This is a genomic window from Enterococcus bulliens, assembly GCF_053761865.1.
The window spans coordinates 1-57,671 of sequence record NZ_JBSMXK010000014.1 but is presented as its reverse complement, the minus strand read 5'-3'; the positions used below and the strand labels follow the sequence as shown (position 1 = coordinate 57,671).

The 57,671-nt window shown below is 38.1% G+C and carries 56 protein-coding genes, 1 pseudogene and 1 other annotated feature (1 of these 58 running past the window's edge); of the genes and pseudogenes, 15 read left to right on the top strand and 42 right to left on the bottom strand.

Annotated features, from left to right (window positions below):
• From pnp to ACWOEC_RS08335, 3 genes are all read right to left on the bottom strand, one after another.
• Positions 1–1,090 carry the 5' portion of a polyribonucleotide nucleotidyltransferase gene (gene pnp, locus ACWOEC_RS08345; protein WP_455307343.1) on the bottom strand. The gene continues 1,061 nt to the left of window position 1, outside the view, so the window shows 1,090 of its 2,151 coding nt (coding positions 1–1,090); it begins with the start codon at positions 1,088–1,090; its stop codon lies beyond the left edge, outside the window.
• A gap of 168 nt (positions 1,091–1,258) precedes the next feature.
• Positions 1,259–1,528 carry a 30S ribosomal protein S15 gene (gene rpsO, locus ACWOEC_RS08340; protein WP_455307365.1) on the bottom strand — a complete coding sequence of 90 codons (270 nt, stop codon included), beginning with the start codon at positions 1,526–1,528 and terminating at the stop codon, positions 1,259–1,261.
• A 130-nt stretch (positions 1,529–1,658) separates the two neighbouring features.
• On the bottom strand, positions 1,659–2,834 hold the full coding sequence (locus ACWOEC_RS08335) for an AI-2E family transporter (RefSeq protein ID WP_455307342.1): 1,176 nt from the start codon (positions 2,832–2,834) through the stop codon (positions 1,659–1,661).
• A 124-nt stretch (positions 2,835–2,958) separates the two neighbouring features.
• On the opposite strand from ACWOEC_RS08335, the gene ACWOEC_RS08330 reads away from it, so the two are divergent.
• Genes ACWOEC_RS08330 through ACWOEC_RS08320 form a run of 3 tightly spaced genes read left to right on the top strand, consistent with a single transcriptional unit; the run spans position 2,959 to position 4,514 of the window.
• Positions 2,959–3,975 carry a lactonase family protein gene (locus ACWOEC_RS08330; RefSeq protein WP_455307340.1) on the top strand — a complete coding sequence of 339 codons (1,017 nt, stop codon included), beginning with the start codon at positions 2,959–2,961 and terminating at the stop codon, positions 3,973–3,975.
• Positions 3,976–3,988: 13 nt separating this feature from the next.
• Positions 3,989–4,339, top strand: a complete 351-nt coding sequence (locus ACWOEC_RS08325) for a hypothetical protein (RefSeq protein WP_297079781.1) — start codon at positions 3,989–3,991, stop codon at positions 4,337–4,339.
• Between the two features lie 13 nt (positions 4,340–4,352).
• A complete protein-coding gene (locus ACWOEC_RS08320) occupies positions 4,353–4,514 on the top strand; it encodes a hypothetical protein (RefSeq protein WP_297079780.1) in 162 nt (53 codons plus the stop codon).
• A 220-nt stretch (positions 4,515–4,734) separates the two neighbouring features.
• On the opposite strand, the gene ACWOEC_RS08315 is transcribed toward ACWOEC_RS08320, so the two are convergent.
• From ACWOEC_RS08315 to metG, 3 genes are all read right to left on the bottom strand, one after another.
• Complete coding sequence (locus tag ACWOEC_RS08315) at positions 4,735–5,163, bottom strand: hypothetical protein (RefSeq protein ID WP_455307338.1); 429 nt, start codon at positions 5,161–5,163, stop codon at positions 4,735–4,737.
• A gap of 142 nt (positions 5,164–5,305) precedes the next feature.
• Positions 5,306–7,954 (bottom strand): cation-translocating P-type ATPase, encoded by a 2,649-nt coding sequence (locus ACWOEC_RS08310; protein WP_455307336.1) that lies wholly within the window; start codon positions 7,952–7,954, stop codon positions 5,306–5,308.
• Positions 7,955–8,215: 261 nt separating this feature from the next.
• Complete coding sequence (gene metG, locus ACWOEC_RS08305; RefSeq protein ID WP_455307334.1) at positions 8,216–10,225, bottom strand: methionine--tRNA ligase; 2,010 nt, start codon at positions 10,223–10,225, stop codon at positions 8,216–8,218.
• Between the two features lie 164 nt (positions 10,226–10,389).
• On the opposite strand from metG, the gene ACWOEC_RS08300 reads away from it, so the two are divergent.
• The gene (locus ACWOEC_RS08300) at positions 10,390–10,659 is read left to right on the top strand and encodes a hypothetical protein (protein ID WP_297079772.1); all 270 of its coding nucleotides are present in this window, start codon (positions 10,390–10,392) and stop codon (positions 10,657–10,659) included.
• Between the two features lie 32 nt (positions 10,660–10,691).
• Positions 10,692–11,522 (top strand): NUDIX domain-containing protein, encoded by an 831-nt coding sequence (locus tag ACWOEC_RS08295; protein WP_297079770.1) that lies wholly within the window; start codon positions 10,692–10,694, stop codon positions 11,520–11,522.
• Positions 11,523–11,667: 145 nt separating this feature from the next.
• Here the strand turns inward: ACWOEC_RS08295 and ACWOEC_RS08290 are convergent, their stop codons facing one another.
• From ACWOEC_RS08290 to opp3b, 5 genes are read right to left on the bottom strand one after another with little or no spacing between them, the layout of a single operon-like run.
• Positions 11,668–12,663: an RNA-guided endonuclease TnpB family protein gene (locus ACWOEC_RS08290; RefSeq protein WP_455307331.1), complete on the bottom strand. Its 996-nt coding sequence runs from the start codon at positions 12,661–12,663 to the stop codon at positions 11,668–11,670.
• Positions 12,664–12,684: 21 nt separating this feature from the next.
• Positions 12,685–13,632 (bottom strand): ABC transporter ATP-binding protein, encoded by a 948-nt coding sequence (locus ACWOEC_RS08285; protein ID WP_297079766.1) that lies wholly within the window; start codon positions 13,630–13,632, stop codon positions 12,685–12,687.
• Between the two features lie 15 nt (positions 13,633–13,647).
• Complete coding sequence (locus ACWOEC_RS08280; RefSeq protein WP_297079764.1) at positions 13,648–14,688, bottom strand: ABC transporter ATP-binding protein; 1,041 nt, start codon at positions 14,686–14,688, stop codon at positions 13,648–13,650.
• Positions 14,689–14,692: 4 nt separating this feature from the next.
• Positions 14,693–15,739 carry an oligopeptide ABC transporter permease gene (opp3C, locus tag ACWOEC_RS08275; RefSeq protein ID WP_455307329.1) on the bottom strand — a complete coding sequence of 349 codons (1,047 nt, stop codon included), beginning with the start codon at positions 15,737–15,739 and terminating at the stop codon, positions 14,693–14,695.
• Complete coding sequence (opp3b, locus tag ACWOEC_RS08270) at positions 15,739–16,680, bottom strand: oligopeptide ABC transporter permease (protein ID WP_297079761.1); 942 nt, start codon at positions 16,678–16,680, stop codon at positions 15,739–15,741. Before opp3b ends, opp3C begins: the two co-directional genes overlap by 1 nt.
• Before the next feature lie 84 nt (positions 16,681–16,764).
• Here opp3b and ACWOEC_RS08265 point away from each other — a divergent pair, with 84 nt between their 5' ends.
• On the top strand, positions 16,765–17,100 hold the full coding sequence (locus tag ACWOEC_RS08265) for a DUF3899 domain-containing protein (protein WP_297079760.1): 336 nt from the start codon (positions 16,765–16,767) through the stop codon (positions 17,098–17,100).
• Positions 17,101–17,152: 52 nt separating this feature from the next.
• Here the strand turns inward: ACWOEC_RS08265 and ACWOEC_RS08260 are convergent, their stop codons facing one another.
• The 4 genes from ACWOEC_RS08260 to ACWOEC_RS08245 all read right to left on the bottom strand — a co-directional run bounded on the left by ACWOEC_RS08260 (position 17,153) and on the right by ACWOEC_RS08245 (position 24,415).
• Entirely contained in the window at positions 17,153–18,787 is a 1,635-nt protein-coding gene (locus tag ACWOEC_RS08260) for a peptide ABC transporter substrate-binding protein (RefSeq protein ID WP_455307326.1), read from the bottom strand.
• Positions 18,788–18,895: 108 nt separating this feature from the next.
• Positions 18,896–20,551, bottom strand: a complete 1,656-nt coding sequence (locus tag ACWOEC_RS08255) for a peptide ABC transporter substrate-binding protein (RefSeq protein ID WP_455307324.1) — start codon at positions 20,549–20,551, stop codon at positions 18,896–18,898.
• A 198-nt stretch (positions 20,552–20,749) separates the two neighbouring features.
• Complete coding sequence (gene rlmN, locus ACWOEC_RS08250; RefSeq protein ID WP_455307322.1) at positions 20,750–21,847, bottom strand: 23S rRNA (adenine(2503)-C(2))-methyltransferase RlmN; 1,098 nt, start codon at positions 21,845–21,847, stop codon at positions 20,750–20,752.
• A gap of 93 nt (positions 21,848–21,940) precedes the next feature.
• Entirely contained in the window at positions 21,941–24,415 is a 2,475-nt protein-coding gene (locus tag ACWOEC_RS08245; RefSeq protein ID WP_455307320.1) for a DNA translocase FtsK, read from the bottom strand.
• A 180-nt stretch (positions 24,416–24,595) separates the two neighbouring features.
• Between ACWOEC_RS08245 and ACWOEC_RS08240 the strand changes: the two genes are divergently transcribed.
• Positions 24,596–25,519: an L-lactate dehydrogenase gene (locus ACWOEC_RS08240; protein ID WP_455307318.1), complete on the top strand. Its 924-nt coding sequence runs from the start codon at positions 24,596–24,598 to the stop codon at positions 25,517–25,519.
• A gap of 166 nt (positions 25,520–25,685) precedes the next feature.
• On the opposite strand, the gene ACWOEC_RS08235 is transcribed toward ACWOEC_RS08240, so the two are convergent.
• The 6 genes from ACWOEC_RS08235 to ACWOEC_RS08210 all read right to left on the bottom strand — a co-directional run bounded on the left by ACWOEC_RS08235 (position 25,686) and on the right by ACWOEC_RS08210 (position 30,338).
• Positions 25,686–26,810 (bottom strand): ABC-2 transporter permease, encoded by a 1,125-nt coding sequence (locus ACWOEC_RS08235; RefSeq protein ID WP_455307316.1) that lies wholly within the window; start codon positions 26,808–26,810, stop codon positions 25,686–25,688.
• The gene (locus ACWOEC_RS08230) at positions 26,810–27,694 is read right to left on the bottom strand and encodes an ATP-binding cassette domain-containing protein (RefSeq protein WP_455307314.1); all 885 of its coding nucleotides are present in this window, start codon (positions 27,692–27,694) and stop codon (positions 26,810–26,812) included. The genes ACWOEC_RS08235 and ACWOEC_RS08230 overlap by 1 nt, the downstream gene beginning before the upstream one ends.
• Positions 27,684–28,076 (bottom strand): GntR family transcriptional regulator, encoded by a 393-nt coding sequence (locus ACWOEC_RS08225; RefSeq protein WP_455307312.1) that lies wholly within the window; start codon positions 28,074–28,076, stop codon positions 27,684–27,686. Before ACWOEC_RS08225 ends, ACWOEC_RS08230 begins: the two co-directional genes overlap by 11 nt.
• A gap of 164 nt (positions 28,077–28,240) precedes the next feature.
• Positions 28,241–29,038, bottom strand: a complete 798-nt coding sequence (locus ACWOEC_RS08220) for a transporter substrate-binding domain-containing protein (RefSeq protein ID WP_455307310.1) — start codon at positions 29,036–29,038, stop codon at positions 28,241–28,243.
• A 13-nt stretch (positions 29,039–29,051) separates the two neighbouring features.
• Positions 29,052–29,684 (bottom strand): amino acid ABC transporter ATP-binding protein, encoded by a 633-nt coding sequence (locus ACWOEC_RS08215; RefSeq protein WP_455307308.1) that lies wholly within the window; start codon positions 29,682–29,684, stop codon positions 29,052–29,054.
• A gap of 12 nt (positions 29,685–29,696) precedes the next feature.
• On the bottom strand, positions 29,697–30,338 hold the full coding sequence (locus ACWOEC_RS08210) for an amino acid ABC transporter permease (protein WP_455307306.1): 642 nt from the start codon (positions 30,336–30,338) through the stop codon (positions 29,697–29,699).
• A gap of 161 nt (positions 30,339–30,499) precedes the next feature.
• Positions 30,500–30,730 (bottom strand) — a binding site (T-box leader).
• Positions 30,731–30,857: 127 nt separating this feature from the next.
• Between ACWOEC_RS08210 and ACWOEC_RS08205 the strand changes: the two genes are divergently transcribed.
• The 3 genes from ACWOEC_RS08205 (at position 30,858) to ACWOEC_RS08195 (ending at position 33,470) form a co-directional block, all read left to right on the top strand.
• Positions 30,858–31,712 carry a helix-turn-helix domain-containing protein gene (locus ACWOEC_RS08205; RefSeq protein ID WP_455307304.1) on the top strand — a complete coding sequence of 285 codons (855 nt, stop codon included), beginning with the start codon at positions 30,858–30,860 and terminating at the stop codon, positions 31,710–31,712.
• Positions 31,713–31,829: 117 nt separating this feature from the next.
• The gene (locus ACWOEC_RS08200) at positions 31,830–32,936 is read left to right on the top strand and encodes an ABC transporter ATP-binding protein (RefSeq protein WP_455307302.1); all 1,107 of its coding nucleotides are present in this window, start codon (positions 31,830–31,832) and stop codon (positions 32,934–32,936) included.
• A gap of 186 nt (positions 32,937–33,122) precedes the next feature.
• Positions 33,123–33,470: a hypothetical protein gene (locus tag ACWOEC_RS08195; protein ID WP_455307300.1), complete on the top strand. Its 348-nt coding sequence runs from the start codon at positions 33,123–33,125 to the stop codon at positions 33,468–33,470.
• A gap of 17 nt (positions 33,471–33,487) precedes the next feature.
• On the opposite strand, the gene ACWOEC_RS08190 is transcribed toward ACWOEC_RS08195, so the two are convergent.
• Complete coding sequence (locus tag ACWOEC_RS08190) at positions 33,488–33,817, bottom strand: AzlD domain-containing protein (protein ID WP_455307298.1); 330 nt, start codon at positions 33,815–33,817, stop codon at positions 33,488–33,490.
• Positions 33,804–34,511, bottom strand: a complete 708-nt coding sequence (locus tag ACWOEC_RS08185) for an AzlC family ABC transporter permease (RefSeq protein ID WP_455307296.1) — start codon at positions 34,509–34,511, stop codon at positions 33,804–33,806. The genes ACWOEC_RS08190 and ACWOEC_RS08185 overlap by 14 nt, the downstream gene beginning before the upstream one ends.
• 99 nt (positions 34,512–34,610) lie before the next feature.
• Here ACWOEC_RS08185 and ACWOEC_RS08180 point away from each other — a divergent pair, with 99 nt between their 5' ends.
• A complete protein-coding gene (locus ACWOEC_RS08180; protein WP_455307294.1) occupies positions 34,611–35,168 on the top strand; it encodes a helix-turn-helix domain-containing protein in 558 nt (185 codons plus the stop codon).
• A gap of 40 nt (positions 35,169–35,208) precedes the next feature.
• On the opposite strand, the gene ACWOEC_RS08175 is transcribed toward ACWOEC_RS08180, so the two are convergent.
• The 7 genes from ACWOEC_RS08175 to ACWOEC_RS08145 form a co-directional block, all read right to left on the bottom strand.
• A complete protein-coding gene (locus tag ACWOEC_RS08175) occupies positions 35,209–37,278 on the bottom strand; it encodes a DNA topoisomerase 3 (protein ID WP_455307293.1) in 2,070 nt (689 codons plus the stop codon).
• Positions 37,226–37,588 carry a DUF1033 family protein gene (locus tag ACWOEC_RS08170; protein WP_297076469.1) on the bottom strand — a complete coding sequence of 121 codons (363 nt, stop codon included), beginning with the start codon at positions 37,586–37,588 and terminating at the stop codon, positions 37,226–37,228. Before ACWOEC_RS08170 ends, ACWOEC_RS08175 begins: the two co-directional genes overlap by 53 nt.
• Before the next feature lie 266 nt (positions 37,589–37,854).
• Positions 37,855–38,976: a tRNA 2-thiouridine(34) synthase MnmA gene (mnmA, locus tag ACWOEC_RS08165; protein ID WP_455307291.1), complete on the bottom strand. Its 1,122-nt coding sequence runs from the start codon at positions 38,974–38,976 to the stop codon at positions 37,855–37,857.
• A 170-nt stretch (positions 38,977–39,146) separates the two neighbouring features.
• Positions 39,147–39,494, bottom strand: a complete 348-nt coding sequence (locus ACWOEC_RS08160) for a DUF1831 domain-containing protein (RefSeq protein ID WP_455307289.1) — start codon at positions 39,492–39,494, stop codon at positions 39,147–39,149.
• Positions 39,495–39,569: 75 nt separating this feature from the next.
• Positions 39,570–40,700, bottom strand: coding sequence for a cysteine desulfurase family protein (locus ACWOEC_RS08155; RefSeq protein WP_455307287.1), 1,131 nt, complete (start codon positions 40,698–40,700; stop codon positions 39,570–39,572).
• Positions 40,701–40,803: 103 nt separating this feature from the next.
• Positions 40,804–41,763, bottom strand: a complete 960-nt coding sequence (locus tag ACWOEC_RS08150; protein ID WP_455307285.1) for a ribose-phosphate diphosphokinase — start codon at positions 41,761–41,763, stop codon at positions 40,804–40,806.
• Positions 41,764–41,844: 81 nt separating this feature from the next.
• Positions 41,845–42,375 (bottom strand): hypothetical protein, encoded by a 531-nt coding sequence (locus tag ACWOEC_RS08145; protein WP_455307283.1) that lies wholly within the window; start codon positions 42,373–42,375, stop codon positions 41,845–41,847.
• A gap of 112 nt (positions 42,376–42,487) precedes the next feature.
• On the opposite strand from ACWOEC_RS08145, the gene ACWOEC_RS08140 reads away from it, so the two are divergent.
• On the top strand, positions 42,488–44,392 hold the full coding sequence (locus tag ACWOEC_RS08140) for a M13 family metallopeptidase (protein WP_455307281.1): 1,905 nt from the start codon (positions 42,488–42,490) through the stop codon (positions 44,390–44,392).
• Between the two features lie 43 nt (positions 44,393–44,435).
• On the opposite strand, the gene ACWOEC_RS08135 is transcribed toward ACWOEC_RS08140, so the two are convergent.
• Genes ACWOEC_RS08135 through ACWOEC_RS08125 form a run of 3 tightly spaced genes read right to left on the bottom strand, consistent with a single transcriptional unit; the run spans position 44,436 to position 46,031 of the window.
• Complete coding sequence (locus ACWOEC_RS08135) at positions 44,436–45,125, bottom strand: 5'-methylthioadenosine/adenosylhomocysteine nucleosidase (protein WP_455307279.1); 690 nt, start codon at positions 45,123–45,125, stop codon at positions 44,436–44,438.
• 13 nt (positions 45,126–45,138) lie between these two features.
• The gene (macP, locus tag ACWOEC_RS08130) at positions 45,139–45,459 is read right to left on the bottom strand and encodes a cell wall synthase accessory phosphoprotein MacP (RefSeq protein WP_455307277.1); all 321 of its coding nucleotides are present in this window, start codon (positions 45,457–45,459) and stop codon (positions 45,139–45,141) included.
• Positions 45,456–46,031, bottom strand: coding sequence for an NUDIX hydrolase (locus ACWOEC_RS08125; protein WP_455307275.1), 576 nt, complete (start codon positions 46,029–46,031; stop codon positions 45,456–45,458). The genes macP and ACWOEC_RS08125 overlap by 4 nt, the downstream gene beginning before the upstream one ends.
• Before the next feature lie 168 nt (positions 46,032–46,199).
• Between ACWOEC_RS08125 and ACWOEC_RS08120 the strand changes: the two genes are divergently transcribed.
• Positions 46,200–46,841 (top strand): 5-bromo-4-chloroindolyl phosphate hydrolysis family protein, encoded by a 642-nt coding sequence (locus ACWOEC_RS08120; protein WP_455307273.1) that lies wholly within the window; start codon positions 46,200–46,202, stop codon positions 46,839–46,841.
• A 70-nt stretch (positions 46,842–46,911) separates the two neighbouring features.
• Complete coding sequence (locus ACWOEC_RS08115) at positions 46,912–48,093, top strand: toxic anion resistance protein (protein WP_455307271.1); 1,182 nt, start codon at positions 46,912–46,914, stop codon at positions 48,091–48,093.
• A gap of 151 nt (positions 48,094–48,244) precedes the next feature.
• Here the strand turns inward: ACWOEC_RS08115 and ACWOEC_RS08110 are convergent, their stop codons facing one another.
• From ACWOEC_RS08110 to ACWOEC_RS08070, 9 genes are all read right to left on the bottom strand, one after another.
• Positions 48,245–48,385 (bottom strand): hypothetical protein, encoded by a 141-nt coding sequence (locus ACWOEC_RS08110; RefSeq protein ID WP_455307270.1) that lies wholly within the window; start codon positions 48,383–48,385, stop codon positions 48,245–48,247.
• Between the two features lie 9 nt (positions 48,386–48,394).
• Positions 48,395–49,423: a two-component system sensor histidine kinase SapS gene (sapS, locus tag ACWOEC_RS08105; protein ID WP_455307268.1), complete on the bottom strand. Its 1,029-nt coding sequence runs from the start codon at positions 49,421–49,423 to the stop codon at positions 48,395–48,397.
• 9 nt (positions 49,424–49,432) lie between these two features.
• A complete protein-coding gene (gene sapR, locus ACWOEC_RS08100) occupies positions 49,433–50,107 on the bottom strand; it encodes a two-component system response regulator SapR (protein ID WP_455307266.1) in 675 nt (224 codons plus the stop codon).
• Between the two features lie 111 nt (positions 50,108–50,218).
• Complete coding sequence (nagB, locus tag ACWOEC_RS08095; RefSeq protein ID WP_455307264.1) at positions 50,219–50,926, bottom strand: glucosamine-6-phosphate deaminase; 708 nt, start codon at positions 50,924–50,926, stop codon at positions 50,219–50,221.
• A gap of 81 nt (positions 50,927–51,007) precedes the next feature.
• Entirely contained in the window at positions 51,008–52,507 is a 1,500-nt protein-coding gene (locus ACWOEC_RS08090; protein ID WP_455307262.1) for a phosphomannomutase/phosphoglucomutase, read from the bottom strand.
• Between the two features lie 132 nt (positions 52,508–52,639).
• Positions 52,640–54,073, bottom strand: a complete 1,434-nt coding sequence (locus ACWOEC_RS08085; RefSeq protein ID WP_455307260.1) for a 6-phospho-beta-glucosidase — start codon at positions 54,071–54,073, stop codon at positions 52,640–52,642.
• A gap of 331 nt (positions 54,074–54,404) precedes the next feature.
• Positions 54,405–55,172, bottom strand: coding sequence for a tyrosine-protein phosphatase (locus ACWOEC_RS08080; RefSeq protein ID WP_455307258.1), 768 nt, complete (start codon positions 55,170–55,172; stop codon positions 54,405–54,407).
• 105 nt (positions 55,173–55,277) lie between these two features.
• Positions 55,278–56,750: a helix-turn-helix domain-containing protein gene (locus ACWOEC_RS08075; protein WP_455307256.1), complete on the bottom strand. Its 1,473-nt coding sequence runs from the start codon at positions 56,748–56,750 to the stop codon at positions 55,278–55,280.
• A 111-nt stretch (positions 56,751–56,861) separates the two neighbouring features.
• The gene (locus ACWOEC_RS08070) at positions 56,862–57,413 is read right to left on the bottom strand and encodes a class A sortase (protein ID WP_455307254.1); all 552 of its coding nucleotides are present in this window, start codon (positions 57,411–57,413) and stop codon (positions 56,862–56,864) included.
• 80 nt (positions 57,414–57,493) lie between these two features.
• Here ACWOEC_RS08070 and ACWOEC_RS08065 point away from each other — a divergent pair.
• Positions 57,494–57,671, top strand: a pseudogene (locus tag ACWOEC_RS08065) (IS6 family transposase); the annotation flags it as partial.

Genomic DNA, 57,671 nt, shown 5'->3' with positions numbered 1-57,671 from the left:
AAGGTGCTAGTGTACAAGTAGATAATGCTTGTGTTTGTCCACGCGTGAATAGACCTGAACCATGAACACGTGGCAATAATTTAACTTCTGAAGCCAGTGAACGGATCTCATCTAATTTACGACCATCCGGACGGATTTTATCGATCGTAATCAATTCGCGTACCACATCTTTTTCAAGATCTTCTGCGATTTGTTTGATTTCTTTTGTCATACGTGCTGCTTCTTCAGCTTCTAATGCTTCTGCTTTTTCGGCATAGATTTCTTTAACGGTTTCTTTCACACGTTCGATTTCTTCTTCACGTGCTAATTTTTCTTCGGTCATAACGGCCGTTTTCATTGTTTCATAATACGCGTCATAAACTTCTTTAGAAAGATCGGCGTCCACTTGTAAAAGTGTGACATCCATTTTTTCTTTTCCAACAGCTACTACGACTTCTTCTTGGAATGCAACGATTTCTTTGATCGCTTCATGACCAAATAATAATGCATGTAACATATCTGTTTCTGATACTTCTTTAGCACCAGATTCTACCATGTTGATCGCTTTACTTGTTCCAGCAACGGTCAATTGGATATCTGATTGTTCGTTTTGTTCTACTGTTGGGTTTAATACGTATTCGCCATTTACACGACCTACGTCTACTCCAGCAATCGGTCCATCAAATGGGATATCTGAAATCGCCAACGCCAATGAAGAACCTAACATTGCTGCCATCGATGGAGAGCAATCTTGTTCCACACTCATCACGATATTGGTTACTTGGACTTCATTACGGAAACCTTCAGCAAACATCGGACGAATCGGACGGTCGATCAAACGCGCTGTTAGTGTTGCATCGGTACTTGGACGACCTTCACGTTTGATAAAACCTCCAGGGATTTTTCCTACTGCATACATTTTTTCTTCATAATTGATTGTTAATGGGAAGAAATCTGTATCTTTTGCTTGTTTTGAGGCTACAGCTGCACTTAACACGACTGTATCGCCATAGCGGACTAATACTGCTCCGTTGGCTTGTTTGGCTAGTTGATTGACTTCAACTGATAAAGGGCGACCGCCCCAAGTTGTACTAAATACTTGCTTTGTCATAACTTCTCCTTTTCTGCTATGCGTTGCGTCTGCTACTAAACAAATGAAAACACAAAATTTTTTTAAGCTTTCATTTGGTTAGTAGTGCGCGTTTCACACGATCATAGCGGGGGTTTTTATCAAAAAAAAGTGAGATTCGCTTGAACCTCACTTTTTTCATTCGCTTGATTAACGACGTAATCCTAAAGATTGGATCAATTCACGGTAGCGAGCTACGTCATTGTTACGTAGGTAAGCTAATAAGTTACGACGGTGACCAACTTTTTTCATTAGTCCACGTTGTGAATGGTGATCTTTTTTGTGTTCACGGATGTGTTCGTTTAAAGTGTTGATTTCTTCAGTCAATACAGCGATTTGTACTTCTGGAGAACCAGTATCTCCTTCGTGACGTGCATATTGAGCGATGATTTCGTTTTTGCGTTCTTTTGAAATTGCCATTTGTAATTCCACCTCTTCATAATATTTCCCAGCGACTGAGTAAAACGTTGGTGATTCGTCAAACCAAGACGTGGGTTGTGTTTTCACACATTACTACTTTACTTGATTCTACTAAAAAATGCAAGTTTGATTATTCGATTTTACGTGCTTCTATCTGCTCTTCTTCATATAGATTAGAAACCGTTTTGTACCACTCAAAAATATGTGTGATCACAACTTTAGCGGCTGCATAAACTGGAATTCCTAAAATCACACCGGCTAATCCGAATAATTTCCCAGATGTTAATAACACAAATAAAATCGTAACTGGATGGATCGATAGCTGACTCCCTAAAACCAATGGTGAGATCAAACGCCCTTCAATCGTTTGCTCGACTACAAATACGATTAAAACTTTCACAAGTAAGATCGGTCCTCCGACGATACCTAGAAAAACAGCGGGAACCATCGCCAAAAATGAACCTAAATAAGGAATCAAGTTTAACGCACCGGCTACGATACCTAATGTGATCGCATAATCTAACCCAATGATCGAAAATAAGATCATAAAGATCACGGCAACTAAAAAGGCGACAGTAAGTTGTCCTCTAATATAAGAAGAGACTTGATCATTCATTTCTTTTAACACGACTAAAGTCGGTTGACGAAACTTTGTAGGTAAAAATTTAACCAGATATCCAGGTAATTTTTTCCCATCTTTTAATAGATAAAATAAGATAAACGGCATCGTGATGATCGCAACAGTGATCGTAGCGACTGCGCCAAAGAAATTACCGATATTTTGAAACGTACTTTTAGAAACATTTTTTGCTACATCTGTGATCGAAGAAATCAATTTTTCACTAGACGAAGCGACTTGTTCTTGAAATTGTTTGAAGATCGGATCGGAAAAAACCTCATCGATCCCTTTTTCAGCTGCTGTCATATAAGATGGAAAATTATCGATAAAACTGACCGTCTGATCACGGATCTCTGGGATGATCACCACGACTCCCCATACGATCAATCCAATCACTACCACAAATAAGAACAGAATACTATACAGACGTTTGACACCCTTCTTTTCTAGAAAGTCTACAGCAGGATTCATCAAATAATACAAAATCCCAGACAATACGATCGGTAAGCCGACTACTGATAAAAATTGACCTACTGGTTCAAACAGATAGGCTACCTTTGTAAACGTAAAAATAATCAAGAGTAACAATAAAACAACTAATAGAGATGTCACAACCTGATTATTTAAAAACCACTTCCAAAACCAAGAAGTCGGTCGTTGTGTTGTCGATTTTGATTGCTTATCCAATCAAATTCCCCCTTTGCGACGATTTGTTTCATTATAGCATATTCTTTATTTGTGAACGCTTTTTTAGCGAGTCTGCACTTCATATGGTACAATAACGTTATCTTTGATTACAGGAGGCATACGAATGATTGAAAATTTTTTATTAGGTACGTATACAAAACGTGAAAGTGAAGGGATCTATGAGATCGCTTTAGATACTGACAAAAAGGAACTGACTGACTTGACTCTTTTAACAAAAGAAAGCGGTCCTACTTACTTAGCCAAAAGTGACGCTGGAAATCTTTATACGGTCACTTCAATCGATGGTAAAGGCGGTATCACAGCTTACGATGCTTCTTTCAATTCATTAAACTCAGTAACTGCTGAAGGAGCTTCACCTTGTTATGTCGCAGTCGACGAGCCTCGCCAACTTGTGTATGGGGCAAATTACCATAAAGGTGAGATCACCGTTTATCAAATCAATAAAGATGGTTCTTTGACTTTAACGGATTCTGTGATTCATACTGATGAAGTTGGTCCTCATGAAAATCAAGATCATGCACATGCTCATTATGCTGACTTGACACCTGATCAACGTTTAGTAGCATGTGATCTAGGAACAGATCGTGTGTATACTTATGATGTATCCAATGAAGGAAAATTGACGTTAGTCTCTACGTATAAAGCAGAACCAGGAACTGGTCCACGTCATATCACGTTCCATCCAACTAAACCTATTGCTTACTTATTTGGTGAATTGGATAGCACTGTAACGGTCTTAAGTTATGACGAAACGACTGGTGCCTTTGCACAACAACAAAAAATTTCGACGCTTCCAGAAGGTTACGATGCCTTTAACGGTGGCGCAGCGATCCGCGTGTCAAAAGATGGACGCTTTGTCTATGCATCAAATCGCGGGCATAACTCGATCGCTTTATTTAGCGTAAACGAGAATGGCCAATTGACGTTTGTCGAACGCGTTGCTAGTGAAGGAGATATTCCACGCGATTTCAACTTCAATCAAACCGAAGACTTTATTATCTGTGCACATCAAAACTCAGATAACTTGACGTTATTTGCTCGTGATGCAGATACTGGTAAATTGACCGTAGTTCAAAAAAATGTTTACGCACCAGAATGTGTCTGCGTAGCATTCGCCTAAAAGGAGACGACTTATGTTTGGTAAAACCCCTCAAGAATTGATCGTAAAAGATTTTTCAAATATCTATAATAAATGTCACGCAGTGAGCGAATTGGTTACGACCAGAAGATTCAATGAACAATTAGCGATCTTAACGACTGCAGAGATTTATGCGATCGCTGAAAAAGCTTATGTACGGTGTGATGTATTTCCTGAATTACAAACACAAGAAATCTCAGATTTTGTCAATGCGTTTGATACCTTCTATTTTGAACTAAAGCAAGTCTTATTCCACGACAACGATGATTTTGACTCTTTACGAAATCGTGTCCGTCAAATGAGAGAAGCATTTGAAATCGTCAATGATTCGTTCAACTTATTATAGGATGTGAGTAGTGATGACTAAAGAAGAAGTCTTGGCTCGTTTACAAAAAGAGCTAGAACTCCCACGATTGACCATCAAGCTCGATGAAAAAAGTTATACTGAAACAGACTATCAAGTACTCAAACAACAACTTTTGTCTTATTTCGAAGACTACGTTCGACAAGTTGAAAATTAAAAAAGGCTGTGACAGATTTCTGTCACAGCCTTTTTAGAATACAAAAAAAACCACTAGGTTGGTTAGGCCCAGCGGAAAAAAGGAGTATTTACTCATTGGGATGAGTAAATATAATAAAAAGGTTATTGTTGGTTATAGACTTATTATACGCAGAATTTACTGACTTACTTGAAAATAAGCTAATAGTTTCATTAAATTCTTCTCGTTTTTATTGCATGATTTAGCGCATCAACATTTGTGTCATTTTTTGGATGCTAACAGCAATTTCATCTGTCGCTTGATCTTGTTTGGCTTCTGCTGCATTAAAAGCCTCGATATCTACTTTTGGTTGTAGACTCAAAACCATCTCTTCACACCCTGCCACATAGGCCATATACGAGCGTTCGAATTTTTTATGGATCCCTAGGATACGTGCTGGCGGGCGTAACGTGCTGATTTGTTCTAGCATCAATTTGTATTTATCCGTCCCACCTTGAAATTCAGCTACGATCTCGGCTAAGCGTTCTTGCGATAATTCTGCTGTTTTATGATCATCGATCGCTGTACGGATCTCTTCAAAAGAAGGATTTAATGTAGTGCCGATCTTTTCTGTATCATTTACGATCGTGTTGACCATTGAAATATAATAACCTAAATCTGGTTTTTTCATGTTGTTCTTCCCTTCTATCTTGTTTCTAAAATTATTCTACCGTGTTTTATATCCACACGCAAACGAAAAAGGGAATGTGACAAAAGTCTATCACATCCCCTAAAAATTAAATCAACAGCGTTCCAGAAGTAGCACTTTTAAACTAGGCTGCTTTTTTACGCAATACTAGTTTAGCGATTTCCATTAAAACAATCGCTCCGATCGCTAAAGCAATCGATGCAAAGAATTCTGGTAACCCAAAGGTAGTTGGAATCGAGAAGATCCCGCGAACACCTGGTAATAAAGTAAAGGCATATAAAGCACCACAGAAGGTAATCGCATAAAGTACTGCTTTGTTACTAAAGAATCCTGCTCCGATAGCTGTTTGGATATTCGAACGAGCTGGTAAAATCTGTAATGTACGCGCCAAGATCAAAGTTGAAAATGACATGGCCACGCCTAATTCCATCGACTGTTGCATTCCGATAAACTGTGCGATGATTACAACTGCTCCAATCAAGATCCCACGATACGTTACAGAGATCAAAGTATCGCCAGCAAAGATCCCTTCTTTAGGATCACGAGGTTTGCGGTCCATGATATTTGGCTCGGCTTTTTCCATTCCTAAAGCGATTGCTGGTACAGAGTCATTTACTAAATTGATAAACAACAATTGTAACGCTGTAAATGGATTGTTCCAGTCCATGACTAAAGCAAAGATGATCGCAATGATTGCACCTAAGTTTCCAGCAAATAAATAGGCAACAGATTTTTTGATATTGTCAAAGACCTTACGACCAACTCCGATCGCACGTACGATCGACGCAAAGTTATCATCAGTCAAGACCATTGCTGCGGCATCTTTAGCCACTTCAGTTCCTGTTCCCATAGCAATTCCGATATCTGCTTGTTTCAATGCTGGGGCATCATTTACTCCATCACCAGTCATTGCGGAAATATTGCCTTTGTTTTGCCATGCCCGTACGATACGGATTTTATTTTCTGGTGAAACGCGAGCATACACTGAAACTTTTTCTAGTGTTGCATTTAATTCTTCTTCAGATAATGCATCAAGTTCTGCTCCCGTCAATGCTTGATCGCCTTCTTCATATAACCCGATCTCTTTTGCAATCGCACGAGCAGTTGTCTTATGGTCACCTGTGATCATGATTGGTTTGATACCTGCACTTTTTGCTTGTTTGATGGCATCAAATACCTCTTCACGTGGTGGATCGATCATCGCAAGTAATCCCAAGAACGTGAAATTATTTTCATCATCCAACGTTACCTCATTTGTTTCGATCGGTTTATAGGCAAATGCCAAAACACGTAGCGCTTTATTTGAAAATTCTTCATTTTTTGCTTGTAAAACTTGGCGTGCTTGATCGTCCATTTCTTTGACTTCTGCTTGTTCTAGATAATGTGTACTTAAAGAGAAGATGATATCCGGTGCCCCTTTAGTCAACAACACTTTTTTTCCATCGATCTCATGCACTGTCGACATCAATTTACGATCAGAATCAAAAGGTAATTCAGCCAATCTTGGATAGATTTGACGCATTTCATCAGAAGACTGCGAAAGTTCATTGGCAAAGTCGATCAGAGCGATCTCAGTTGGATCCCCAATTTTTTTGCCTTCTTCATTGACAGAAGCATCATTGGCTAAGACGGCTGCTTGTAACAAGCGTTCTTCGTCTTTTTCTAAAGTATCTTTTCCAAATGAAGCTTCTCGGCCTAATAAATAGGATTCGACAACAGTCATTTTATTTTGTGTCAATGTACCTGTTTTATCGGTACAAATAATACTTGTTGAACCTAATGTTTCAACGGCTGAGAGTTTGCGGATAATTGCATGTTCTTTAGCCATCTGTTTTGTTCCCATCGATAATACGATAGTCACGATCGACTGTAGCGCTTCGGGAATCGCGGCTACCGCTACCGCTACGGCAAACATGAAGGCATTGATTACGCTTGGCCAAACATCACTTGGACCTTCGATAAAGATCCGCGCCAATTGGATTCCAAAAATAATGACAGACAACGCCAAGATCGCAAGACCTAATTTTTGTGAGAATTTGTCAAGATTGCGTTGTAACGGTGTTGCTGAAGTCGTTGCATTATTTAATAAATCGGCGACTTTTCCGATTTCCGTCGTGTTACCCGTATCCGTAACTAAAAATTTACCGCGTCCATAAACGACTAATGTCCCACTAAAGACCATATTGACACGGTCACCGACTTGCGCTGTCTGATGAAGTGTCGTCACTTCTTTTTCAGCTGGAACGGATTCACCTGTCAACATCCCTTCATCGACTTTTAAGCTTCCTGCTTCTAACAATCGACCATCTGCGGGAACAAAATCCCCCGCATCGAGTAAAACGATATCCCCTACGGCAACTTCACGAGCCGGGATCGTTGTAGCTTCATTGTCACGTAACACTTTAGCTGACGGGGAAGACAACTTTTTTAAAGCATCGAGTGAGTTTTCCGCTTTTTTCGTTTGGATCACGCTCACAACAGAATTTAGCAATAGTACCGCAAAAATAACTAATGATTCGATCGTTGAACCCATAATCATCTGCACAATCGCTACGATCAGTAAGACGATGACCATTGCGTCTTTGAACGTTTCCAGAAACAATTTCCAGACCGGTGTTTGTTCCTTAGCTTTTAGCTCATTGTACCCATCTTTTTCTAACTTTTCTTTGGCTTGCTGGCTGCTTAAACCTGTCTCACTAGTTTGAAACTCTGTGAGTAAGCTGTCTACCTCTTGTTGGTAATACGGTTTGTTTTCCAATGTTGATCCCTCCATTTGTTTGACTGCTGACGAAAATAAGAAAAGACCTAAGATAATCACTCGATTCTTACAATCAAATAATTATCTTAGGTCTTACCGTTTAAAATAATACCAGAAAACCGATCACTCGGTTAACTTACTGTTGATATTATCGCGACTTTCGCCACCAGTTACTCCCCTAAGAGTATGAATATTCTGTAATAAGAATAACAAACTTCTAAATAAAATGCAATTGAAACGATCAAAAAAGCTGAGTCGAATGACTCAGCTTTTTATTTAGGCAATGATCGAACCGTTTGGCATGCCTTTTGGCGCTTCGACTACTTGTAATTTTCCATTTGGATCTTCGGCAGATAAAATCATTCCTTGACTGATCAAGCCACGGATTTTGCGCGGTTTCAAGTTCGCTACGATCACGACTTTTTTCCCGATCAATGTACTTGGCGACTCATAATACTCTGCAATTCCAGATAAAATCTGACGATCTTGAACATCGCCAGCAGCTAAACGAAATTGCAACAATTTATCCGCACCTTTGACTTTTTGGCAATCAATGACTTCAGCGACCTTTAATTCGACTTTATCAAAATCCTCGTAAGCGATTTGTTTATCTTTAACTGAAATAAATTCAGTTTCTGCTGGATCCCATTTGACTGAAGCATCCGCACTTTGAGTTCCTTCAGCCATTTTTTCTTTGATGTAAGCTACTTCTTCTTCAATATCTAGACGTGGGAAAATCGGTGTTCCTTTTTCTACCACTTTGATATCTTCTGGAAATTCGCCAAAATGTAGACTCGTTAGATCTCCAGTGATCTCTTTTAATCCTAATTGTTCAAAGATTCTTGCCGGAGTTTCCGTCATGATTGGCTGTAACACTAAGGCAACTAGACGCAGTGACTCTGCTAGATGGATCATAACGCTATCTAATTCAGCTTGTTTGTCTTCTTCTTTTGCTAAGACCCAAGGTTGTGTTTCGTCGATATATTTATTTGCACGAGAAACAAGCGTCCAGATCTCTGCTAAAGCTGTCGAGAACTCCATTTTATCCATTGCTTCACGGTAACGACCGATTACATTAGCAGCTGTCGTGGATAGTTCGCTATCAAAAGCAGTTACTTTTGATTTATAGGTCGGTACTTGACCATCGCAATATTTATTGATCATCGCGATCGTACGATTTAGTAAGTTTCCTAAATCATTTGCTAGATCATAATTTACTCTTGAGACAAAATCTTCTGGTGTGAAAATCCCATCACTACCAAATGGTACAGAACGCAATAAGTAATAACGCAATGCATCTAAACCATAACGTTCGACTAACATTTCTGGATAGACGACATTCCCTTTTGATTTAGACATCTTGCCTTCTTTCATCAATAACCAGCCATGGCCAAAAATTTGCTTTGGTAATGGTAGATCTAATGCCATCAGCATGATCGGCCAATAGATCGTATGGAAGCGTACGATTTCTTTTCCAACCATATGGACATTTGCTGGCCAATATTTTTGGAACAATTCATCGTGATCCGTACCATAGCCTAAAGCAGAGATATAGTTTGCTAGTGCATCGATCCAGACATAAACGACATGTTTAGGGTCATTTTTAACTGGGATTCCCCAAGAAAATGTCGTACGTGATACTGCTAAGTCTTCTAAACCTGGTTTGATAAAGTTGTTGATCATTTCATTTTTACGTGATTCCGGACGAATAAACTCTGGGTGCTCTTCATAATAGGCCAATAAGCGATCTGCGTATTTACTCATTTTAAAGAAATAAGATTCTTCTTTGACTAACTCGACTTCATGTCCGCTTGGCGCTTTTCCGCCCGTTACATTGCCTTCATCATCGCGATAAACTTCAGCCAATTGCGTTTCAGTAAAAAATTCTTCATCAGAAACGGAATACCAACCTTCATATTCACCAAGATAGATATCGCCTTGGTCTAGAAGTTGTTGGAAGATTTTTTGAACTGTTTCTTTATGATAGTCATCCGTCGTACGAATGAATTTATCGTAACTAATATCTAGTGTCTTCCATAATTTTTGGACATCCGCTGCCATTTTGTCCACATATTCTTGCGGTTTGACACCTAGTTCAGCAGCTTTTGTTTCAATTTTTTGTCCGTGTTCGTCTACACCTGTTAAATAAAACACATCAAATCCCATCAAGCGTTTATAACGTGCAACTGCATCACACGCGATCGTTGTATATGAGTTTCCGATATGTAATTTCCCACTTGGATAATAAATCGGCGTTGTAATATAAAAAGTTTCCTTTTCAGCCATGCGTGAGCTTCCTCCTCTGTACTTCGAAAGTATTCTTCGATAGTATACCATATTTTAAATTTATCGTAGTCAAATTTCTCTGTATTTTCTCATTTTACCCTAGCATTTTTTTGTGTATCGTCGTTTTTTTGCTATAATAACAAAAAAAGAGAAGGGGCGAAAACATGCGTAAAAAACAGTCGATTTTTATTTTATCGCTAAGTGTGCTGACCGCGTTTCATATCGTGTTTGCAAATTTCTATCCACGCATCTATGGCTATATGAATGCACAAGACCGTTTGACTGCCTTTCTTAGTGTGTCGGTTATTATCCGCGGCTTGCTGTTGATTTTGATTTCGATCGCAGGCTTCACTTGTATTCGTGAAAACCGCCGATTATTGCCGATTTATCTTGGACTATTCTTAGTGAATCTTGTACTATTTTTCTTTATTTAATGAGTATCGACTTGATTTGAAAGGAGTACCGTATGCAATTTACAGATCGTGAGCAAGAAAAAGAATACTATGAACATCAGGCGACACAAGCGGAATTTTTAACTTGGTATCAGCAACAAGAAAAACCAAAATATGTGACCCCCTCTTTAACCGTCGATATGGTCTTGATGTGTTACAGTCGTCAAGATGATCAGCTAAAAGTGCTACTGATCAAACGAAAAGGACATCCTTATAAAGATTCTTGGGCATTACCTGGAGGCTTTGTCAATCAACATGAGTCGACTGGTGAAAGTGTCTTACGGGAGACGAAAGAAGAAACTGGTGTCTTGATCTCTACACAAAACATCGAACAATTACACACGTTTAGTACTCCAGATCGCGATCCACGCGGCTGGGTCGTCACCGTTAGTTATTTGGCCTTCATTGGAGAAGAACCCCTAACTGCAGGAGACGATGCGCAAGATGTCCGTTGGTTTTCGCTAGAACGTCACGACAAAATGATCGTGTTGCAAAATGAAGATATCTCGATCAAACTTGATCTAACGACGGGTGAAGCTTCTGGTACTAATCAACTGGCCTTTGACCATAGTGAGATCATTTTACGCGCATTCAAACGTATCTTGAATAAGATGGATCACGAGCCACAAGTTTTGCAAGTATTGGGCAATGACTTCACCATTACTGAGGCCCGTAAAGTATTTGCGAAATTTTTAGGTGTAGATTATCGTTCGATCGACCACTCTAATTTGAAAAAATCACTGCTCCATTTTTTACATGAAACAGGTGAAAAACCGATGGGTATCGGTCGGCCTTCCAAAACTTATCGCTTAGATTCCGATTCGTTTGGTGAAGATCGCTTTTAAATACAAAACACACTCCGAAAAATCGGAGTGTGTTTTTTGGTTTTTCATAATTAGTGAGCTGTTATTCCTAGAAACAAAAAGACTTAACTTTTTTCTATACCCTAGGCGATCCCTGGCGCCCCTATCCAGTTCTAGTTTTGATTGATTACGAAAAAAACTCCCGACCTAAGTGTTCAATCTGTTCACTTTTGGTTTGTTGATCACTTTTAACATCGATCAACCGTAGCTCTTTTCCATACCACTTACCCTTATAACGTAATTTTTGCATAAATAAATGCCAGTCGGTTTCAGTAAATGAACAATTTTTTTCAAAATTAGGTTCTTTTTCAAGAAACACGTAATCATATTCCTCAATCAACTTTAATGTCAATTTATCGATATAATCCGTCTTTTGATACATCCGCGTCAAATAGAGTTTATCTACTCGTCGTTTTTGTTTCTGATAATTTTTGGCACATTCTCGATGCAATTTACGCTTTTTCACTATTTTCGCTCGTAACTCCAACTTTTGACGCGCTCGAGCCAATCGCGCTTCGACCGTATTCTCATGTGGCACTGGTAAGTTCTCTTTCCCACAAGAGACACTGACTAAATGTTTCGGACAATAAGCTACTCCTACGACTTTCTTGGTTTTTGGTAAAGCCGTGATCTCTTCTAGACACAATAAGGAAACATAGTACTCTTCTCCATTTTTCGCTGAGATCGTAGCGGATTTGATTTGTCCTTTTACTTCGCGGTGCTGATGAATGTCGATCAACGATTTAAGCTTTGGCACTTTCAGCTTTCCTTCTTCAAAATAAATCGTATGTTTTTGATTATTTGTCGTATAGGATTGCCAAGTTTTTTTCTTACTTTTTAAATTTGGATAGCCTGCGCGCCCTTTGAAAAAATTCAAAAAGGCGCGATCTAGATTTCGCTGAGCGTTAGCTAGTGCGAGACTATCGGTTTTCTTTAAAAAGGGGTACGTAGCTTTTAATGAAGCTGGTGTCAACTTCAAACTCTCTTTTGAGTAATGGTCTTCTTTGCGTGCCATCAGTAAGTGATTGTACACAAAGCGTACACAGCCAAATGTTTGGGTAAAAAATTTTTGTTGTTCTTCATTTGGATAGATACGAAACCGATAACCTTTTAAGACATTCATTGGCTAGCCCCCTTTGCAAGATTAGGCTTTTGCTGCAGCTTTCTTCGCGGCTAATTTTTCTTGATACATTGCAACTTCGTCATCGGCTGCATAAACAAAATGACCATCTGCGATTTCTTGCATCCGTCGTGGTTTATTTGGATCTAAAGTACTTGCGTATTTGATACGTTTACGTTTGCGTTCGATTTCTGGATCTGGTAATGGAATCGCTGAAAGTAAACTTTCCGTATAAGGATGGACTCCATAGTTATACACTTCATCGCTTGATCCCACTTCTAATAATTTTCCTAAGTGCATCACGCCAATACGATCACTGATATGTTTGACCATCGACAAGTCATGGGCAATAAAGAGATACGTCAAATTATGCTCAGCTTGAAGATCTTGCAATAGATTGACCACTTGTGCTTGGATCGATACATCGAGTGCTGAGATCGGTTCATCACAGATAATAAATTTAGGATCTACCGCTAACGCTCGAGCGATCCCGATACGTTGACGTTGTCCACCTGAGAATTCATGCGGATAACGTGTTCCATGCGACGGATTTAATCCAACGGTACGTAAGAGATCATCGACACGTTGATTCCGTTCTTGTGGATTTTTCGCAAGACCATTTACATCGATTCCTTCAGCGATAATATCACGAACCTTCATTCGTGGATTTAAAGAGGCATATGGATCTTGAAAGATCATTTGCACTTCACGACGGAATTTTGCTAAATCTTTTTTCCCTTTGATCTTCATCACGTCATCGCCGTTGAATAAAATTTGACCGTCTGTAGGTTCATTCAATCGGATTACACTACGACCAGTAGTCGATTTTCCACTACCAGATTCCCCTACTAGTCCAAAGGTTTCACCTTCATAAATGTGAAAGGTAATATCATCGACGGCTTTTACTTCGTCTTTACGGCCAACATTAAAGTATTGTTTTAGGCCTTGTACATCTAATAAAACTTTTTTCACTTACCTTTCCTCCTCTTAATCTTCAAATGCATGTTCGCGGAATTTTTTCCAACGAATTTGGATTTCTTCTGGTGGTGTCACTTTTGGCGCTTGTGGTGCAAGTAACCAAGTAGCTGCTTTATGCGTTGGCGATACATCGAAAAACGGCGGTTGTTGTTCCGCATCGATTTGCATCGCAAACTCATTACGTGGATAGAATGCATCTCCTACTGGTGGTTGCAATAAGTCCGGTGGTGAACCTGGGATCGCGTATAAACGTTCCCCATTATTTTCAAGAGTTGGCATTGAACCAAGTAAGCCCCATGTATAAGGATGTTGTGGATTATAAAAGATCTCACGCGCTGTTCCAATCTCAATGATTTTCCCAGCATACATCACAGCTACACGATCCGCAACGTTGGCTACTACTCCAAGGTCATGGGTAATAAAGATAATCGATGAATTGATTTTCTTTTGGATATCTTTTAACAATTCTAAAATTTGTGCTTGGATCGTCACATCTAGAGCGGTTGTAGGCTCATCTGCGATCAAGACTTGTGGATAACAGATCAACGCGACCGCGATGACGATCCGTTGTCGTTGTCCACCTGAAAATTGGTGAGGATAGTTCTTTAAGCGTTTTTCCGCATTTGGGATCCCCACTAGATTTAATAGTTCAAGAGCTTGTGCCATAGCATCTTTTTTAGATACTTTTGTGTGTTTCATTAATGATTCAGCAACTTGTTTTCCAATTGGCATCGTTGGATCTAGTGATGTCATTGGATCTTGGAAGATCATTGCAATTTCTTTACCGCGCATTTTTTGTAGTTCTTTTTCACTTTTCATGACGATATCTGAACCATTAAATAAGATTTGACCGTTCTCAATATTCGCATTTCCAGCTAAAAGTCCCATAATACTACGAGTCGTAACTGATTTCCCACTTCCAGACTCTCCTACGATCGCAAGTGTTTCACCTTCATGCAAATCAAAACTTACGTTACGAATCGCTTGGACTTTTCCAGCATAGGTATCAAAAGAAATTTCTAAGTCTTTTACTTCTAATATTTTTTTCATGCTATCACTCTTTCATCTTCGGATCAAACGCGTCACGCAAGCCATCAGCTAATAAGTTAAAGCCAATCATGATTGCTGAAAGCGTTACGGCCGGAATCCATAATTGATATGGTAAGAATAGGAATGTTTTGTATCCATCACTTAGCAATGTTCCTAGTGAAGCTGCTGGTGGACGTAAGCCCAACCCAATAAAGCTTAAGAAAGCTTCAAAGAAGATCGCTGACGGAATACTAAACATCATTTGAATAATAATCACGCTTGAGATATTTGGCAAAATATGTTTAAAAGCGATTTTTGATTTGGTTTCACCTAAGGTCGTCGCAGCCAAGACAAATTCTTGATCTTTTAATTTCATGGTCTGCGCCCTGACAATTCGGGCCATAGGAATCCAGTTGGTTACGGCCATAGCAGCAATGATTGACGGAATCCCTGGTTCTAATACAACTAACATCAAGATCATCACAACTAAGTTCGGAATCCCTGATAAGATCTCTAAAATACGTTGCATGATATTATCGACACGACCACCAAACAGTCCTGAAATCAGACCGTATGTGACCCCGAAAATAATATCTAAACTCGCCGCAATAAAGGCGATCAATAATGAGATACGTGTTCCCATGAATAAACGACTTAGTAAATCACGACCTAAGCTATCTGTTCCAAGATAGAAATAAGTATCTTTAGGTACTCCTGCTTGCTCGTATTTATTGACTAATTTTCCACCGACTTCAGCATAACCGTTTAACCCATTGATATTGATTCCTGGAATCTTTGGTGGTAAGTTCGTATATTTCACATTTTGTGCAGTTGGATCGTGTGGCGTCGCAACAATCGTTACAACAGAGATCAAAATAATGATCGATAAGAAAATAATCGAAAAGACAGCTGCTTTATTTTTTTTCAAACGACGCCAAGAATCTTGCATAAATGTCAAAGAAGGCATTGCGATTTCTTCGCGTTTATCGCTTGTTTCTTTTTTTAATGGTTCAAAAGCTGAAACTGGGATTGCTTCGATTTCTTTTGGTGATAAATGATTTGAGTTTTCCATTACCCACGACTCCCTTCTGATACACGAATACGTGGATCAACGATACCATATAAAATATCTACGATTAAAATAACAAAAATCAACATTGCAGAATATAAAATCGTCACAGCCATGATGGTTGGATAGTCATTTGTTGTGATCGATTTTACGAATTGTTCCCCGATACCAGGGATCGCAAAGATGTTCTCAACAACAAGTGAACCTGTCATCAAGCCTACTGCCAAAGGTCCTAATAAAGTTAAAAGTGGGATCAAACTATTCCGCAAACCATGACGGAAGACGATTTCCCAACGACTCAATCCTTTAGCACGTGCTAATTCAACATAATCGCTATGCAAAACCTCAACCATTTCCGTTCGAATGAAGCGTGCCGAATCGGCTAATGGTGACATAGCTAATGCGATCGTTGGTAAGATCGTGTAGGCAAATGAATCCCATTTCGCAATCGGTAAAATGTGTAGTTTCATCGCAAAAACATATTGTAACAATACTGCAAATACAAAGTTAGGGATTGAGCGGCCTAAGATCGCCACTAAAGTAGCTGTTGTATCGATCCATGTATTTTGACGCATCGCAGAGATCGAACCTAGTAAGATCCCGCCAAGTGTTCCGACGATGATCGCTTGTAACCCTAATTGTAAAGATGGTCCGATACGTGCGCTAAGTAAGTTTGCTACTGGTTGATTTTTAAATTGGAAAGATACACCAAAATCAAAATGCAACAGATTAGATAAATAGATCCCGTATTGGACGATAACTGGTTTATCTAGTCCCATTTGTTTATTTAATAAGGCAATCTGTTCCGCACTTAATTTTTCAGCATTCGTATAAGGTGTTCCTGGTAATAATTTCATTAAGAAATACGTGATTGTTGCAATGATCCATAGCGTGATCAACATAAAGAAGACACGTTTTAGGATATATTTAAAAAAACTATTCACTTCTTGTTCCTCCTAAGTGTTTTGACTTATAAACAATAATTTTGTAAAGTTATTTTATTATTTATGTATAGAAAGGAGTCTCACATGCATCTTAGAAAGAGTACATGGGTTATCAGTCTCAGCTGTCTTCTTGTCAGTCTTGTTTGGTTAGTCTTCAAAAACCAACTTACCTTTTCCCATTTATCTGACGTCCTTTTTTTGTTTACCCTTTTCTTTTTGATCATCGGTGCGTTATTATGGGTATTTGCTTCTGGATCATTTGATTTTTTTCAATACTCCATGAAAAAAGCCTTTAAAAAAGCCGATGATGAGTATTTAAAATTATCTGATGTCGGAAAATCAAGTTATCGTTTTTGGTTAGAACCAGCAGTGATCTTATTACTATTGAGCTTGATCAGTCTGGCTTGCTCAAACCTATAAAAATGAGGACGAGCTAGAGCGATTTCGCTCTAGCTTTTCACTCATTTATTTTTTATTCGCTAACTTTTACCCATTTATAATCATATTGTGCTCCAGAGCTATGTGTTACGACTCCTTTGAAATCAGGATTACGTAGATGTGCTTGTGCTTTTTGGAATACCGGTGTCACTCCTTGTTGTTCCATAATCACTTTTTCTGCCCCTAGTAGATCTTGCCAACGTTTATCTGGATCAGCCACATCTGTCGTACCAGAAGCTTCCACTAACTGATCGTATTCTGGATTACTCCACTGACCACGGTTATATGAATTTCCAGTCACGAACAAATCTGTAAAGCTACTTGCATCGGCGTAATCTGCGCCCCAGCCACCCATTACAACGTCGAAATCACCCGCACTTGAACGATCTAAACGAACAGCAAAAGGTACTGGTGATACGGTCACTTTCACACCATCAAGTTGTTCTTGGACTGCATTTTGAATGTATTCAACTACTTTTTTCGTAGAATCATCATCAGATGCAATAATGTCAAACGTTAATGAATCGATTCCCAATTCTTGCTTCGCTTTTGTCCAATATTCTTTAGCTTTTTCAGGATCATAAGAAACTAACGTACCCGCAGCTTCTGTAAATTCGGTACCATCTGGCCCAAACGTTAGATTTTTCGGAATCAATCCAGTCGATGCGATCGAACCATCACCCAATACATTTTTGATCAATGCATCGCGGTCTAGAGCATATGAGATCGCTTGACGTAGATTTGCATTACGAAATGGTGAATCTTCTTTTCGTTGATTGTACTCAAGATAAGAAGTACGACCATCTTCTTCTGAAACGAAAGCTTCATCGTTTGCCATTTGTTGTGCAAGTTCACCTGATAAAATCACATCATCTGCTTGGCCATCTTTGAATAGATTTAAAGCCGTAGACGATTCTTTGATGACACTAACATTGATTTTATCTAAGTCAACATTGTCCTTGTCCCAATACTCGTCATTTTTCGTATAACTCCAAGTCGTATCTGTTCCTGGTCCATCAAAATCCGTTAAGGTAAATGGTCCATTATAGACAGATTTGTCGCTTGCAGTCGCATATTTATCTCCATTTGCTTCAACCACTTTTTGATTTTGTGGGAAGAAAGAAGGAAATGCTAATAAATATTGGAAATAAGGTGTGGCTTTTGCTAACTTGATTTCTAATGTGTGATCGTCAACTGCTTTGATCCCTAATTGATCAACTGCTTTTTTTCCTGCTACGATATCAGCAGCATTTGCAACTGATTCAAATAAATAGGCATATTCAGACGCCGTATTTGGATCAACCGTACGTTGCCAACCATAGACATAATCCGCAGCTGTTACTGGATCACCATTTGACCATTTCGCATTGTCTCTTAATTTGATCGTATAGGTTAATCCATCCCCACTGACTGTTGCAAGTTCACTTGCTCCAGCTGGTTGCGGTTTATTCTCCGCATCCAAACGATAGATTCCCTCGTACACATTATTTAACGCCGTAAAACTGATTGTATCAGTCGCTACCGATAGATCTGCTGATGGCATTTCTTGTTGAACCGCAACATTAAACACTTTTTCAGTTTTTTGATTGCTGTCAGCACTATTGCCGGTCGAACAACCTGCTAAAACTAATCCACATAACACTAAAAAACCAACTGTACTTTTTTTCATATAACCCATCCCCTTTTTTTCCGCTAAACGCAAACCTCTCTCTAGAGCAAGAGATGTCGATCTAGTAAGTAACCAACTGACTAGATCGACAAATCTAAAAGAGTATGATTATTGTTCGATATATGTCCATTTGTAATCGTATTTCGCACCCGCACTGTGGTGAACGATTCCTTTAACTTCAGGATTCACTAAGTGTGCTTCAGCTTTTTGATACAATGGCACGACACCTTGTTGATCCATGATGATTTTTTCGCCGGCTAATAAATCATTCCAACGTTTTTCTGGATCATTGGCATCGGTTGTAGCAGCTGCTTCGATTGCTTTATCGTATGAAGCATCGCTCCATTGACCACGGTTGTAAGAGTTACCTGTAACAAATAGATCTAAGAAACTACTTGCATCTAGGTAGTCAGCTCCCCATCCGCCCATTACAACATCAAAGTCACCCGCACTTGAGCGATCTAGACGTACCGAGAATGGTACTGGGCTAAGTGTTACGCTCACACCATCTAAAGATTCTTGAATCGCACTTTGTAAGTACTCTGTGATTTTTTTAGATGAATCTGTATCTGAAGACAAGATATCAAATTTCAATGAATCGATATTCAATTCTTTCTTCGCTTTTTCCCAATGTTCTTTTGCTTTTGCTTGATCATAAGCTACTTCATCACCTGCAGCTTTGGCAAAGTCTTCGTCACCATTTGGACTTGTCATTAAATCTTTTGGTACTAGACCAGTTGATGCGATCGAACCATCACCTAAGATAGAATCGACTAAAGCTTTACGGTCGATTGAGTAAGAGATTGCTTTACGTAAGTTTTCGTTACGGAAAGGTGAATCTTCTTTACGTTGATTCATTTCTAAGTAACTTGTTGTTGCTTCTGGTTCTGCCACGTAAGCTGGATCATTTGCCATTTGTTGCGCTAATTCACCACTTAACACGATATCATCTGCTTTGCCGTCTTTAAATAAGTTTAAAGCTGTTGACGATTCTTTTACGACACTTACATCGATTTTTGATAATTTCACATTATCTTTATCCCAGTAATCATCATTTTTTGTATAACTCCAAGCAGTATCTGTACCTGGTCCATCAAAGTCTGTTAAAGTAAATGGTCCATTATAAACAGATTTATCGCTCTTTTGTGCGTAATCTTTACCCATTTCTTCAACCACTTTTTGATTTTGTGGGAAGAATGTTGGGAAAGCTAATAAGTAATCAAAGTATGGTGTTGCTTTTTCTAAAGTGATTTCTAATTCAGTATCACTTACTGCTTTGATTCCTAATTGATCTGGAGCCATTTCACCTTTTGTGATCGCTGCAGCATTTTTAACAGGTTCGAATAAGTAAGCATACTCAGAAGCCGTTTCTGGTTTCACTGTACGTTGCCAGCTGTAAACATAATCCGCTGCCGTTACTTTATCACCATTTGACCATTTCGCATCGTCACGTAATTTGATTTTATACGTTAATCCATCTTCACTGACTTCAGCCATCTCAGCAGCGCCAGCAGGTTGTGGTTTATTGTCTTTATCTAAACGATAGACCCCTTCGTAAACATTGTTCAACGCAGTAAAACTGATTGTATCTGTTGCAAGTGAAATATCCGCACTTGGCATCTCTTGTTGAACGACTAAATTAAATACTTCTTTTTTAGAATCATCTGAAGCACTACTTGAATCAGATGATGATCCGCCAGTTGTACATCCAGCTAATGCTAAACCACAAACAGCGACAAACCCATAAGCTAATGATTTTTTCATACGCTAAAATTCTCCTCTATCTTTTCTGATTTTTCAGAATACTTGCTATTATCTGAATTAAGTTAGATTTTAATTAGTAATTATTAAAAAAGCAAGTGTAAATCCCCAAATTATGAAAAAAAAATTCATAATTCGCTAAATTCGTGACAAAATTAGGCAAAATTATGAATTTTCTATCGTTTATTTACGTATTTTTCGTTATACTTCGACTTTTTTGGTATTCGCTACACGACGACGACGACGTTCTTTAGCGATTTGTTTGCTTCGTAATTGTCCACAAGCAGCATCGATATCCGTTCCATGCTCTTTTCTAATCACACAATTAATTCCCGCCTTTTTCAGGGTATCATAAAAAGCCAGTACGGTTTGTTTACTACTACGAGAATATTGATCATGTTCACTGACCGGATTATACGGAATCAAATTGACATAGGTCAGCTTTCTTTTATCTTTCAATAAAGCCGCTAGCTCTTTTGCGTGTTCAACTTGATCATTGACCCCACTGAGCATAATGTACTCAAATGTGATTCGTCGATTGGTCGCTGCTAAGTATTCATCGACGGCTTCCATTAATCTTTCTAGAGGAAAGGTGTTATTGATCTTCATAATTGCACTGCGAACATCATTATTTGGTGCATGTAGCGAGATCGCTAAATTGATTTGTAACGGCTCTTTAGCAAATGCTTTGATTTGTGGAACTAACCCACTGGTCGATACCGTAATATGGCGTGCACCGATAGCCAACCCTTTGGCATCATTAACGATCGTTAAGAAATTGATCAAATTTCGATAGTTGTCAAAAGGTTCCCCGATCCCCATCACTACGATATGTGAAACGCGTTCTCCTTGGTTGCGTTGGTCAAAATAATGTTGGACCATCATGATTTGTGCAACGATTTCTCCAGCTGTTAAATCACGTTGCTTCTTTAAAATTCCACTCGCACAAAACGTACAGCCAATATTACATCCAACTTGGGTCGTGACACAGACAGATAGCCCATATTCTTGACGCATCAAAACCGTTTCTATCATATGCTTGTCAGGTAACTGAAATAAATATTTCACCGTACCATCTGCAGATTCTTGGACGACAACTTGGTTTAATGGATTTATGCAAAATGTTTGAGCTAAGATTGCCATAAATGATTTAGATAAATTCGTCATCTCTTCAAATGAAGTCACACGTTTACTGTACAACCACTCCCAAACTTGATTTGCACGGTATGCTTTCTCTCCTTGCTCGATCACCCAATTGGTTAACTCCGTTTTTGTAAGTCCATAAATTGACGGTTGCATAAAGACGCCTCTTTCTCTTTTTTCTTCACTATAAGTGAAAAAATGATCAAGCTCAAGTCTGAATGTCAAAATTTAACAAAAAACGAACCGATCCTAAAATCGATTCGTGTCTTCTTCACGTCGTGGTGGAAAGTCTGTTGGTGGTTCAAATAATTGATCATTTGGTGTAGGGATCGTTTCAATCAAGACTTTACGTGGTTTACTGCCTTCAGATGGCCCTACGATACCATGTGCTTCTAATTCATCGACCAAACGTGCAGCACGGTTGTACCCAATGCGAAAACGACGTTGCAATAGTGATACACTGGCTGTTTGCATCTCGACTACAAGTTCCTTTGCTTGCTCAAAGAGTTCATCTTGAGGCTCACTGGATGTGCCACTTTCGGTTTCTTCATCCGACACCATCATTTTTTCTTCGTAATTTGCACCTTGTTGTGCCGTAACAAATTCAACAACTGCTTCAACATCTTGGTCAGAAATAAAGGCACCTTGTACACGGATCGGCTTGTTTTCTCCCATTGGTAGATACAACATATCCCCGCGGCCTAATAATTTTTCTGCACCATTTGAATCGATGATTGTCCGCGAATCCGTTCCACTAGAGACTGCAAAAGCAATTCGTGAAGGAACGTTTGCTTTGATGATTCCAGTGATGACATCGACACTCGGACGTTGAGTCGCTAAGATCATGTGAATACCAGCTGCTCGAGCCATCTGAGCCAAACGAATGATTGCATCTTCTACTTCATTACTAGCAACCATCATCAAATCTGCCAATTCATCGACGATCACAACGATAAAAGGTAAAATCGGTTGTTTTTCTTCATGTTGTTGATTGTGTATTTCGATCATTTCATTATAACCTGTGATGTTTCTGACACCCGTTGCCGCAAATTTTTCGTAGCGCTCTTCCATTTCTTTGACCACTTTTTGTAAAGCTTGCGCGGCTTTTCTAGGATTCGTTACCACTGGTGTCAATAAATGAGGAATCCCATTATACATGTTCAACTCAACCATTTTAGGATCGACCATCATCAGTTTGACTTGGTGCGGTTTTGCTTGCATCAAAATACTCGTAATAATTCCATTAATAGCTACTGACTTCCCACTACCTGTTGAACCAGCGACTAGTAAATGCGGCATCTTAGTCAGATCAGCTGTTTGGACCTTACCAGAAATATCACGCCCTAGTGGAACCTCTAAAAGCTTATCTTCATGAGCAGGTTGTGCCTCGACTACTTCTCTAAATGAGACCATGCTGACTGCTTCATTAGGCACTTCGATCCCGATCAAAGATTTCCCAGGAATCGGTGCTTCCATTCGCACATCTTTAGCAGCCAAAGCGAGGGCAATGTCATCTGTTAAACTTACGATCTTACTAACTTTAACGCCTACAGCCGGTTGGATCTCAAATTTTGTAACGGATGGACCTAAGCTCGCTTTTACGACTTTTGCATCGACACCAAAACTCTTAAATGTTTGTTCTAACACTCCGATATTTTGTTCGATTTTTTTGTATTCCCCACTTTGATCAGTCGGTTTAGCTGGAGCAAGTAATTCTGCTGGTGGCAATTCATAACTTTCATCTTCTAAATCTTGCGTATCCTCAAACTCGACCAAGTCCTCTGTTTCGACTAAAGGTTCTGTTGTAGATGGAGTAGTCTCAAATAAAGAAGCTTGTTGGAATCCATTGATTGGAACATAAGCTGGTTGTTCTACTTCAACTGCGATTGGATCTTCTGTCAACTCTTCTTTTTCAATGATCGCTTCAGCAGCAGCGGACAAACTAGACGTTTTGTGCTTTTTTAAATCAGGCTGCACACGTGCTTTTTCGGCTTCCATTTCTGCAATGATCTCGGCTTTTTTTAATGCTAATTCTTGTTCTTTTGCTTGGCGTCTTGCTTGTTTTTTCGCTTCCTTTTGTTGTCTGATTTTTGGATCGACTGCGACCGTTTTAGAGAACAATTCTTTTAAATGATGTAACTTTTCCAACAATTCTTCTGTTGACCATTGACTGATCAGATAAATCCCGATCAAAGCCAATAACAAACTGATCACATAACTTCCCACTTGCGAAAGTAAAAAATAAGTTCCTTGATAAATAAGCGCTCCGACCATTCCACCGCCAACATTTTGGGACAACTGATTTGTTTTCAGATCAATCAATAATGTTTCCCAAGTCGTATGTAAAATATTCGGCTTTCCTGCTTGTAACGAACCAAAAAGGCGCGCTTGTAAAAATAAGACAAGTGCACTATACAATACGAGACTCCCCGTCAATCGCCGCGTCCAAATCAAGTGGGCTTGAGTATTTTTCACGGCCAAGAAACCACCATAAAGCATCAATACAATACTTAATACGGGATAACTATTTCCCCCGATCAAACGCAAGATATTGGCTAAAAAAGTTCCTAAAAATCCAAGTTTGACCAAACTGATCAAACCAAACACTAAAAATAAAACACCTGATAAAATCAATACTAATTTTTCTTTTTGCGCTTGTTGTTGCGCTTGTTGTTTTTTAGTAGGTAGCTTCTTTCTTGTGGTCGAGCGTTTTTTCGCTGCCATTTTTCATCCCTCTTTTCATTCAGACCCATTATACCTAAAAAGCTGTCTGAACAAAAGGGACCTTTAGTGAAACCTTTTTTAGTAAATGCTTTTTATTTTTTCTCATCATTTTTTCATAATCATCTTATTTTGTAGTATACTGTAAAAGTACGAAAACAGTTAGAAGGAGTGGTTCAGCACATGACAAGAAAAGTTGGAATTATTGGATTAGGAAATGTTGGGGCTGCAGTGGCTCATCATTTTGTTAGCACAGGAAGTGTCGATGAACTGATTTTAATCGATACGCGTCAAGAAAAAGTAGCAGCAGATGCTTTAGATTTCGAAGATGCAATGGCAAATCTGCCTTTTCATACAAGTATTACGGTCAATGACTACACAGCTTTACAAGATGCGGATCTCATTATCTCTGCGTTAGGAAATATCGCCCTACAAGACAATCAAACCGATGATCGTTTTGCTGAATTGCCTTATTCAAAAAAAGAAGTCGAAACGGTGGCCAAACAAATTAAAGCAAGTGGCTTTGCTGGTATTTTGATCGTCATCACCAATCCAGTCGATGCTATTACTGCCCTTTATCAAAAACGAACTGGATTATCTAAAGAAAAAGTGATCGGCACGGGAACTTTGCTTGATTCAGCTCGAATGAAACGTGCTGTTGCGAAGGCATTAGCCCTTGATCCTCGTTCAATAATCGGATTTAATCTTGGAGAACATGGCAATTCTCAATTTACGGCTTGGTCAACAGTGAGAATTGGAGGTCAAACATTGAGTGATTATCTAGCTGATCAAGGACGTCATCTAGATTTAGCTGCACTAGATCACGAAGCAAAAGTTGGCGGCCATACTGTCTTCCATGGTAAAAAATACACGAATTATGGTGTTGCTACGGCTGCTGTTATGTTAGCGATGACCGTCTTAAATGATGCTCACACGATTCTACCGGTTTCACATTATATGAAAAACTATGACACGTATCTATCTTATCCTGCTATAGTCGGTAAAAAAGGGATCGTTGCTTCTCTATCACTAAATTTGACGACTGAAGAACTGGAAAAACTAGCCCAATCTGCAGCATTTATCCGTCAACATACCGAACAATTTTAGATAATGTGACAGAAGTGGGTAGCTCGAAAAAATAAGCTGCATTATTCCGATAATAGAGTCGTCTATTTCGGTAATAATGCAGCTTATTTTTAAAAGAGCTACTTCTGGAACACCGTTTATTCGATTTTTAGTGGATATAATAGACTGCTATCACAGCCTCCTCTTTTTATAAAGAGGTCTTTTTTAAATACCGTTTTTTTTGATACATATCTATTGATTCTTTAATAGAAGAAAAGTAAATAAATCCTGCTAAAACGAAGGTTGGGATTACAAAAAAGAGTAGTAAAAAGACCCAGTCGATTGCATTGTATTCATCCAGTCTTGACCAAAATGAGGTTGTAATCATCAAATACGCGACACTTAATAATGAGCTGACCGCAAAATACCAATGGCGTGCACGTCTAACGGTTAAAAACTCTCCTTCTTCTTCCATAGAAATCGACTTAAATACGAAATAACTTAAACTAAATAAAAATAGACTCAATAAAAGATTGATACCTAAAGCTGGCATTGTCGCACGAACATTTCCTGGATAATACACTAGCCATTTTTCTAAAAAAACAGATGATTGAGTAGAAAGTAAAGTCATCAGATTCGAATAAAATGTCCACAACGTACTCAAAAGTCCATACGCAACTAATAGTAAGAAAAATGTTCCACTAATTGCATTTCCCAACGAAACACCAAGAAAACTTCCAAATGAGAAGGCCAGTAGCAAGGTTATAAAGTGTGAGATACCCCCCATCACTAAAGTCCCTATCGTCGCATTCAAATATGGAGCTGGGATCATAGTATATAAAATCAAATCATATAAAAAGATCCCTAAAGCCACTACGAGCAAAATCGGTAAAACCACATATCTTAACTTTTCTAGATAGATTCGTTTTCTTGAAAATGGCAATGAGAACAAAAAGCGATTGAATTGTCCTTTTTGATCAAGAAAGAAGGCTAAAAAACCTAAAATCATCATCACAAATGGCATCAAATTCAATAATAGATTGACTTGATACATTTGATAGTTTCCTGTTTGTCCGTCTATTTGTTCGGAGACAAAAAAGCGTAGATTTTCTTTGACATATTCTGTTTTCGTCAACGTATTGGTTAGATTTCCTTCAAGATCATACTGTTGCCCCATTTCAGGGACATACGTAAATTCTGAAGAATACAAATAATCTCGTTGTGTATGCCATTGACGCTGACTAGAAAATCCGCTAAAAACATAGATCCCAACTAAAAAGATCCCAAGCCAAAACAATACACGACGATAGCGTAGTCGATAGATCATATTCATCATTTGACATCTCCTTTTTGCATCGAATGAACATTTGCCATAAAGAGATCTTCTAGATTTAATGGCAATTCCTCAACTAGTAAGGGCTCTAATGCGTTGATTTTTTGCGCAAATTCTTCTGTATACTGTTCGATAAAGACCACGATCACACGACCTTGTACCGATAAAATACTCGTTTGTTCGGTCAATAATGCAGGAACTTGTTTCGTTTTAAATACTAGTTGAAGTTTCCTAGCTTGTGTTTTAATTTGTTCTAACTCATAGCCTAACGACAACGTAGCTCCATTTAAAAAGAAGACCCGATCTACTAAATGATCCAATTCATCTAAATCGTGTGAGGCTATCAAAGCTGTATGACCAGACTCCTCGATGTACCCTACTAATAGACCAATTGCTTCTTTACGTATAATGACATCTAACCCGTCAAATGGCTCATCTAATAAAAGATAGGTTGCACGTGAAGCGATTGCTAGAATCATTTTAAACAACCCTTGCATTCCTTTAGAAATTGCTTTAAACCGCATCAGGTTTGTCAACTCGTAGCGTTCCATCAAATGTTGATAAGAAGTCTCATCGAATTGTGGATAAACGGCTCGATAAAATGCAGCGAGTTGTTCTAGTGTATAGCTCGCGAAAAAATTCGCCTTTTCATCGATATAAAAGATTTCTTCTTTAAACATTGGAGACACAAAGATATTCGTTTCTTGAATCCAGACTTCGCCTTCATCAGCCAAATATTGTCCTGCTAGTGTACGTAGCAATGTCGTTTTTCCCGTTCCATTACGTCCGACTAATCCAACGATCTCCCCTTTTGGTAGCGAAAATGAAATATGATCAAGCACTAATCGGTGCTGAATAGTTTTTGTTACCCCTTTAACATCCATCTTGGTTTCCTCCCACCTCATTTGTAATGCTTTCTAGCCATTGTTGCAATTCTTTTGTCGATACTTCTAACTGATAGGCATTGATCACGACTTCTTTAAACTGTTCCTTGATTTGCATAATTCTCAGCTCGTCTCTTGGTAAGTCTTGTCGATTCTTTACATACGTTCCTTTTCCTTTGATCGTAACTAAAACTTGTTCTTGCTCTAATAACTTATACGTTTTGCTGACGGTATTTGGATTCATCAATAATTGCTTCGCCATCTCTCTTACTGAAGGCAACTGATCTCCTGCTTGTAAGATTCCTAATACGATTTCTTGTTTGATACTTAATGCCAATTGCTCATAGTACGGTTTACTACTGGTCTTATCGATTTGAACCATCTCAACCCCCACTTTCGTTTACGTGCACTATGATACATAGTACAGTTAGTTTCGTCAAGCAAAAATAAAAGGAGATATGACAAAAAATTGTCATACCTCCTTCAAATCAACTAAATCCTGCTCCAGAAGTAGAAACTTCTAGAACAGCACCTTTTGCATTTAAATTAGTCGTTTACGGCATCGGCACCAAACCATTTGGTTACGATTTTTTCATACTCGCCATTTTCTTTGAGTGTTTTGATTCCTTTATTGATTTTATCGGCTAATGCTTGATCATCTTTACGCACACCTACTGCAAATTCTTCTTGGGCATATGGCGTTTTGATCAAGTTATACTCATCAAGTTTACCGGCTTTTTTCAAGTAGTATTCAGCATACACTTTATCCACTAAAAGCCCATCGATACGTCCACTCTCAAGATCTAAGAATCCTTCACTAAAACTACCATAAAGCGTTGCATCTTGATCTTTCACTTCGTCTTTTAATACTTTAGGTTGATCATTGAAAACACTATAACCAGACGATCCTTCTTGAGCCCCTAAAATTTTACCTTTCATTTGCTCGATCGAATCGATATTGCTACTTTTTTTAGTCACAAGTACTTGGATATTTTTCATGTATGTGTCACTAAACGTTACTTTTTCTTTACGCTCGTCATTGACTGTGTAACCATTCCAAATCATATCGATCGTACCGTTCGCTAATTCAGTTTCTTTTAATGACCAGTCGATTGGTTGAAATTCAACTTTTGTATCCGTTAACTTAAATACTGCATTGGCTAAATCGACATCAAAACCGACGATTTTACCTGCATCGTCTTTAAATCCCATTGGGACAAACGTATCATCTAAGCCAACTTTAACCGTATCTTTATCCGCACCGCTTTCTACTTGTTTAGATCCACACGCAGCTAATGTCACTAAACCTAAAGCAATAATTCCCAAACTTAACCATTTTTTCATATCGATTTCCTCCTTATTTTGGCACTACTTTTAAAATATTATCGGCAATATTTTCAGCAAACACTAGATCATGTGTCACCACGATCTGTGTGATTCCTTCTTTTTTTAGATTTAAAATCAATTGTTCGACTTGTTGACGTAATTCTGGATCTAACGCGCTGGTAGGTTCGTCATAAGCTAGTACTTCTGGATCCATCGCCATCGCACGAGCGATTGCTAGCCGTTGTTTTTGTCCTCCAGACAATTGGAATGGATATTGATCTAATAAACTTTCAATCCCTAGTTGTTCAGCTAGATGATTCGCTTTTTCGTTATATAATTCAGCAGATTCTTTTAACACCATTTTAGGCGCTAATGTAATATTGTCTCGTACACTTAGGTGTGGAAACAATTGGAAATCTTGGAATACCACTCCAACGACTTGCTCTTGATCTTTTGTATTCGTTGGATCAAAGGCTTTTCCATTAAGCAAAAATGTTCCGCTATCGGCTGTTTCTAACCCAGCTAATGTGCGTAGTAACGTTGTTTTCCCACCACCTGAAGGGCCTACGATCGCTAAAATACTACCGTCTGGAATCACTAGATCCAATTCGTCGATCACTTTTTTATCCCCAAAGGATTTATTGATTGCTTTTAATTCTAACATCTTCGTTCCCTCCTAACGATAATAGTCTAAACGTTTTTCTAGTTGTTTCAACAGTACGGTAAAAATCCCAGTCAAGACTAAGTAAATAATGGCAACTCCTACTAAAGGTAATAGCGTAGCATCACGTTCCATTGCGATTTTTCCAATACGCATGATGTCAGATAGTCCTAAAATATAAATTAATGACGTGTCTTTTACTAAACTGATTACTTCATTTCCAACAGATGGTAGCGTGATCTTTGCTACTTGCGGAATGATGATCTTCCGGATCGTTTGCGCTGAGCTCAAACGCAAGACTTGAGCAGCTTCATATTGACCTTCTGGGATCGATTGAATCCCACCACGAAAGATTTCGGCAAAATACGCAGCATAGTTCAAAATAAAAGCAAAAATTGCGGCATCAAAGCGATCAAATACGATCCCAACTAAAGGCAACCCATAAAACACAAAAATCAATTGTAACAATAGTGGTGTACCGCGCATCAACCATACATATAATTGAATCAAATAACGTAATGGTCTAAACTTGCTTGCTAAAATAAAAGCCAATAATACACCCAGTGGAATCGATCCTACTAATGTTAAGAAAAATAATTTCAATGTTACACCAATACCACTAGCTAACTGGGGAAATAATGATAAAAAATACGTCATACTGTTGTTCCTCCTTGAATATCCTGATAATAAAAAAACCTCTGACAAATTGTCAAAGGACGTCTTCACGTGGTTCCACCTTCATTTGTAACACTTTTGCAAGCACTACCTCATGAGCCATCGATCCTCGTTTGCAAAAAAAAAGCCTTTAGTCGCTAGGACTAAAGGACGTAAGTACGTGGTTCCACCTTTTTTTGTTTTCACTTTACAGTCAAAACCTCAACGAGTCATCTATCAATGACTACAGCTATAACGGGCCTCCCGGAACTTCCTACTCGCTTCAAAAGTTCGACTCCAAGATGTGTTTCAATTTGGTTTGACTATCCTTTTACACCTACCAAGGACTCTCTAACAATCAAGACCGAATCTACTTTTCTTTTCGATGTCTTTGTTTAAGTTGTTTTCACTTTACCGAGATTTCATGAAATTGTCAACTATTTTTTAGAATTTCCGCTTTGCCTTTTATCCAATTTGGCTTACACTAAAGATAGTTTCAATTGATGGAGGAGGACTCGTTTCATGAATGAACTACAATTACAATTAATTTATCAACATGCCTCTTTACACGCTTTTCCAACTTATGATCCAATGTACCTCTCTCTTCCTGTTCAAAAAGGATATCTTTGGATCTTAAAAGCAGAATTATCCCAAACTGAGATTCAATTATTACAACATCTAGTCGTCATGCCACATGAAACACCACAAAGTGCTTGGGGTAATCTCTTGTTACAAGATCAACACTATGTTCCCTCAACTGGAAACTACCGACTAATCCAGATTGTGTTTCAACAAAAACGTGCTGTCCAATTAAAAAAATGGCAGCAAGCTGTAAAAAAGTTTTTTCGAGGACTAGTCGATTGTATCGTATTGACGGATCACTATGTCGTTTTGATTGAAAAACAGCATCGAACATCCTTACAACCTTCTGAACTCACTAGTTTATTTTTAGCTTTAGATGGTGATTTTGATACGTATTCTAAAATTTTTATCGGCTGTTTTTATCCGGAAACAAGCCACTTCTATCGCCTATTTCAAGAAGAAGAAGCGGCGTTTATGTATAGTTTGACTAAGAGTCATGTCGATCATTGTACAACATTGGCACAGATCAGTTTAGCGTTTTATCTTGATCCTAAAATCACCAGTCGGACTTGTTTACAGACACTCGCACCGATTTGGATTCCAGATGAAGCGACTAAAATCTTACTCAAAACTTTATGGCAACAAAAGGGCAATCTCAGTGCGACTGCTAAAGAGCTATTCATGCATCGAAACACGATTCAGTATCAGGTCGAGAAATTCCAAACATCGACTCAATTAAATCTCAAAGAAATGAATGACCTTTACTTTACACAACTGCTATTGCAACAATTTTGATAACGCTTTATTCAACATGCACAACTCTAGTCTAGTTTTTCGTGCATGTTGTCTATATCTAAATAAAACCGCTTACATTATACTGAGTGTATCAGTTAAGAGAAAGAGGGATTTTAGATGGTAGAAATGGCCTTAAAACACGTATATAAAAAATATGACAACGCAGAAAATTATTCTGTGACGGACTTTAATTTAGATATCGCAGATCGTGAGTTTATTGTATTCGTTGGTCCTTCTGGTTGTGGGAAATCAACAACACTACGCATGATCGCTGGATTAGAAGATATTTCTGACGGTGAATTATGGATCGGCGATAAAGTCATGAATGATGTCGCACCAAAAGATCGCGATATCGCGATGGTATTCCAAAACTACGCACTATATCCACATATGACCGTGTATGATAATATGGCGTTTGGCTTGAAACTACGTAAATATGATAAAACAGAAATCAAGAAACGTGTGGAAAATGCTGCCGATATTTTAGGCCTAACGGAATATCTAGATCGCAAACCAGCTGCGCTTTCTGGTGGACAACGTCAACGGGTTGCCTTAGGACGTGCCATTGTACGAGATGCCAAAGTATTCTTGATGGATGAGCCATTATCAAACTTAGATGCAAAACTACGGGTTGCCATGCGTGCTGAGATTGCCAAATTACATCAACGTTTATCTACAACGACGATCTATGTAACCCATGACCAAACCGAAGCAATGACAATGGCAGATCGAATCGTCATCATGAAAGATGGATTCATCCAACAAATCGGTTCACCTAAAGAAGTGTATGATACTCCAAAAAATGTCTTTGTAGCAGGCTTTATTGGTTCTCCTGCCATGAACTTCTTTAATGTTACTTTAAACAAAGGCATTATTTCTGATGACGGCGGTCTAAGCTTACGCATCCCAGAAGGCCGAAATAAAGTTTTAGTCGAAAAAGGATACGAAGGCAAACAATTGATTTTTGGGATCCGTCCTGAAGATATCAATAGTGAAGAAGTCGTTCTCCAAGCTTCTCCAGAAACTACCGTAAAATCTGAAGTAGTCGTTTCTGAATTATTAGGAGCAGAAAGTATGCTTTATACTAAAGTTGGCGAAACAGAATTTGTCTCAAAAGTCGATGCGCGCGATTTCCACCGTCCTGGTGAAATGATCGATTTGGCGTTTAATATCAGCAAAGCGCACTTCTTTGACAAAGATTCAGAAGAAGTCATCACCCTTTAATTTTGGTAGTTCTTGTAAATTTATTTTACAATGACTTATATAGATTTCCTTATTTGCCCCCCTAAAAAGACACTCGTCGACCTACGAGTGTCTTTTGTTTTTCTTTAACTTTATCTTACAGTTTTTATAGATAGATGGGTTTTCTAAATCGTCTGTGCTACACTACGATTAGTTAAGGAGGGACTTATGAATATTATTCCAAAAAAGCGCAGCTATCGCTATCATTTCTATTTTTTATTGTTTATCTTTAGTTTATATGCATTACATGCTATTAGTGGGGGCAATTTATTTGACCAGACAAATTGGGCAATTCCTATTTTATTTTGTCCACTATTGTTCAGTTTATATTATTTACGTCATCTTTCATTTGCCACATTACGTTTATTTTTTTTGACAAGTATTTTTAGTTTTGTCGCATTGATTAACAAACCTTTTGCTTATCCGATCGAAAGCCTCGTGTTACTTTCTTTTGCCCTAATCAGTTTATGGTTAGAAGCCAATACCCTTGAATCTAAAGATGCTCATGCTAGATAATCACATGAGCATCTTTTTTAACTACCTAAATAGCGTAATACAGCAATCGAAAGCATCCCAATAATGACGACAACAAATAAATTTTTTGTCAAAATTGCACTGAGCACAGTCGGTAATGAGGCAAGCATATACTCTACATTTAATTCTGGTAAGTGACCTAATCTTGGAGTAAAAAGACTACTAAACCATAATGCAGACATTATCACGATCGGTACAAACTGCAAAAACTCTAATACGCGTAAAGGTAAGTTCATTTTTTTTAATATTACAAATGGGAGTACTCGTGAGGTGATCGTAGCCAAACTACACGTCACAATGACTAGCATCAAATAACTAAGCGAAAACATGTTTGATCACCATCCCTATACTACATCCAACCAACGTTACACTTAAAATCAACCAAGTGCTTGGAATGATAATCATACCAATGTAAACTAAAATAGCGGTGATCACGATCAAACTACTTTGCAATCGAAAAGATAGACTTTTATCTGCAATCAACTGGAAATATAATAAGCCGATAAACATCGAAACGATTGCAAAATCAATCCCCATTGTACGAGGATCACCAATAAATTGAGCGACCAACACACCTAAAGCCGTCGCGATACTCCATGTTAGATAGGAGATCAAGTTTGCACCATTTAACCAAGTAAATGAAAGTTTTCGATCTGTATAGCTTAGTTTATTCATCCCTAAAGCAAAACTTTCATCTGTGAGAAAGATACCCAATAAAATATTTTTGACCATACTTTCATGCTTCACATATGGTGCGATCGTCAAGCTCATCAATAACATCCGTGCATTTACTAAAAACGTTGCAAGCATGATCGACAATACAGGGCTTTTGGTTAACAACATACTGATAATAATAAATTGCGCAGAACCTGCATAAACAAAAATCGACAAACTAAGCAATAACCCAAATGATAATCCAGCTCCTTTACCAACGATACCAAACGCCATCCCAATTCCTAAATACCCGAATACTGTCGGCCAAGTTTCTTTAATCGCCGCATTCAACGTCAACGATCGACTCATACACTCTCCCCTTTTCCTATCAATTTTTATACTTGTATCGTATAATATACTATATAAAACAAAAATTCAATATATTAAAATTAAAAAGGAGAATATACTATGGATATTACACAACAAATTGGTCAAAATTTACATCAACTACGGACTACGCGTAAATTGACTTTAGATGAACTGGCTCAGCAAACAGGAATCAGTAAAGGGATGCTTTCACAAATCGAAAAAGGGACAACGAATCCAACGATCAATACGATTTGGAAGATCAGTGAAGGATTGCATATCCCATATACGACGTTGATCGGACCTCCGATTTTACCTACTTGTACCGTGATTGCGAAAAAAGACGCGATTTTTCAAGAAGATGATGCACAAAAATACCGGATCTTCAATTATTTCCAACAAAATACTGAACGTAATTTCGAATTTTTTGAAATGGAGTTAGATCCTGGTCATCGTTATGATTCAATCGGCCACTATGCTTCTTCAGAATATGTATTTGTTTTAGAGGGAACACTCACCCTTACTCTTGAACAGCAACTAGTGACACTTGAAGAAGAAGAAGCAACATATTTTGTTGCTACTCAGCCTCATCGTTATGAAAACCGTACAGATAAGTTGATGAAAGCTGTCGTTATCAATTTTTATCCACAAAAAAAATAAGAGTTGGGATGACAAAACTCTGTCACCCCAACTCTTATTTTTACTCTTGATTTAATGCAGCTTTCAAAGCAGCTGCCAGTGGACTTTCTTCTGGTTCTTCTGCTTGGCTATATTTTTTCACTAACCGACGTTCTTCATGCTTCGTCATTTTTTTCTTTTTCGCTTGTTTGTCTAACATTTTTTCAGTAGTCCCATCAAACTTACAACGGAAAAAGGCTCCGTTTTTGCCATCGATGATTTCCATTTTACGATGACACTGTGGGCAACGATGATTCGATACTTTAGGGTCTTTACGACGACGATAACTACAGTTTTTACCCGTACAGACATAAATTTTGCCATCACGAGTATTTTTTTCACGCAGTAACGCGCCACAATCAGGACATTTTTTTTGCGTAAGTGAGAAATCTTGATACTTTGCTTGGCTTTGTTTGATTTCTTTGACTAACTGTGTTGTTTCAACTTCGATTTCGTTCATGAATTGTTTTAAGGAATACTGATTTGTTGCGATTGCTTCTAATTGTTCTTCCCATTTTTTCGTTAGATCAGGAGTTACAAGTGAAGGATTGACCAGTTCCAATAACTGTTTCCCTTTTTTAGATACGATCAAATGATTCGTCCGCTCCATCAATTCTGATTTGATTAATTTCTCAATGATCTCAGCTCGAGTAGCTGGCGTACCTAAGTGGAATTTTTCCATTTGACCTAATAACGTTCCTTCATTCAAAGGTTTAGGTGGTGTCGTCAACCCTTTTTTCAAGCTGAACTTAGGCTTTATGGTCATCCCATTTTCAAAATGTTCCCAGTTTTCTTCGCCTTTTTCTGCTTCAAAACCTGGTTCTAAAACTTCTTGCTGACGAAATACAAATTGAGCGCTACCAAATGTGACTGTAATTGTTTGTTGTCGTGTCACGTATGCCGGTAAAAAGAGGCCTAAGAAACGCGTAACAATCATCTGATAGATTTTTGACTCATCATTGCTTAATTTTTCGTATCGTGCTCGTTGCTCAGTCGGTAACAAACCATGATGATCTGAAACTTTTGCATCGTTAAAGACACTTGTTTGTTGGACCTTCGCATGTGTTTTGGCCAACGATTTAGCTTGAGGCGAGAAATCAGCAACAGCTTGCAACCGTTCATCCATCGTTTCTTTCATATCACGAGTCAAATATTTACTGTCTGTTCTAGGATAGCTTACGATTTTATGAAATTCATAAAGGCTTTGAACGATGCTCAATGTCTTTTTAGCAGAAAACCCGTAGCGAACATTGGCTTCTTGTTGCAATTCAGTCAAATCATAAGGTAGTGGTGCATATTCTTTTTTTGTTTTTTCCTTAATTTCCGTAACTTTCCCTACTTGTTGCTCAAGTAAGTGGATCTGTTCTAGTGCTTTTGTTTGATCTGTTAATGCATAAGGATTTTTTTGTACCAATAACGCATGCTGAGAACCTAGTGTCAAGTCGATTTGATAGTAGTATTGCGCTACAAAACGTTCGATTTGTTTTTCACGACTACGAACAAGTGCTAGCGTTGGTGTTTGCACCCGTCCAGCACTCAAGTTATCTTCATATTTTACAGTTAACGCACGCGTGACATTTAAGCCGACTAACCAATCTGCTTTGGCACGAGCAAGCGCGGAATCGTATAAAGCATCGTATTCTTTTGCTGATTTTAATTTCGCAAAACCGGTTTTGATGGCTTTATCAGTTTGAGATGAGATCCATAAGCGTTTTACCGGTTTATCAAAACGGATCCATTCTAATATCCAACGCGCAACAAGTTCCCCTTCGCGTCCTGCATCAGTGGCGATCACAAATTCTGAAACATCTTTGCGACTTGCCAATTGCTTGATAGCTTTTAATTGATGATTCGTTTTAGGTAATGGCTTGATACCGATTTGTTTAGGAATCATCGGCAACGTATCCATTTTCCAAGCTTGCCATTCATTATTGAGATCTTCTGGCATCTTTAGACCCAATAAATGACCAAGTGCCCACGTGACGATGACATTTGGCCCTTCATAATATGCTTTGTGTTTTTCTTTTGCGCCTAAAACCTTAGAAAGATCTTTGGCAACGCTTGGCTTTTCCGCTAGAATTAGTTGCTTCATAAAATTCCTTTCCACTTTCGACCGTCACTGGTTGATATTCTTGTAGTAGCGCGATTCCTAAATATTGTTGTAAGTCGTCATCACACTCTTCACACCAACGTTCGTCACCTTCGTTCCAAAAAGCACAAAGATAATTAGGTCGTGCATTGATCTGACTATATTCTTCTTGTAGCTGTTCCCATTGCTGCTTGTAGTATGCTTGGGCATCTTCTAATGTATCAAAAGTACTTTCGCTTTTGATATCTTGACGCCAATCTTCAAAAAACCACCAGGGTTCATTGTCTCCATACATGATCACTACTTGATACATATTTCACCCCTCACTTTACTAAGTCCTTACTAAAACAATTACGTTTACTTCATGAACGTTTCTATACCATACTAGAGCCTTTTAAATGAACTTTCAAGAAGCGCGCTTGTGAACTTGCCTTCATTCGCCTTTATTTAACAGTAAATTAGTAACTTTGGTGTTTAATTTTCTTTTAAATATAGCATATCTCGATTAAATTGCGAACAACCTTACAAAATCGTTCGCAAAAAAGGAGCTGTGACAAAAGTCTGTCACAGCCTCTACTTTTAAATATATTGTAATTGTTTTTGTTCTTGATAGGCTTGATCGATCAAACCGCCACCCAAACATTCCATACCGTCGTAAAATACGACTGCTTGTCCAGGAGTGATTGCTCGTACTGGCTCATCAAAGACGACTTCAGCTTTACCGTCTTCTTTTAAATAGACCGTTACCGGAACATCTTGTTGACGGTATCTAAATTTAGCCGTACAACGAAATGTTGTTGGTTTAGTTTCGTCTGTTGTAAAATGGATCTCGCTTGCTTCTAAACGATCTGCATACAAAGCTTCATGATGGAAACCTTGTCCAACGTATAAGGTATTCGTCGTTAGGTCTTTACCGACAACAAACCAAGGTTCTTGTGTCTTACCGCCACCGCCGATTCCAAGTCCTTGACGTTGACCGATCGTATAGTACATCAAACCATCGTGTTGACCTTTGATTTCACCATCTAGCGTTACCATATTGCCTTTTTTAGCTGGCAAATAGTTGCTTAAAAATTGTTTAAAATTCTTTTCCCCAATAAAACAAACACCTGTAGAGTCTTTTTTCTTTGCAGTAGCTAAACCAGCACGTTCAGCGATTTCACGTACTTCTTTTTTCTCCATACCACCTAATGGGAACATTGTTTTCGCTAATTGCGCTTGCGAAAGTTGGCTTAAGAAATAGGTTTGATCTTTGTTATTGTCTACACCACGAAGCATATGCGTCACACCATTTTCATCACGTGTCACTTGTGCATAATGTCCTGTTGCAACAAAATCTGCGCCTAAGTCCAGTGCATAATCTAAAAATGCTTTGAATTTGATTTCTTTATTACACATTACATCAGGATTTGGAGTTCTACCTGCTCGATATTCAGCTAAGAAATATTCAAATACACGATCCCAATATTCTTTTTCGAAATTTACTGAATAATACGGGATTCCGATTTGAGCGGCTACTTTCGCTACATCTTTATAGTCTTCTGTTGCGGTACAGACGCCATTTTCATCTGTATCGTCCCAGTTCTTCATAAAGATCCCGATCACATCATATCCTTGTTCTTTCAATAATAGCGCAGTCACAGAAGAATCGACACCGCCGCTCATTCCTACAACTACACGTGTGTTGCTGTTGTCTTTCATAGAGTCACCATCATTTCATTCAAATTGCTGAATTTTACGATTTGAAGGTCGCAACTTTTCAGTCGTTGTCATTATACATGAGTTTAACGGAAATTTCATGAAATCACGACGATATTGAAAAATTTCTAAGAAAATAAAAAGAGCTCGCCTCATCAACGAGACAGCTCCTTTTATTTTGTAACTTTTTCAAACAATCCTCGATCAATGAAACCATCCATTAAAAAGAAATACTTCTCACGTAACATTTCATGGTTTGGATCTTTAAATAAATTGACCGCTTTTAATCCATTGGCTGTCGTGACCGACATTTTAAACGATTGAACTTCTTTATCGACCGTGATCTTTAATTGAAAGCCTTCTTTACTCGCAGGTGTTGCTTGCAAAGGGCGAATCAATTGAAAGTTTCCACTTTTTGTTTCTGTAAATCCATTGTCACGTAGTGTATATCGTTTAGCTGTTGGTGCTAAACGATAACTTACAGTTGAACCTAAAATCGCTGCTTCTTTTGAGAACGCCATCTCATCCACCTCATCTATTTTTCTTATATTATAAAGATAATCGAGCATCTTGGCTAGTCATTGATGGAGAGTTTGTTATTTTTTCAAACGATTGATTGCTTGGATCAAGACCTTAGTGAAACGATCCACTTCGCTTTGCGTGTTCTCCAAGCCAAAACTGATACGGATAGAAGAAGCAATCAGAGGATGATCTTTGCCATACATCGCTTCTAAAACGTGTGAAGGGTGGACGGTTCCTGCTGTGCAAGCCGATCCTGTCGAAATCGCAAAACCAGCTAAATCTAAATGCATCAGTAATAAATCATTGGCCACACCAGGAAAGGAAAGATTCAAGACGTGACTCAAGCGCGTATCTGAGCCATTCATCTGATACGTCACGTTTGCGTGTTCAAGTTGTTGCATCATGCTTAAAGAAAAAGCCGCATACGTACGTGCTTGTTCATCTAAATCATGTTCCATGACCAAACGTACTGCCTCAGCCATTCCTAAAATACTAATCAAATTCTCTGTACCTGCACGTCGTTTATTCTCTTGTTCGCCACCATAAAAACGTGTAGGTAAATTCACGCGTTGATATAAAAAGCCAACACCTTTTGGACCGTTGATTTTATGTGCAGAGATCGACAATAGATCCACACCCAAATCAGCTACATCAATAACATATTTTCCATAAGCTTGAACAGCATCGGTATGAAAATACGCTTGATGTCCTTTTAATAATGTCCCGATTTCTTTGATTGGATAGATCGTACCGATTTCATTATTTGCAGACATGATCGAAACTAAGATCGTATCTTCTCGTAATGCGTCTTTCACTTGATGACTAAATAATTCACCTTTTTCATTAACGTGTAAATACGTAACGTCAAATCCTTGCGTTTCTAAAAAACGCATCGTCTCTAACACTGCAGGATGCTCGACTTGTGTAGTAATAATATGCTTCCCTTTTGACTGTCTCGCAAAAGCGGTTTGTAAGATCGCAGTATTATCTCCTTCTGTTCCCCCACTAGTAAAGACGATATCATTAGGAGCTGCGTTAATACTTGAAGCAATCACTTGACGGGCTTCTTCTAGTTGTTCATGTGCTTGTCTTCCGTACTGATGGATACTAGACGGATTCCCAAAAGTTGTTTTCATTTGGTTCGTCATCACTTCGATGACTTTTGGATGCATCGGAGTCGTTGCCGCATGATCAAAATATGTCATTGTTTCACCTTCTCTTATTAATCTTTTTCATTATAACAAACCTTATCAAAAAAAATAGTAAAAGCACTTGATCAAAAAATGCTCAAGACTTTTACTATTTTGCTTATTTTTCTAGACGAAACAACGGACTCATCGGCGTGTTTTCGTGGATACGTTTCATTGCTTCACCAATCAATTCCGAACAGCTAATATAAGTCGCTTGTTTCGGATGTTTGTCCTCATCAGTTAGACAAGAATCCGTTACACAAATATCTTCGATCGGCGCTTGTTCTAGGACCTCTTTAGCATCTCCATTAAACAAAGCATGTGATGCACACGCATGCACTTCTTTTGCACCGGCTTCTTTTAATAAACGCGCGGCTTTAGCAAATGTATGCCCTGTATTTAAAATATCGTCGACCATGATACACGTTTTTCCTTCTACATCCCCAATCACATAGCCATCATCTTGGGCATCATCATCTTGATCCACGATCGCTAACGTTGTTCCCAAATATTCAGCTAAACCACGTGAACGTTGTACACCACTGTTTTTAGGAGAAACGACAACATACTCATCGCCTTGCATATTGCGATCCAAATAATAACGTGCAAAAAGTGGAGTTGTAAATAAGTTATCGACTGGAATATCAAAGAATCCTTGTACTTGAACGGTATGTAAATCTAACGTCAATACACGTGTTGCACCGGCTTCGACCAGTAAATTCGCAATCAATTTAGCGGTGATCGGTTCGTGTGGTCTAGATGTACGATCTTGTCTAGCGTAAGCGTAATAAGGCAAGATCACGTTGATCGTTTTTGCGCTCGCTCGTTTCATCGCATCGATCATAATCAGTAGTGCCATGTAATAGTCATTGACTGGCGTATTTGTTGATTGGATCAAGTATGTATCGATCCCACGCACACTTTCTTCGATATTGATGGCAATTTCTCCATCACTAAACGTCTTGATCGCACTTTTCCCTAATTGACAGCCAAAAACGTCGGCGATTTTTTGAGCTAACGGCACATTCCCATCTAAACTAAAAATTTTTAACGCTTCTTCCGAATGATTCTCGTTCATAGTTTCCTCCGATATACATAATTTCTTCTATTCTATCACATTTTTGATGCTTTTTCTAAGCTCTCTTACGCTTTTTTAAACTTAAGGAAAAGAAACCGTACCCAATATCCAGTTCGCTGGGACTTCTTTTTGATAGGCTCCCCAATTATCATGAACTCTAAAAATGTACGTACCATTTTCGTCGATTCGATAAGCGTATGCTACGACCCAATGATTGCCATACGTACTACCTAAAAAACGATTCAGCCCAACGATTACTGGCTTATGTTGATCGATCCGCTTGATTGCTCGTGTGATTCCGCCGATCGGTGTCGAGCGTGCCCAGATTTTTTGTTGATGATATTGACAAAAACGAGAGATTCCTAAACTGACTTGACATGCGATCGTGGAGTAACCTAATGGTTGGATGAACAGTCGTAAATAGGCCACTAAATTTTCACCGTCAGCAAACGGCTGGCGTAAATAAGCAGGCAATGTGATTTCTGTACGATAATCTTGATAATAAGCAATTAATACTGCAGCTGCATAGCTTCCACATAAATTCCCTTTAGTATTCGTCCAGTTGCGATATTGATAAAAGCGCGATGCATCGATTCCATACCAAGTTGTCATTTTCTAGCTCCTTTACTTGTTTAATAGTTAAAATCAAGCGATCAATCGACCCTTTACTTGTTTAAACAATAAGAGTATATCATAATAAAGGTACATTAAAGGAGGAACTACTATGACAAGACGGGCACAAGAGGATTTTTATGATTATGTAAATGGTGAATGGCTTGAAACTGCAAAAATTCCTGAAGATAAACCTTCGACTGGTGGTTTTCAAGATTTAGTCACGTCAATCGAAACACAATTGATGACTCAATTTGAAACTTGGGCAGCACAACCTGAGACCATTCCCAACACTTATTTGAAGACAGCGATCGATTACTACGAACTTGCAATGGATCAAGATAGACGAAATGTTCTAGCAGCAAAACCTTTAGCCGAGCACTTAAGTATCCTAAAAACAATCGATTCTTTTGAAGCACTGAACGATGTATTGTATGAACTTAGTCTAAAAAATTTCGCACTGCCTTTTGATCTAGACGTGATGGCAGATATGAAAAACACTCAACAGCATGCACTCTATCTGTCCCCAGCTTCATTGATCTTACCAGATAAAACGTATTATGCTGAAGAAAATGAGCAAACGACAGCGATGTTGCAAGAGTTCTTTGATATGAGTGTCACATTGATGCAAGAATTAGGCCATACACGTGCGCAATCAGAAGCATTAGTTGAACAGGCTATGGCTTACGATAAGGCTCTTGTCGACTATGTAAAAAGTGCAGAAGAACGTGCGGATTATAGCTTGATGTACAATCCACGATCAATGGATCAAGTCGTAGCTTATACCGATCGTTTTGATCTTAAAACGTTGATCGAAAAACTAGTTGCAGAAACTGTCGAGACAGTGATTGTGACTGAACCCATGTATTTTGAACACTTTTCAGCTTTTACCGAAACTGATCACTTGCCTTTACTTCGAAGCTGGATGTATGTCATGACAGCATTACGCTATACGGAATACTTAAGTAATGACATTCGTGTACTTGGAGGGCGCTACCAACGTTTCTTATCCGGGATAAAAGAAGCCAAAACGTTTGAAAAAGCAGCCTACCAAACTGTATTTTCACAATTCTCAGCTGCTGTTGGAGAGTACTATGCCAAAACGTATTTTGGGCCAGAAGCCAAAGCAGATGTTGAACATATGGTGGTGACAATGATCGATGTGTATAAAAAACGCTTAGAACAAAACACTTGGTTGAGCAATGATACACGCACATTAGCAATCAAAAAATTAGATCACATCGGTGTCCATGTAGGGTATCCGGAAAAACTACCAAAAATTTACGATTCACTTCATGTGATAGCTAAAGCTGACGGTGGCGAATTTTTTGAGAATGTTTTAGCACTCGCTCGCATTCGTACGCTAGCACATTTTGAAAAGTACTCAGAACCTGTCGATCGCACCGAATGGGGTATGTCCGCAGCCACAGTCAATGCGTATTATAGTGGACTAATGAATATCATTGTCTTTCCTGCTGCGATTTTACAAGCACCATTTTATAGTCTCTCTCAATCAAGTAGTGCAAATTACGGTGGTATCGGGGCAGTGATTGCTCATGAAATCTCACATGCATTTGACAATAACGGAGCTAAATTCGACGAAAATGGAAATCTAAGTAACTGGTGGACAACAGAAGATTTAGCACAGTTTAAAGCTTTAGCCAATCAAATGATCGCTGAATTTGATGGACTCGATTTTGCAGAAGGCAAAGTCAATGGTACGTTAACAGTCTCTGAAAACATTGCAGATGCCGGTGGTTTAAGTTGTGCCCTAGAAGCAGCTAAACGCGAATCAGATGTTGATCTAGAAGACTTCTTCGTCAACTGGGCTAAGATCTGGCGTACAAAAGCGACGTTAGCCTATCAACAATTACTCTTAAAAGTTGATGTTCACGGTCCAGCAAAATTACGTGCCAATATCCAAGTGCAAAATTTAGATGATTTTTACGACGTATTTGACGTTCAACCAACTGATCCAATGTATCGTGCACCTGAAGATCGTGTACGTATTTGGTAATAAAAAATGGGGATGTGACAGAAATCTGTCGCACCCCCATTTTTTAATTACGGATATAAGCTAGAACCATTTCAGCTGAACGGAGACCTGCTTCGATAATAAACTCGTCGAAACTTTGAGTCGCTTCTTCTTCTGCAGTATCGCTCATCGCACGGATGATGATAAACGGGACATCAAATTGATGGGCGGTTTGTGCAATCGCTGCACCTTCCATCTCACAAGCCAACGCTTCAGGGAAGTGACCCAAAATTGTTTGGACTTTCTCTGAACTATTGACAAACGTGTCACCAGTGACGATCAAACCAGTCTTGGTTTGTAGGTCTGCTTGTTTAGCAGCTTGTTCAAATTTATGGATCAAGTTTTTATCTGCTTCATAATAAAGTGGCATCCCTGCTGGCAATTGACCATATTCATAGCCAAAACCCGTAACGTCCACATCATGATAAGCCAAACGATCCGATAATACAACGTCGCCTACTGCTAGTCCTTGTCCGATTCCACCAGCAGATCCTGTATTGATGACCACGTCTACTTCATATTTTTGAATCAATAAACTTGTCGTGATTGAGGCCAAGACTTTCCCAATCCCCGACTGTACTACGATCACTTCTTGGTCATTGATCATTCCTTGATAAAATGTTGCTCCAGCTTGTTCCCAAGTTGTTTTGTTCGTTAAAGCAGTTTGTAAAATCGCTACTTCTTGCGCCATTGCGCCAATAATTCCGATCTTCATAGGTACCTCCAACTTATAAATAAATAATCGCCAATATCACTAAAACCAGTAGTACAGCCACGATCCCGATCGCTTTCATTAAAAACGTGTTCATCTCACGTGATCGCTGATTGACCTGTGTACGCGAGGTACTTTTTTCTGTTTTTTTTGGATAAGGCTTTCGATAAAAATGTCCAGCTTTTGACTCGTCCGATTTTTTTTTCATTTGACGAACAGGTTGCGTCGTTTGAAGCTTTTCACTTTTTTTTACGCGCATTTTTTCTTGTTGTTTACTGCGCGCTTGTTTTTGTTGACGTCGCAACTCTGAGCGCGTCACTAAAGGACGTTTACTCATGAAACTTCTGTTCCACCTTTCGTTAATTGCAATTCCCAATACGTCACAGCATACAACGTTTTGGCATCACAAATCAAGCCCGATGCGATGGCATCTTTGACTTCACTTAGCGTCAATTCCTCGCATTGTAAAAATTCATCTTCATCTTGAGCTAATGGTCGAGCGGCTTTTGTTAAATGCTTAGCTTCATAGATCGTTAAAAATTCATCTGAAAATCCTGGTGTAGAGTACATCCCCACGATTTCCTTCCATTCGTTTGCTTGATAGTCCGTTTCTTCTTCTAGCTCGCGCTTTGCAGTATGTATTGGATCATTTTCTTCACCTGGATCGATTTTTCCAGCTGGGATTTCTAAAGTATCACGCTCTAATGGCTTGCGAAATTGACGGACCAGTACGATTTTTTGTTCATTTGTCACAGCCAATACAGCCACAGCACCATGATGTAATACAAGTTCTCTTGTAGCATGACGACCATCTGGTAGTGTCACGTCATCTACATAGACATCAATGATGTTTCCTTTAAAGATTTCGGTGCGTTTTGTCGTTTTTTCTTCAAAATTTGAGGGTGTCATAAGTTCTCCTTTCTCATTTTCAAGTTTCGTACTCAAAGTGTACCACAAAAAAATTAGGATTTTGCTAAATTATGTAAATCCATCGAAAGACCGATACTTTTTCAGATAGTAACATGCTAAAATAATGGTATCGATAAGACAGTCATCGCTTTTTCAGGAGGAAAGAATATGAATAAAAAAAAATGGACAATCATAGGTGTCGTGCTCTTCGTATTATTTCTATGGTTAGGACTAGGATTAGATGATATGATCGCAATCGCTGTACTAGTTGGCCTAATCTTTTTAGGGATCCGTCTTTTCGCCAGAAGATCCCCCAAAAAGAAAGCGAAAACGATTCAGCACATTTCAAAAGAGAAAGAACAGCACTACAAAGAAAGCGGGATGTCTCAAAGTGAGATCACACTCTTTAGAGAAACGATGAGTCAAACGAAAGAATTGATCGATCGTTTACAAAAAAATATCAATCAAAATGCTAAATTAAAATCGATCGATCTGCGTTATGACACTGTTAGAGCTTCAAAAGCTTTATTTAAAGATTTAGTGAAACACCCAAAAAGACTGCATTTAGCCAATCATTTTTTATACACCCATTTGCCTAACTTAGTTGAATTGACCGATAAATATCTCGAAATCAATATCCATGAAATCAAATCAAAAGAAACTTATGTTAAAATGGAAGAAAGCATTCTAGTGATTGACCAAATGGCTGCTTTGATTGCCAAAGATTATCAAAATTTCGTTGCTGAAGATTTTGACGAAATCGATGTTGAATTATCTTTAGCTAAACAAAGTATCCAACAACAAAAGTAAACATGAAATAAAAAAATCTAGCGCAGTCTGCTAGATTTTTTCGTACGATACCCTATGAGGAGGAATGGAAATGGATGAACAAATAAAACCGACAACAACAGACGCTCTAGATGATCTTTTAGCAGATCCTTTTGATTTTCCAATCGAACAGGCCCCTACTGCTAATCCAGTTGCTTCAGCTACAACAACAGCACCAAAGTTGATCGATAAATTACCTGAAGAGCGGCAAAAACAAGCGCGCGATTTAGCTGAAAAAATCGACGTGACGAACCAACAAGCAGTCATTACTTATGGTGCGAGTGCGCAAACAAAACTGAGCCAATTTTCACAATCGATGCTTGATCATGTTCAAACTTCTGATATTGGGCCGATCGGTGATTCCTTGAGTGAGTTGATGTATCGTTTACAAGAGGCCAATCCAGATGAATTACGTGCTGGAGAAGGCAATATCTTCCAACGAATGTTTGGCAAAGTAAAACAATCTATCTATGAAGTAACCGCTAAATATCAAAAAATCGGAGCACAGATCGATAAGGTCGCGGTCAAACTCACACAAGAAAAAGATGGTTTATTAAAAGACAATCAAATGTTGGAAGAATTGTATCAAAAAAATAAAGATTATTTTGATGCATTAAACATTTATATCGCGGCTGGAGAATTGAAAATGGATGAGTTACAAAAAACAATCATCCCTGAAGCAACCGAAAAAGCCCGTCAAACTGGTGATCAAATGGATGCACAGATCGTCAATGACTATACTCAGTTTTTAGATCGCCTGGACAAACGTACCCATGACCTAAAACTAGCACGTCAAATCACGATCCAACAAGCGCCACAGATCCGCCTGATCCAAAATACGAACCAAGCACTGGCTGAAAAAATCCAAGCTTCCGTTTCCACAGCAATCCCGCTTTGGAAAAACCAGGTCGTAATCGCATTGACTCTACTTCGTCAAAAAGACGCAGTCACTGCACAACGCCAAGTATCTGAAACGACAAATGACTTGTTGAAGAAAAATTCCGAGTTACTTAAAATTTCCGCAATCGAAACAGCTAAAGAAAATGAACGGGGCATTGTAGATATTGAAACGCTCCAAAAAACACAAAATGATTTGATCGAAACGATCCAAGAAACTTTACGTATCCAACAAGAAGGAAAAGAAAAACGTCGCAGTGCGGAACTTGAACTCCATACGATGGAAAATGACTTAAAAGATAAATTACTCGATTTAACTCAACAACGCAATCAATAAAAAAGAAACTGTAACAAAAAAAATAAGTCGAATCATTCCGATAATAGGTTCCCCTATTTCGGTAATGATTCGGCTTATTTTCTTAGGACCTACTTTTGAAGTATCATTGATCCATTTTTTAAGAGTGCAACAGACATTTGTCATATCTTTTTCAACTAATTAATTTAGCAAGCAATAACAGGATCGCTGGAAAAAAACTATTCGTTGCATTAAAAATTAGGACTGAAATCAATAACTCGACAGGAATGACAAGCAGTCCTAGTCGATCTTTAGTTGTCCAGTTCGTATTCATTTTACTCTCCTACTCTTCATATTCGTTATAATAACTTAATTTTGGAAAGAATAAAGACACCGTCGTCCCTTCTTTCCAAACAGATGACACCGTCAAATCGATTCCTAATTTTTGCGCCAGATTTTTAGCTAGATAAAGACCTAGTCCTGTAGAATGCACTTGTGCATTACGACCGTTTGATCCAGTAAATCCTTTATCGAAAATTCGTTTTAGATCTTCTGGAGGAATGCCGATTCCAGTATCCACAATATGTAAACAGACTCCTTTTTCCTGCTTTTCAATGCGCGTCATGACACTTCCGGATTCATCTGTATATTTGATTGCGTTCGCTAAAATTTGGCGGTATATGAAGGCGACCCATTTGGGATCTGTCAATACGACTTCATCTTCACCAAAAATCGAAAAACGAATATTTTTTTCAATAAAGTAATTTGCTTGACTACGTACTACTGGTTGTATGATTTCCTTTAACGAGCTTTCTTGGATCAAATAATCTTTCGTAAAACTTTCTAAACGTGCCACATAGAGGACTTGTTCTACATAATCATTCATGCGAGTTAACTCATTTTCTAAAGCGATATATTTTTCATCTGGAATATCAAACTCGATCGAGCGCAGTAGTAATTGACTAGCCGCTAGGGGCAATTTGATCTCATGGACCCAAGAATCGATGTACTCTTTTTGCTCTTCTTGAGCAGAGATCACTTCATGCATCATTTCTTGGTGCTCTTGGATCGCTTGATTCACATAGTTTTGTTGCAATTTTTCAATCGAATTCCGCGCTCCAGATAAATAATTTTGTAATACGCTATAGTCTTCTGAGACTGCTAATTTACGCCACCAACTGCGTTTCAATACGTAATTGATTGTATGAATGCCAATCAATCCTAATAATTCGATGACAAACAAATAACCAACTATACTCCACTCAAAAGGATAATTTGGCGTTAGCCACATGACAAAGATCGTTAATAGAAAAAAAATCAGCCATCCTAGATAAGTCAACCATTGGTCTTTGATATAATTGCGTATCGTCATCATCTATCCTCACGGCACAATATAGCCTTGGCCAACTTTTGTTTCGATATAACCATAAACACCTGCTTGTTCGATTTTGCGACGCAAGCGATTGATATTGACTGTCAGTGTATTGTCATCCACAAATCGTTCATCATCCCACAAAGCACGCAGTAATTTTTCACGGCTTAAAATCTTACCATGATTTTTCATTAAAATATATAAGAGACGATATTCGTTTTTACTTAAATCGACAAGTTCTCCTTTGATCTCCACACTACTATTGTCAACGTTTAATACTAATTCATTGTGTAAAAGCGTTTCTTGATTCGCTTCTACATAATTATATGAGCGACGTAATAATGCATTGATCTTTGCGACTAAGACGTCCAAATCAAACGGCTTCGTTACAAAATCGTCGGCCCCCATGTTCATTGCCATAATCATATCCATATTGGTATTTCGACTTGAAATAAAAATAATTGGAACTTTTGAGATTTCACGGATTTTTTGACACCAATAATAGCCATCAAAAACAGGTAAATTGATATCTAATAACACAAGTTGTGGTTGCTCTGTTTGAAAATCATCAAATACTTTTTGAAAATCAGTCGTACCGCATGTTTCAAATTGCCATTTTTCAAGTTCTTCGCTGATCAATTCGCGAATTACTTTTTCATCTTCTACAATCATAATTTTTGCCATGATAACATCCTCCTTTAATCCTCAAAACTTTCTGCCAATCTACAGTTACAATTGGTATTCTTCATTATTGTAACAAAAAAAAGAAGGAGATGCTCTCCTTCTTTACTCAAATTATCGATTTAATTCACAAGTTGCGTCTTCATCGGCAATAATCGTCACATTTGGATGTTTTTGTAGCACGCTCGCAGGTAAATCTTCAGTGATTGGTCCTTCAATCATCCCTTTGATCGCTTGTGCTTTGCTTTTACCAAATGCAAGCAACACGATCGCCTTACTTTGCATAATCGATTGAATTCCCATCGAAATCGCTCTAGTCGGTACGTCTTCAATTTTATCGAAATAACGTTGATTTGCTTTTATTGTCGATTCAGTTAATTCGACCACATGCGTTGGCGTATCAAAAGGTGTGTCTGGTTCATTAAATCCGATATGTCCATTACGTCCGATTCCTAAAATCTGTAAATCGACTGGATGATTCGTTAAAATCTCTTCATATCTTTGGCATTCTTGATTTAAATCTTCTGCTTTCCCATTTGGGATATAGCTTTCTTTAAATGGTTTTTTTGCAAATAAATGTTCATGCATGTACATGTGGTAACTTTGAGAATCAGTCGCTGAAAGTCCAACATATTCATCTAAATTAACGGAAGTAAGTGCCGAAAAGTCTAAATCACTGGCAACCATTTCTTGATATAACGTTTCAGGAGTACTCCCAGTTGCTAGTCCCATTGTTTGTAAGCCGTTATCCATTGCATTTTGCACCAATTCAAAAGCTTTTTTGCCACCTTCTACTGCATTGTTTACTTGAATAAGTTTCATTTCATTGCACCTCTCTTTTTGGTATATACCAAATTTATCATATTCCCCAAAAAAACGCAAGTATTGTCTAGACCATTTTGGCTATTCCGCCAAAAAAGTCGTCATATTCGTTTGATCAATCATTGGAAATTGAGCAATTTGCTTTGCAATAAGCGCGGCGATCGTTTTCAAATGCCCCTTTTCATCGTTTTCCATCTGCAATACAAGTAACGGTTCATGCAAACTCAAACGAAGCAAGAACCAACCTGATCCGTACGGTGCACTGATTTTCATACGGATTCCTTCTTCATTTTCTGGATCTAAAGTAAAGCCAAGTTCAGTAAATGACTGAAAAGAATCAATAACTTTTTGACCGTTTACTCTCGCTTCTTCTGTGATTAAAAAGCGGATCTCTTTTGTTTCTGCAGGTTGTTTTAAATCTGCCATTAAGTCGTCTAAACTTTTTTGTTGTTTGACTAATGTTGGTAGCAACATTAAAATCTTGGCGATTACATAGGCACCATCATCTAAGAAATAATTTTCTTTAAAGGCTGCATGACCACTTGTTTCGATCGCTAGTTGACAATCGATACCTTGTTGATTTAAAGCGACTGCTTTGTTGATGACGTTGCGGTATCCTGAAATATAACGAACTTGTTTACCACCTAGTGATTCGATAAAGGTTTTTAGATGATTTGAGGTTGGTGAATTCGTCACGATACTTGTACCTGGATATTCGCCTAAAATAATTTGGCTTAAAACAGCAATCAAGTTATTACGATTCATCACAGCTCCCGATTTCGTTACAACGGCTGAACGATCGACATCTGTATCAAAAATCACACCTAGATCAGCATGATGGGTCAAAACAGCTTCTTTGATACTAGCCATGGCTTCTTTATTATCGGGGTTTGGGATATGATTTGGAAAAGCGCCATCAGGTTCTAAAAATTGTGAACCCGTAGTATCTGCACCTAAAACTTCTAGTACTTTTTTTGCAAAAAAGCCTCCCGCGCCGTTACCCGCATCGACTAAAATATGCCAACCAGATAGTGGTTGATTGGTTGTAGCATTCATTCCTTGTTTGATTTTTTCTACTAGATCATTTGCATATGGCGTTAAAATATCGGCTTGTTGAACCGTACCCTGTTGCGATATACCTTGGACTTTAGTGTGTTCTAAAATAAAGCGAATATCACTTTTTTCTGCTCCACCATCACGACTAAAAATTTTGATTCCATTGAAATAGTAAGGTAAATGGCTTGCAGTAAACATGATTCCTGCATCACAATCAAATTCTTTAAATTGAGTCGCCATAAACATAGCTGGTGTCGTAGCCATTGCAAAATCAACTACTTCAACACCTTGTAGCACTAGGGCTTTAATAAATGCTGTCACTAAATTCGGTCCGCTCAAGCGACTATCGCGACCAACACCGATTTTTAAAGGCTGTGATATTTTTTTGTGTTCATTTAACCAAGAAACAACTCCATACGCAATCGCTTCAACAGCTGCTGGTGTTAAATTGGCTTGATGTTCTTTTGTCTCAATTGCGATCCCTCTAATATCTGATCCATTTTGTAATGCAAATAATTCCTCCACAATAAAGAACCTCCTTGACTAAACTTGATTTTAGTTTTTATTACTATAATGATAGTGTACCTGAAACCTACTGAATTAGATACAAAAAGATAGATCCACAACATAATCTTGTGAATCTATCTTCATTGATTATTAGTTATTACTTAAATCTTCACCGTTCGTTGCAATCACTTGTTTATACCAATCAAATGATTTTTTCTTCGAACGTTTTAAGGTTCCATTTCCTTCATTATCACGATCGACATAGATAAAGCCATAACGTTTTTTCATTTCACCCGTTCCAGCACTTACTAAATCGATACAGCCCCAAGTCGTGTACCCTAAAAGATCGACACCATCTAATTCTACTGCATCCTTCATCGCTTGGATATGTGCTGCTAGATACTCGATACGGTAATCATCAATGACATTTCCGTTTTCATCAGGTGTATCGACAGCTCCTAAACCATTTTCTACAATAAATAATGGTTTTTGGTAACGATCATATAGATCATTCATCGTCACACGTAAGCCTAACGGGTCAATCTGCCAACCCCATTCACTAGCTTCTAAGTAAGGATTTTTAACAGAGGCAAAGATATTTCCTGCTGTTTGTTCATTGATTTTTGGATCAGTAGATTGTACACGTGAAGAATAATAAGAGAATGAAATAAAATCAACTGTATGTTCTTTTAATAACTCCAAATCACCGTCTTCAATCGGTAATTCAATTCCTTTACGTTCTAGTTCTTTTAATGCATAAGCTGGATATTCTCCGCGCGATTGGACATCGATAAAGAAGAAATTCTCACGATCTGCTTTACGTGCTGCCCATACATCTTCAGGTTTACATGTATACGCATAGTTTGTACCTGCTGCTAACATACAACCAACTTGATTTTCAGGATCGACTTCATGTGCAATTTTAGTTGCTACTGCACTTGCTAATAATTCGTGATGTGCTGCACGGTATTTTACTGCTTCTGGATCTTCGCCTTCTTCAAAATAAAGACCAGCCCCCATAAATGGTGCATGTAAGATCATATTGATCTCATTGAACGTCAACCAGTATTTTACCAAGCCTTTATAGCGTGTAAAAATCGCACGGCATAAGTTTTCATAAAAGCCAACCATCTCACGACTACGCCAAGCTCCGTATTTTTCAACTAAGTGCATTGGACAGTCAAAGTGTGTGATCGTTACTAGCGGTTCGATCCCATGTTTGTGACATTCTTTAAATAAATCTTCATAGAATTGTAGACCATCTTCGTTTGGCTCTGTTTCATCACCTAATGAAAAGATTCGACTCCAAGCAATCGACAAACGATAGGTTTTGAACCCCATTTCCCCAAATAAAGCAATATCTTCTTTGTAATGATGATACATATCGATTGCTTCTTTTGCTGGATAAAAATGTTCATCGTCAAAATCAAACATTTTCATTTCTCCTGTAATAACTGGGAAACGGTCTTTTCCAACTGGTGCTAGATCAACGTTGGCTAGACCACGTCCGCCTTCATTATAGCCACCTTCACATTGATTGGCTGCAGTTGCGCCGCCCCATAAAAAGTCTTCTCTAAATCCCATGAACTCGATCTCCTCTACATTTTGATTGAAGAAACTGTATACAGCTTCCTAATAATTTGCCCCTATCAATTTGAGTGGGCCGATGAATAAGCTCCTTAGATAACAAAAAACCTAATTTTTTAGACACAAAGAGACCTGAAAAAATCCACTCCCTAGGTTATCTAAAAAATCAGGTTTAGCTTGTATCTAAACAATCACTATCCATCATTTCTACTCTTTTACTATAACGAATAATACAGTAAAAGTCAACGCTTTCAAAAATCATCTATCTCATTTTGTTTATTCTAAACCTAAATTTTGAGATACTATCTTCTCTATTGACCAAATATCTTTAAGTAAGATAAATTGCTTGAAGATGGCGTTTTTCATTAGGTGTAAGTTGTAAAGCTTGGGTCAAAAAGTTCTCAGTACTTCTATAGTTTGTCATCATTTGATCAAAACTAGCATCTAAGTATTCCTTTTTGGCCATAAAAAAGACGGGTAATTCATCTAGGATCATTTGTGGTAAATTCAATCCACTCACTTGTTCGTGCATTTGTGCTACACTTTTTGTTAGATACGTGTTTGTTTTCAAGTAATCCGCTACGATCGTGTCATAATCGACATCCATCAAAAGTAAAAATAACGCCGCAGCAAATCCTGTACGATCTTTTCCAGCCGTACAATGAAATAAAATGCTTTGATCTGGAGCATCATTTTTTAATAGCATATCGATATACATACGATACGTTGTGTGCGCTTGCTCATTTGTAACAAATCCACGATATAATTCAATCATGATCTCATCAGCCGTTTTCCCAGTTTTTAATTGTTCCATTAGAGCTTGTGGCGAAGCAGACGTATCAAAAACTGGCAAAAAGTAATTTAAAACGCCACAAGGTGTGGCATCTGGATTTTGTTCGCGTTCTTCTTTTGAACGAAAGTCGATGATCTTACGCACACCATACGTATAAAGTAATTCTTGGTCCTCTTTTGACAATTGACTCAAATCAGCCGAGCGAACCAATTTTTTTAGACGTGTCACGTTTCCTGTCTTGGTTTGATAACCACCCATATCACGAATATTCTCAGCATGTTGTAATTGGATAATTGTTTGCATCATACGCCACTCCTTCTTTTTCTATCCCTATCATACTCATTATTTGCATATTTTCCATGGGATTAAAAGAAGTTTTTTCGAACAAGTCTGTAAGGTGTTGATATCTTATTTTTTATTGAAAAAATCAAACAACGCCTGACGGATCGTCGACATATCTTCTACTAAAAATGCTGATGTAACAAAACAGCGAATCAGTTTCTCATGTGCTTGTTTAGAAACACGATGTTCATATTGATTTAGATGGATCATAATATCTGGTGCATCATAGTCAAACGAAATATTATAGAGATAAGAAAAAGATTCTCGTACGATATTTTCCGCGGTTCGAATTTCTAAAATCGTCCGTGCTCCGTAAAATCCTACGTTGATTTTGCGTTCCCTAAAAGACAAACTGGTTAAATAAGCGACTAGTTTCCCATAATTTCTTTGTAAAACTTCGATTGGTCCAATGATATGTTGTGGATACGTTTGTTCTAGTTTTTTTAAATAATTCGCTAATTGTGACATTAGTCTAGGTACTCGAATATCCAATTCCCGATAATGAATCGAATTGATCCAATTTGGAAAAAGCCAATCATTTAAATGAATCGTGATAAAAAAGGGATAAAGTTCTTTATAATCAGATCGTGCGATTGGAACGATTTGATTGGAAAAATAAGTAATAGCAGTCTGTAAAAATTGATTCAAAGGTAAAGGTAACTTCCTCATCAATTGTAAGACTTGTTCTCCTTTTTTACGCATATAAAAAAAATCCTTGGCTAAAATTTGAAATACCAAATATGCGTGTTCAGTATTGGATAAACGAAAATGATAGGTTGGTATCAGTTGCTTTTGAACAATCTCTTCTATTAACTCCAAGTTTTGTGCTAATATAGAAGATAATTTAATCTTATAACCTAATTTAACACGAGTCATTTGGATAGCAATATCGTATTTGATTGTTTGGATCACTTCTGACTCTCTTACTGTTTTATATTTAAACTCTGCTAATTCAAATGTTTCTTCGATAAATTGATCGACTTGTTGTTCATCTACTAACTCAAATGGCCATGGAGAAGACTCGTATAAATTCATTAATGAATCACGTGCCAAGCGTCTGATAATCGCTTCTTCACCGACTAATTCTAACTCTCCTTGCGATGTTTTGATCGTCAATGCATAAGAAGCTAATAACTTTCGCATCGTACTGAGTCGTCGTTTTAATGTCGACTCTGAAAGATAAAACTCATCCATGAATTGAATCCGATTCACACGTTTTCCTAAGATCAAACGTACCCCTAACTGGACGACTGCGCATTGTTGTACAATAAAATTACGTAAAAATCGATACTCATTAATGTCTTCTATTTCCCATTTGATGAAATGATCATCTAGTCTAAAGTGAATCGATGCTACTTTACTTTGTTTAATAAAAAAAGCGATTCTTTCGCTATAGCGTAGAAGTGTTTTTTCACCCATATCTAATTGATGTGTTAATTCTCTTAAGGACATCTCTTGTTCCACGTGCTCTAGTGCATTTAAAATAGAAATGATTCTTTCGATCTCTGGATCATAAAGTTGTAGCAATTCACTTCCCATATTCTTTCTCCTTTGTATAAAATAACAAAATAAAATAGATTACATTTTTATATTACTCTATAACGAATATTATTAAAATAAAAATAAAGGTGTATGGATATTCATATACCTTTATTTTAGATAATATTTAAATAACGTTCTGTTTAATAAAAATATACAAATTATTACGATTAAAATAACTATATATATTATTTTTAGATTTTCTGTTTGTTTATGCTGATATATCCGTACTTCTTTTCTTTGCATTTCGTATGCAGTAGTCGTTACTGCTTTTTCTTTTGCAATCGGATAAGCTCGAATCAAATAGCGTTGACTAGTTAACACAGGGGTTGGGCAAGTAAAAATGGTTAGCATCGGTTCATGGCTTGGTGCAAGTACATCAAGATCACGCTCATCAATCAGCACTGTTTCGCTTATTTTATATGTTCGTTCTTCATCGAGATACATGACCTTGATTTCTTGTCCAACTTGAGCTTTAGTCACTAACTGTCCAAATAATAAGAATTCTAAACCTAAATGATGACCAAGTACTACTAGATTATCTGTCGCTAAACTTCTTTTTGGAAACATGACCACCCCACCATAGAATAAATTTTGGTTGGTGATCCCAATATATAAAGGTTGAATCCAGTTGATTTCAGGAATTTGGATCGAACCATACATTGTGAGGGTTCTGTTGCACAGTTTTAAATCTACTATCAAATAAGGTAGAATAATAGAAAAAGATAGCAGGAGGAATGACGATGAATCCTTTTAAAGGAAAGCAATTTCAGCAGGATGTGATTATTGTAGCCGTGGGCTACTATCTTCGTTATAACCTTAGCTATCGTGAAGTTCAAGAAATCTTATATGATCGTGGCATTAACGTTTCTCATACGACGATTTACCGTTGGGTGCAAGAATATGGTAAACTACTCTATC

What these genes read in the sequence shown, in the direction of transcription:
- rpsO (WP_455307365.1), bottom strand. Translation starts at nt 1,528, where the DNA reads ATGGCAATTTCAAAAGAACGCAAAAACGAAATCATCGCTCAATATGCA.
- ACWOEC_RS08330 (WP_455307340.1), top strand. Translation starts at nt 2,959, where the DNA reads ATGATTGAAAATTTTTTATTAGGTACGTATACAAAACGTGAAAGTGAA.
- ACWOEC_RS08325 (WP_297079781.1), top strand. Translation starts at nt 3,989, where the DNA reads ATGTTTGGTAAAACCCCTCAAGAATTGATCGTAAAAGATTTTTCAAAT.
- ACWOEC_RS08320 (WP_297079780.1), top strand. Translation starts at nt 4,353, where the DNA reads ATGACTAAAGAAGAAGTCTTGGCTCGTTTACAAAAAGAGCTAGAACTC.
- ACWOEC_RS08315 (WP_455307338.1), bottom strand. Translation starts at nt 5,163, where the DNA reads ATGAAAAAACCAGATTTAGGTTATTATATTTCAATGGTCAACACGATC.
- ACWOEC_RS08310 (WP_455307336.1), bottom strand. Translation starts at nt 7,954, where the DNA reads ATGGAGGGATCAACATTGGAAAACAAACCGTATTACCAACAAGAGGTA.
- metG (WP_455307334.1), bottom strand. Translation starts at nt 10,225, where the DNA reads ATGGCTGAAAAGGAAACTTTTTATATTACAACGCCGATTTATTATCCA.
- ACWOEC_RS08300 (WP_297079772.1), top strand. Translation starts at nt 10,390, where the DNA reads ATGCGTAAAAAACAGTCGATTTTTATTTTATCGCTAAGTGTGCTGACC.
- ACWOEC_RS08295 (WP_297079770.1), top strand. Translation starts at nt 10,692, where the DNA reads ATGCAATTTACAGATCGTGAGCAAGAAAAAGAATACTATGAACATCAG.
- ACWOEC_RS08290 (WP_455307331.1), bottom strand. Translation starts at nt 12,663, where the DNA reads ATGAATGTCTTAAAAGGTTATCGGTTTCGTATCTATCCAAATGAAGAA.
- ACWOEC_RS08280 (WP_297079764.1), bottom strand. Translation starts at nt 14,688, where the DNA reads ATGAAAAAAATATTAGAAGTAAAAGACTTAGAAATTTCTTTTGATACC.
- opp3C (WP_455307329.1), bottom strand. Translation starts at nt 15,739, where the DNA reads ATGGAAAACTCAAATCATTTATCACCAAAAGAAATCGAAGCAATCCCA.
- ACWOEC_RS08265 (WP_297079760.1), top strand. Translation starts at nt 16,765, where the DNA reads ATGCATCTTAGAAAGAGTACATGGGTTATCAGTCTCAGCTGTCTTCTT.
- ACWOEC_RS08260 (WP_455307326.1), bottom strand. Translation starts at nt 18,787, where the DNA reads ATGAAAAAAAGTACAGTTGGTTTTTTAGTGTTATGTGGATTAGTTTTA.
- ACWOEC_RS08255 (WP_455307324.1), bottom strand. Translation starts at nt 20,551, where the DNA reads ATGAAAAAATCATTAGCTTATGGGTTTGTCGCTGTTTGTGGTTTAGCA.
- rlmN (WP_455307322.1), bottom strand. Translation starts at nt 21,847, where the DNA reads ATGCAACCGTCAATTTATGGACTTACAAAAACGGAGTTAACCAATTGG.
- ACWOEC_RS08245 (WP_455307320.1), bottom strand. Translation starts at nt 24,415, where the DNA reads ATGGCAGCGAAAAAACGCTCGACCACAAGAAAGAAGCTACCTACTAAA.
- ACWOEC_RS08240 (WP_455307318.1), top strand. Translation starts at nt 24,596, where the DNA reads ATGACAAGAAAAGTTGGAATTATTGGATTAGGAAATGTTGGGGCTGCA.
- ACWOEC_RS08235 (WP_455307316.1), bottom strand. Translation starts at nt 26,810, where the DNA reads ATGAATATGATCTATCGACTACGCTATCGTCGTGTATTGTTTTGGCTT.
- ACWOEC_RS08230 (WP_455307314.1), bottom strand. Translation starts at nt 27,694, where the DNA reads ATGGATGTTAAAGGGGTAACAAAAACTATTCAGCACCGATTAGTGCTT.
- ACWOEC_RS08225 (WP_455307312.1), bottom strand. Translation starts at nt 28,076, where the DNA reads ATGGTTCAAATCGATAAGACCAGTAGTAAACCGTACTATGAGCAATTG.
- ACWOEC_RS08220 (WP_455307310.1), bottom strand. Translation starts at nt 29,038, where the DNA reads ATGAAAAAATGGTTAAGTTTGGGAATTATTGCTTTAGGTTTAGTGACA.
- ACWOEC_RS08215 (WP_455307308.1), bottom strand. Translation starts at nt 29,684, where the DNA reads ATGTTAGAATTAAAAGCAATCAATAAATCCTTTGGGGATAAAAAAGTG.
- ACWOEC_RS08210 (WP_455307306.1), bottom strand. Translation starts at nt 30,338, where the DNA reads ATGACGTATTTTTTATCATTATTTCCCCAGTTAGCTAGTGGTATTGGT.
- ACWOEC_RS08205 (WP_455307304.1), top strand. Translation starts at nt 30,858, where the DNA reads ATGAATGAACTACAATTACAATTAATTTATCAACATGCCTCTTTACAC.
- ACWOEC_RS08200 (WP_455307302.1), top strand. Translation starts at nt 31,830, where the DNA reads ATGGTAGAAATGGCCTTAAAACACGTATATAAAAAATATGACAACGCA.
- ACWOEC_RS08195 (WP_455307300.1), top strand. Translation starts at nt 33,123, where the DNA reads ATGAATATTATTCCAAAAAAGCGCAGCTATCGCTATCATTTCTATTTT.
- ACWOEC_RS08190 (WP_455307298.1), bottom strand. Translation starts at nt 33,817, where the DNA reads ATGTTTTCGCTTAGTTATTTGATGCTAGTCATTGTGACGTGTAGTTTG.
- ACWOEC_RS08185 (WP_455307296.1), bottom strand. Translation starts at nt 34,511, where the DNA reads ATGAGTCGATCGTTGACGTTGAATGCGGCGATTAAAGAAACTTGGCCG.
- ACWOEC_RS08180 (WP_455307294.1), top strand. Translation starts at nt 34,611, where the DNA reads ATGGATATTACACAACAAATTGGTCAAAATTTACATCAACTACGGACT.
- ACWOEC_RS08175 (WP_455307293.1), bottom strand. Translation starts at nt 37,278, where the DNA reads ATGAAGCAACTAATTCTAGCGGAAAAGCCAAGCGTTGCCAAAGATCTT.
- ACWOEC_RS08170 (WP_297076469.1), bottom strand. Translation starts at nt 37,588, where the DNA reads ATGTATCAAGTAGTGATCATGTATGGAGACAATGAACCCTGGTGGTTT.
- mnmA (WP_455307291.1), bottom strand. Translation starts at nt 38,976, where the DNA reads ATGAAAGACAACAGCAACACACGTGTAGTTGTAGGAATGAGCGGCGGT.
- ACWOEC_RS08160 (WP_455307289.1), bottom strand. Translation starts at nt 39,494, where the DNA reads ATGGCGTTCTCAAAAGAAGCAGCGATTTTAGGTTCAACTGTAAGTTAT.
- ACWOEC_RS08155 (WP_455307287.1), bottom strand. Translation starts at nt 40,700, where the DNA reads ATGACATATTTTGATCATGCGGCAACGACTCCGATGCATCCAAAAGTC.
- ACWOEC_RS08150 (WP_455307285.1), bottom strand. Translation starts at nt 41,763, where the DNA reads ATGAACGAGAATCATTCGGAAGAAGCGTTAAAAATTTTTAGTTTAGAT.
- ACWOEC_RS08145 (WP_455307283.1), bottom strand. Translation starts at nt 42,375, where the DNA reads ATGACAACTTGGTATGGAATCGATGCATCGCGCTTTTATCAATATCGC.
- ACWOEC_RS08140 (WP_455307281.1), top strand. Translation starts at nt 42,488, where the DNA reads ATGACAAGACGGGCACAAGAGGATTTTTATGATTATGTAAATGGTGAA.
- ACWOEC_RS08135 (WP_455307279.1), bottom strand. Translation starts at nt 45,125, where the DNA reads ATGAAGATCGGAATTATTGGCGCAATGGCGCAAGAAGTAGCGATTTTA.
- macP (WP_455307277.1), bottom strand. Translation starts at nt 45,459, where the DNA reads ATGAGTAAACGTCCTTTAGTGACGCGCTCAGAGTTGCGACGTCAACAA.
- ACWOEC_RS08125 (WP_455307275.1), bottom strand. Translation starts at nt 46,031, where the DNA reads ATGACACCCTCAAATTTTGAAGAAAAAACGACAAAACGCACCGAAATC.
- ACWOEC_RS08120 (WP_455307273.1), top strand. Translation starts at nt 46,200, where the DNA reads ATGAATAAAAAAAAATGGACAATCATAGGTGTCGTGCTCTTCGTATTA.
- ACWOEC_RS08115 (WP_455307271.1), top strand. Translation starts at nt 46,912, where the DNA reads ATGGATGAACAAATAAAACCGACAACAACAGACGCTCTAGATGATCTT.
- ACWOEC_RS08110 (WP_455307270.1), bottom strand. Translation starts at nt 48,385, where the DNA reads ATGAATACGAACTGGACAACTAAAGATCGACTAGGACTGCTTGTCATT.
- sapS (WP_455307268.1), bottom strand. Translation starts at nt 49,423, where the DNA reads ATGACGATACGCAATTATATCAAAGACCAATGGTTGACTTATCTAGGA.
- sapR (WP_455307266.1), bottom strand. Translation starts at nt 50,107, where the DNA reads ATGGCAAAAATTATGATTGTAGAAGATGAAAAAGTAATTCGCGAATTG.
- nagB (WP_455307264.1), bottom strand. Translation starts at nt 50,926, where the DNA reads ATGAAACTTATTCAAGTAAACAATGCAGTAGAAGGTGGCAAAAAAGCT.
- ACWOEC_RS08085 (WP_455307260.1), bottom strand. Translation starts at nt 54,073, where the DNA reads ATGGGATTTAGAGAAGACTTTTTATGGGGCGGCGCAACTGCAGCCAAT.
- ACWOEC_RS08080 (WP_455307258.1), bottom strand. Translation starts at nt 55,172, where the DNA reads ATGCAAACAATTATCCAATTACAACATGCTGAGAATATTCGTGATATG.
- ACWOEC_RS08075 (WP_455307256.1), bottom strand. Translation starts at nt 56,750, where the DNA reads ATGGGAAGTGAATTGCTACAACTTTATGATCCAGAGATCGAAAGAATC.
- ACWOEC_RS08070 (WP_455307254.1), bottom strand. Translation starts at nt 57,413, where the DNA reads ATGTATGGTTCGATCCAAATTCCTGAAATCAACTGGATTCAACCTTTA.